Source organism: Thalassococcus profundi (assembly GCF_003344785.1).
Classification (GTDB): Bacteria; Pseudomonadota; Alphaproteobacteria; order Rhodobacterales; family Rhodobacteraceae; genus Puniceibacterium; species Puniceibacterium profundi.
Genome location: NZ_QPMK01000002.1, coordinates 55783 through 111088 on the forward strand (window position 1 = coordinate 55783; position 55306 = coordinate 111088).

Below are 55306 nucleotides of genomic sequence, written 5' to 3' on the forward strand. Positions count from 1 at the left end.
AGCTGGTCCGCGCCGAACCCCTTGAGGATCACCAGCCCTTGACCCCGGCGCTGATGGCCCGGCTCGAAGCCGAGGCCGCGGCGCTCGGCGCGCAGCTTGTGACCACCGAAAAGGACGCCGTGCGCCTGCCCGACAGCTTTCGCCAGAAGGTGTTGACCCTGCCGGTGCGGCTGCAGTTTCACGACGCGGCAGTGCTGGATGCGGCGCTCGATGACCTGTTCGGGCCGTGACCGGAACCGCCGAGCCCTATTCCGCTGCCAGCTTCTGATCGCGGTGGCCAATGGCGGCGATATCCGCGATGATCCCCCGCAGCAGGCGGCGGAAGGCGTGGAAATCCTCGTTGGGCCGGATCTCCGCCTCGTTCATGTAGATGGCGCGGTCGATCTCGATCTGGATCGCATGCTGGTTGCGCAGCGGCCGCCCGTAGGCCTGCGTGATGTAGGCCCCGGCAAACGGCGCGTTGCGCGTCACCACGAGCCCGGCATCGGCAAAGGCGGCCTCGATCCGGTCGACGACCCAGGGTGCTGCGGAGGCGCCGAAGCGGTCGCCGATGACGATGTCCGGCCGCCGCGCCCCGGCGCGCACGATCCCGTCCACCGCCTCGTGCGGCATCGAATGGCAGTCGATCAGGACCGCCTCGCCGAACTGCGCATGGGCCCGGTCGAGCAGCTTTTGCAGCTGCGCGTGATAGGGCCGCCAGTAGACCGCGATCCGCCGGTCGGCCTCGGCCATCGGCAGCTTGCCGCGATAGATGGCGCGGCCGTTGGCCACCACCCGCGGCACCACGCCAAGCCCGCTCGCCACACGCGGATTGTGCCCGGTACGCCGCACGCCTTCGATCAGGGCCGGGTCCAGCTCGTCTGCCGAGCGGTTGAGGTCGATGAAGGCCCGTGGCGCGCCGGCCTTGAGGAAGGGCGCCCCGAACTGCGGCGCGCATTCGAACAGGCGATCCACATAAGCATCTTCCGAAGACCGGATCGCATGTTCGTCAAGCAGCGTGTGCCGCAGGAACGACCAGGGGTAATCCCGTCCGCTGTGGGGCGAGGCAAAGACCACCCGCGACGTCAGCGCATCGGGATGGTACAGATGATAGGCAACCTTGGGCATCCGCACTCCTTGCAGGCAAACATAGACCGAAAACTTCGCACTCCAAAAGCCCCTTGATCCCGTCTGCGACTCCTTTTATAGGAGCCGAACCGGCGCGGTCTCCCGCGCCCCATGTTTTTGGGGCAAGGCATTTCGCAAAGGTTTCATGGGCGGTTAGCTCAGCGGTAGAGCACTTCGTTGACATCGAAGGGGTCACAAGTTCGATCCTTGTACCGCCCACCATGAATTCCACCGCACGGGCCACAGCGCCGGTGTGAACGGCAACCCGAAAGGCGCTCGCGCGCCGCGACAAGAGGAGAGGACCATGAAGGTCAAGAACTCGCTCCGCTCGCTCAAGAGCCGCCATCGCGACTGCCGCGTTGTGCGCCGCAAGGGCCGCGTCTACGTGATCAACAAGACGCAGCGCCGCTTCAAGGCCCGCCAGGGCTGAAGCACTAGGCCGGGTCCGAAACGGCCGATCCGCAGGTCACGGCTGTTGCCAGGCGGTTCAACACAAGACAGCAGAAGGCTCGAAGCGGATCACCAGTTTCGAGCCTTTTCCTTGCCGTGTCCTGTAATTAATCGTCTGCACGAGGGAGTTGCGCCGCCACGCCCGCCGTGTCGATGACGGACCGGACCGACACGATCTTTGCGCCCAGGAATTCGTAGAAGGCGGTCTCGTCGAACCTGACCCGTCTTCCGTTGACCGGCAGACCGAAAAGCATCCTCACGGGGCTGCAGTCGAACACAAGCCGGCTGGCGACCATCGGCGGCGCGCAGGCCAGCTGCGCTCTAATGCATCCGGCTGCAAACCTGAATCGATGGAATTTCCTTGAAGGCCAATCTGTGATTCATCCTGTTTGGGAGGATGGATCATGTCAGCACCTTTACCGAATGTGCTCCGCGCGCGATTTCCGAAATTGGTTAAGGAAGGATCAGCGGGCGGGCGGCGGCGCTGCGCCTGAAGCTTTCGCCTTCCTCCGGAGCGCGTTGGGGCCTTGCGATCCGGCGAACGGAACAGGCCAGATCCGCGCCTCAGGGTCGCCCGCGCGGCCTAGGCAATCTCGATCCGCATCGGGCCTGTCTGATCGAACCGATTGATAAGGATGGCGACATGACCATGCCCGAACTGGCCGGTGCGCCGACGGATGCAACCGACGTGCAGGCGTACTCCGATGCGATTGGGCGGTTCCTTCGCAAGCTGGACTTCACGTATAAGAAAAGACGCTGGTCGCCACCGAGCGGTGCCGCAAATGGGTAAGACGGCGGCGCGACGACTGGTTCGTGCACCGCCTTCCGGACGTCGCGTCCCGACCGGAACATGTTGTCTTCAATGACGAAACCTCTGTCAAAACGAACCAGACCTGCCAGCGCGGGTGGTCACGGCGGGGCGAGCGGCCGGTGATGGATGCGCCCTTTGGATCATGCGGCGCGCAGACCCTCATCTCAGGTCCGAGCGCCGGGGCCCTGATCGCTCCGTGGGTCATCAATGGGGCAATCGATGGTGACGCCTTGCAGGCCTACGTCGCGCAGGTGCTGGTCCCGAAACTGGAGCCGGGCACCGTCGTCATCCTGGACAACCTCGCCGCGCACAAGAATGCCGCCGCTGCCAAAGCCATGCGCGAAGCCGGATTCTGGTTCCTCTTCCTGCCGCCCTACACCCCCGACTTGAACCCGATCGAGATGGCCTTCTCAAAACTCAATGCGCACCCGCGCAGGGTCAGCGCTCGAACCTGCGCCGATATATTCCGCGCTCTCACAGAAATCTGTGACCTCTTCTTGCCTGAAGAGTGCTGGAATTTCTTCAAGGCTACAGGGTATGTCTCGGGTTAAAGGTCGGGCACTCCAGGGATCTCACCGTCAGATCACTGGCGGATTTTAGGACGGGCGTTGCCTCCGCGTCCCGATTGACAGACCCTTCGACTTCTCTTTCCAACACTATATGTCTCGTAAGAGGATGTTCGACCAATGACATGGACGGCCGCACCTTTCGCAGCGATCCCAATCGCCGTGCTCGCCGTGCTTTCGGCGGTCGTGGTCCTGCAGCAGCGCCGCACGCCGCAATCTGCCGCGGCCTGGCTGCTGTTTATCGTCTTCCTGCCCTACCTCGCGATCCCGTTCTTCGTGATCCTCGGCTTTCGCAAGCGGACGTCGCGCTTCGAACCGATCGCGTTCGACACCGCAGTGGACCCGCGGCCGGACCAGACGGTCGCGCGCGACGCGGTGGTGCCCGCAAGCTACGGAATTCCAGCGGCTACCGGTGGCAACAGCTTGAAAATCGTGCGGGCAGGCGAGGAGGCATTTGTCGAGTTGATCCGACTGTGCCGCTCGGCCAGAACCGATCTGCAGTGTCTCTTCTATCTCGTTGCCGATGACGCGGTCGGACAGGCGTTCGTCGAAGAACTGATCGCGCGGGCAGAAGCCGGGGTGTCCGTCAGGCTGCTGCTTGACCGGCTCGGCAACCTGAAGCCGCCGCGGCGCAGCCTCGACGCCCTGAAGGCCGCCGGTGGCGAGGTGCGCTATTTCTCGCCCTTGCTGCAATTGCCCGAAAAAGGCCACCTGAACCTGCGCAACCATCGCAAAATGGTCATTGCGGATGGCGCCCGTGTCTTTGCAGGCGGGATGAACGTAGGAACCGAGTACATGGGCCCCGATCCAAGCCCGGACCGGTGGACGGACCTGGCCTATCTTATCGAGGGTCCGGCGGTCGCGACCTTTCGCGACGTGTTCCGTTCGGACTGGGGTACCACCGGAGGAGCGCTTTCCCAGGCAGGCACGGGTTGGCCAGGCACTGCGGCCGGAGGGGCGCGTGTGCAGCTTGTTCCCTCCGGGCCCGACACGGCGGGCGATCCGCTGCACGATACCCTGGTGAACGCGATCCATTCCGCCAGGCGGCGGGTCTGGCTGGCAACGCCGTATTTCCTGCCGACCGAATTTCTTGGAAACGCCCTGTCGATTGCCGCGAAGCGCAGGGTCGATGTGCGCGTCCTGCTGCCGCAGACATCCAACCAAAAGCTCGCGGATTTCGCGCGCGGGGCCTACCTGCGGGACATGCAGGACGCCGGCTGCCGCATCGAGTTCTTTCAGGGTGGGATGCTTCATGCCAAGGCCGGGGTCATCGACGACATCGGCTATCTCGGGTCCGCGAATTTCGATGTCCGCAGCATGCTTCTGAATTTCGAGACAACGCTTTTCGTCTACGATCCGGGGTCGGTACAGGCGCTGGCGGACTGGTACCGGCTTCAAGAAGAGCGGTGCACCTCGGGCCTGCCGCCCGCAGGGTTCTTCCGGCGCATCTCTGAAGGCGTGTTCCGGCTGGGTGCTCCGGTCTTATGATGTCACGGGCGCCAGACGGCTTGCGCGTCGCGAGCTACAATATCCGCAAAGCGGTCGGCACCGACCGCCGCCGGAACCCGCACCGGATCCTGCAGGTCATCTCGGAACTGGACGCGGATATCGTCGTGCTCCAGGAAGCCGACCGCCGCATGGGCGCGCGTCCTTCGGTGCTGTCAACCGACGAGATCCGGACGCAGACGGGCCTTGTCGCGCTCCCGGTCTCTGTTGCCGGTCCCAGCCTTGGCTGGCACGGCAATGCGCTTCTGACCCGACCGGAGATCGAGATGTCGGATTTGCGCCGCATTGACTTGCCGGGTCTGGAGCCGCGCGGCGCCGTCGTCGCCGATCTGCACACATCCGATGCGCGGCTGCGCGTCGTCGGGGCTCACCTCGGGTTGCTGCGCGCCTCACGACGCCGGCAGGTGTCGGCGCTGATCGAGACGCTCGGCACGATGGAGCCCCTGCCGACCCTCGTGGCCGGGGACCTGAACGAATGGTCGCTCAAAGTGGGCCTGGGCCGCATGTCGCGGCATTTCACCCTTCACGCACCGGGCAAATCCTTTCACGCCAACCTGCCGCTCGGCGCGCTGGACCGCATTGCGCTGGACAGGCATATGATCCGCAAGGCGGCGGGTGTTCTCGACACGCCGATCACCCGTCGCGCCTCCGACCATCTGCCGATCTGGATCGACATTCATGTCGGTCCAGGCCCGGACGGCCGCCGCGACACCGGGCAGGGCTGACGAGCGGGCATGCGCAGCGACCCGTCGAAGACGGCCCCGAGGCGCAATTCGCTGCGACGGTCTCGCAAGTCCCGGCGCAATGCCCTCAGGCGGACAGCAGATCCCGCACCGCCTGCGCGATCACCGCCTCATCTTCGGGTGTGTGCTGCGGATTGCCGGCGCGATGACCCCAGTCTGATCGGATCGGCCGCAATTCGGCATTGGGCATCCGCGCGGTCTCTGACCGGCTGTCGTCCAGCGTGAAGTACAGGTCCGTCGTCGACGGCATGATGATCGCGGGCGCCTCGATCGCGCCCAAGGCAGCGTCGAGGTCGCCGCGGAACCTGTCGTTGTCGGAAATGTCCGACGCGATCCAGGTGTCGATCATCGACAGCAGGTCCATCGGATCGCGTCTGAGAAAATTCCCCTCCCACGCCCGGATCAGGTAATCCTCGCGCGAGACGAAACCGGCCTCGGACCAGAGGGCGTTGCGGTAGAAGGCCTGGCTCAACGCCCAGCCCGCGTAGATGCGCGCAAAGGCCCGCAGGCCGCGAATCGGGCGTTCGGTGAACCACGCCCCATTCCAGCCCGGGTCCGCCGTGAGCGCCGCACGCAGGCCCTCGAGAAACAGCGCGTTGTGCGGACTCGTGCGCGCCGATGTGCATGTGGCACAGATCGCCGCGACCCGTTCGGGATGCAAGGCCCCCCAGTGCAGCGCCTGCTGCCCGCCCATGGACCAGCCGTAGATCAGCGCGATACGGTCGACCCCCAGCACTTCGGTCAGCAGCCTGTTCTGCGCCGCGACATTGTCGAGGTGGGAGAAGGCCGGCGCGCGACCGAAGGAAAAGGGGTCCGGCAGCGTGCTGGGACTGCTCGACAGCCCGTTGCCAAGCTGGTTCGGGATGACGATGCAGTAGCGTTCGGGATCGAGGATTCGGCCCGGGCCTATCAGCCAGTCGATATCCGAATGCTGCGCACCGTAGGAGGTCGGGTAGAGGATCAGGTTCGACGTCTCGGCATCGAGCGTGCCGTAGACCTTGTATGCCAGATGCAGCGAGGGAACCGTTACGCCGCAGGCCAGCGTCGTGGGCCCCAGGTCGAAGATGTCGTGGTCTTTCATCCGGTGCCCCCCTGCCCCTGTCCTGCCGACGGTAGGCAGCCGCAGCCACCCTGTCGAGTCGGCGGCCGATGGGCGAACCCGGCTTTGCCGGACCAACGGGCGAGTCGATTCGCCATGATTGGTTTAATGAATCAAAGACACCTGACCGAACAAGTAGATCAATCCTTTCAATGATCTGCACGTATACCCGCCAAAACACTTGCCAAGAGCGCTTCTCGATGACACCATTTCGATCAATCTAGCGTTTTGGTCATACCAATTCGACCATTGATCAAGAGTGTCGTGAACGAGATGTTGCGTATTCAGAGTGCGTGGAATGAAACGGCGTCAGAGCGATTGCTCAGCTTCATAGCGGAGCGGTCGCTCGGCCCTGGCGACCGGCTGCCGTCCGAACGTGCCTTGCAGAACGAGCTGAACCTGAGCCGGTCGGCGCTGCGCCACGCGCTGCAGGAGCTCGAGGACCAGGGCAAGATCTGGCGGCACGTCGGCAAGGGGACGTTCCTGTCGGACCCGGCCCAAGCGCAGCCGATCGGTGACACGACGCTGTCGCTGTCCCGGCGGACGACGCCGGTCAAGATGATGGCGGCCCGCCTCGCCATCGAACCGTCCATCGCGCGCGAAGCGGCGATGAACGCCTCGGGCGAGGCGTTGGACAGGATCGCGGCGGCGGAAGCGGCAACCCACGACGCGGGCGACTGGGACTCTTACGAAGCCGCCGATGACGACTTCCATCGCGCCATTTCCGAGGCGAGCGACAACATTCCGCTGGTCGCGATCTTTGACCGGCTGAACTCGATCCGCCGGTCCGTCACCTGGGGCGCGGTGCACCGGCAGACACCAAAGCCGACGCCGGACCACGGCAGTTTCGCCGAACACACGGCGATTGCCAAAGCCATCGCCGACCATGACCCGGACGCGGCACAGGCCCTGATGCGGGCGCATCTCAAGGCCGTGTCGCACCGGCTTTTCGGAGATTTTTGAAGCCATTGCCGCGGCGGCAGGAGGGCCGCCGCGGCAAACACCGGAGGAAAGACCGGTCACCACGACCGGTGACGTCAGCGGCGCGAAGGCGCCGCGATTTGGAGGAGAAAAGTTCCCATGAAAAGACTGCTCGCTGCCGCGATTGCGGCCATCGTTGCGTCAGGTGCCGCAGCACAGGACGATTATCCGAACCGCGCGATCACCATCCTCGTGCCCTTCGCGCCGGGCGGGGTCGTGGACCTTGCCTCGCGCACCATCGGCGAAGGACTGTCCCGCCGCCTCGGCCAGGAGGTGATCGTCGAGAACCGTGCCGGCGGCTCCGGCTTCATCGCGGCGACGGCGGCCGCACAGGCCGACCCGGATGGCTACACGTTGTTCATGGGCGAGGCCGGGACGCTGACGATCAACCCGTCGCTCTTCGAAGACACGCCCTACGACGCCGAGGCCGATTTCACCACCGTCTCGACGATCACCGACACGCCGCTGATCCTCGTCGCGAACAAGAATGCGGACTTCAAGACCTTCGAGGAATTCCTCGCGGCAGCGCGCGCCGAGCCGGGCCGCATCACCTATTCCTCTGCCGGGATCGGGACCCTGAACCATCTCGCGCCGGAATGGATGGCCATGGAGGGCGACCTGGACATCCAGCACATCCCCTACAAGGGCGGCCGCCCCGCCGCCACCGCCGTGGCCAGCGGCGAGGTCGATATCAGCGTCGTGTCCTATTCCTCGACCAAGCCGTTCATCGACAGCGGCGACGTGGTGGTGCTTGCCACCACCTCGGCAGAGCGGATCGATCCGAGCCCCGACACACCGACCATGCAGGAAGGCGGCGTTCCCAACATCGACACCAGCCAGTGGACCGGGCTGATGGCGCCGGCCGGCACGCCGGACTCGATCCTGGACATGCTCAACAGTACCATCGCCGAGATCCTCGCGGAACCCGAGGTCGCCAAGACCCTGACCGAGGCCGGCGCCGCGCCATACCCGTCGTCGCGCGCCGACTTCGACGCGATGCTCGACCGCCTGCGGGGCCAGTTCGCCACGATCATCGAAACCGCCGGCATCTCCGCGCAGTAAGAACCCGACCGGGGCGGCGGCCACACCCCGCCGCCCCGCTGCCCGACCGAGAGGGGACACCATGCCGTTCAAGATGCGCAAAGACCTGGGCGCCGGGCTGATCGCGCTGGCCATCGGGATCGCCGTCTGCGCGATCAGCCTGACCTACCGGATCGGGACGCCGGCGCGCATGGGGCCGGGCCTCGTTCCGCTGGTCCTGGGCGTCGTGCTGGTCCTGTCGGGCATCGGCGCGATCCTCACCGGGCTGCGCAACCAGGAACTTGCGACCGAGATGCGCCTGCGCCCGATGATCATGGTGACGCTGTCGCTGATCGTCTTCGCGCTGACCGTGGAACGGTTGGGCTTCGTCCCGGCCTCGGCCCTGCTGATCGTCCTTTCCGGCCTGTCCGAAAGCCCGCCGAACTGGCGCGCGCTCGCCATCCTGTGCGTAGTGCTCATTCCGGCAGCCTATTTCCTCTTCATCGTGCTGCTGGGCATTCCGGCCCCGGCCTTCGACTGGAATGTCCGATGACCGTCGTCGACAACCTTATGGTGGGCCTGGAAACGGCGCTCACCTTCCAGAACCTGATCTATTGCCTGATCGGCGTCACCGTCGGGATGGTTGTCGGGGTGCTGCCGGGCATCGGCCACCTCACCGCGATCTCGCTGCTGCTGCCGCTCACCTTCTACGCGCCGGTGACCGCCGGGCTGGTGATGCTCGCGGGCATCTACTACGGCGCGCAATACGGCGGGTCGATCGCGTCGATCATGATCAACATGCCGGGCACGGCCTCTTCGGCGGTGATCTGTCTCGACGGCTATCCAATGACCCGCCAGGGCAAGGCCGGGACCGCGCTGATCATTACCACCATCGCATCCTTCGTCGGGAGCTGCATCGCGATCCTGTTGCTGATCATGCTGTCGCCGCCGCTGGCACGGGCGGCGCTGTCGTTCCATTCCGCCGACTATTTCTCGATGATGGCGCTTGGCCTTGTCGCGGCCGGGACGCTTATCCAGGGGTCGAAGTTCATCGGCGCCGCCAGCGTTGCCGTCGGGCTTCTGCTGGGCATCGTCGGGACCGATGTGAGTTCGGGGACGATGCGGTTCACCTTCGGCGCGCCGCAACTTTTCGACGGCATCAGCATCGTCGTTATCGCGATGGCGTTCTTCGGCGTGACCGAAGTCATGACCAGCATCGGCAGGGTCCGGGATCACGCGCTGAACGCCAAGGTGACGCTGCGCAGCATGATGCCGAGCCGCAAGGACCTGGCCGAAAGCCGGTTCCCGATCCTGCGTGGATCGGCAGTAGGATCTGCCGTGGGCATCCTGCCGGGCGCAGGCGGCGGGTCGATGGCCGCGTTCATGGCCTATGCGGTGGAAAAGCGCCTGTCCCGCACGCCCGAGAAATTCGGCAACGGCGCCATCGCCGGCATCAGCGCGCCCGAGGCCGCCAACAACGCCGCGGCACAATCCGCCTTCATCCCGACGCTGACGCTGGGCATTCCCGGCGACGCGATCATGGCGCTGATCCTGGGTGCCCTGCTGGTCCACGGAATCACCCCCGGTCCTCAGGTCATTGCCGACAGCCCAGAGCTTTTCTGGGGTCTTGCGGTCAGCTTTCTGGTCGGCAACTTCATCCTGCTGATCCTGAACATCCCGCTCATGGGGGTCTGGGTCCGCCTGCTGCGGATTCCGCCGACCTACCTCTTTCCGGCCATCACTCTCTTTATCGCGGTCGGCGTCTACAGCGTCGCCAACATCAGTTTCGACGTCTTTCTCGTCGCCGGGCTGGGGCTGATCGCATACATCATGGTGGCCTTCGGCTTCGAACCGGCGCCGCTGCTGCTGGGCTACGTGCTCGGTCCGCTGATCGAGGAGAACTTCCGCCGTGCCCTGCTGATCAGCCGCGGAGATTTCATGATCTTCGTCGAACGGCCCATCAGCGCAATCTTTCTGGTGCTGTCGGTCCTGCTGGTCATCTGGGTCGTCATGGGTTCCCGGACCCCGAAAACCGAAACAAAGGAGACCTGATACATGCCCTCCGGACTCGTCATCAGCGCCCACGCCGCGGACTTCGTGTGGCGGTCAGGCGGTGCCATCGCGCTGCATGCCAGCGAAGGCTGGGACATGCACGTGGTTTGCCTGTCGCTCGGCGCGCGCGGCGAAAGCGCGAAGCTCTGGCGGCAGGAGGGCATGACGGTCGACCGCGTGAACGCCGAGCGCACCGACGAAACCCACCGTGCCGCAGAGGTTCTCGGGGCGAACCTGCGCCTGCTCGACCACGGCGACTACCCAATGCGCATCCCCGAAGACACGATCCTGCAACTGGCCGACATCATCCGCGAGGTCGCGCCGTCCTTCATCCTGAGCCACGCGCCCGGCGATCCCTGGAATTTCGACCACGAGCTGACCAGCCGCGTCGCGCAGGAGGCGCAGATCATCTCGCAGGCCAAGGGGCACAATCCGGACATGCCGTCGGCCAAGCCGGTGCCGATCCTCATGTACGAACCGCACCAGCCCGAGAATTCCGGCTGGCGGCCGGATGTCTATCTCGATATCGACCCGGTCTTCGACCAGAAGCGCAAGGCCTTCGCGTGCATGGACGCGCAGGAATGGCTTTGGGAGTATCACACGCGCGTGGCGCTTCAGCGCGGCAACCAGGCCTGGCTCAATTCCGGCCGGAAGATCACCCATGCGGAGGCATACCAGACGCTGTTCCCGCGGGTCGTATCGTCCTTTCCCTCCATCTGACAAGGGCCCGGCAGCGGGCCGGTAAAGGCCCGTGGTCGCCTATCCCACCCGACAGGCCGCGAGCCTCTCCTCGTCCGGCATTAGCCCCAGTCCGGGGCGGTCGGACGGCGACATGTTGCCCTCGGACATCGTCGGCAGGTCCGGCAGCAGCATCCGGGCGATACGGGTCTGGGCGCGGTGAAGCTCCACCGCGCCGTCGGTCAGCGCGCCGCACATCCAGTGCAGGTTTACCAGGTCCCAGCCCCCGGCAGGCGAGACGGCACATCCCGCCGCCGCTCCGGCCTGGGCAGCGGCGACCGCGGCACAGATGCCCCCGGCAAAGACGGCGTTCGGTTGCAGCACGTCGATGCCCGCCTCGGTCAGCAGGTCGAACCGGTCGGCACTCTGTTCCATCTGGCCCGCACCGATGGGCACCCGCGCCTCTGCAGCAAGCGACGCGAGCGCGTGGCGGTCGTTCCCCGCCACGGGTTCTTCCAGCCAGGCGAGGTTCAGCTCGACCGCACCACGGGAAAAGGCGCGGGCCGTGTCGAGGTCCATGCGGCAGTTGGCATCGGCGATCAGCTCGGCGCCCGGCCCGATCGCGTCGCGCACCGCCCGGAGCCGCGCCAGATCCTGCGCCACCGTCCTGCCTTTTGCAGCGATCAGCACCTTCACGCCGCGCGCGCCGGCGGCCACCTCGGCCCCGCAGGCCTCGACCAGCGCCTCGGTGTCGAGCGCCGGGAATCCGCAGGTCACGTGCACCGGCGCAGAGGCGCGCGCGCCGCCCAGCATCTGCGCCACCGACAGGCCAAGGCGCTTGGCGCGCAGGTCGCACAGCGCGATTTCGAGCGCCGACAGGGCGGAGACGACGACACCCGTCATCGCCCGCGGATTGAACCGGCGCCTGAGGTCCGGCAACGGGTCGTCGCCCGCCTCTGCCAGCGCCTCCGCCGCGGCGCCGTTGAGGAAATGCGCCACCTCGGGGGCAAGGAACCGGCCGGTAAAGCCGTTGCCGGTCACGCCATCGCCATCGCGCAGCTCGACCCGGACGAAGGTAAAGCTGTCCGCGCCCGCATAAGGGGCTGCGTCGCCGGGCATGGCGGGCGGACTGTGCACCGTGGCGCGCAGGGAAAATCGTTGGGTCATTCGGAGCCTTTCGAAGGGGGATTGCCGCCGCGCACGCCGACCAGCCTTGCCGCCAGCGGCGCACCGGTGATGATCAGGAAGACGCGGGTCAGGTGGTGGATCACCACGTAGCCAAGGTCGGCGCCCACGACGATCGCCAGCACCGCCATTTCCGCCTGCCCTGCCGGGGCGAAGGCCAGGAATCCATCGACCGGCGGCGCAAGTCCGAAGCGGATGACGACGATGGTGATCACCGCCGCAAGCGCCGCGACGAAGAGCGTGAACACGACGCCAGCGACGACGAAGCGGCGGATTTCGGTCAGTGTGATCCCGAGGTATCCCGCACCGAGGCCGATGCCGATGAAAAACTGCGCGGCGAGGATCGCCTCGGCCGGCGGGCGGTGGTGCAGCACCCCCGTGAGCGACAGCACCGCGGCCAGGATCATCGGACCGAGGATCGCCGCGCCGAACAGGCCGATCCTTTCCGCTCCCTTCCAGCCGGCGATGGCCGCGAAGGCCATGATCGCCATTTCGTGCAGCGGCAAGGTCGCGGCCGGATCGCCAACGGGATTGTTCAGATCGCCGCCGAAGCCCTGCGTCAGGATGATCGGCGCCACCAGCACGATCAGCAGCAGGCGGGTGGCATGGATCAGCGACAGGGCGCGCACGTCGCCGCCCGCCTCCTGCCCGAAAAGCACCATTTCCTGCAGCCCGCCGGGCATCGACGCGTACCAGGCCGTCGGCAGGTCGAAGCCGCAGAGGCGGCGGAAGAACGGCAGTCCGACCAGGGCGGTGATCGCGAGGGACACCGGCACCAGCGACAGCGACAGCGCCATCTGCGGCAGGCGCTCGGCCACTTCGGGCGTGATCGACGCGCCGATGGCGACGCCGAGGATGGTGCGCGTGACCTTGCCCAGCTTGCCCGTCCCGCTGATCGGCACCCGCGCCAGCGCCGCGACGAGACAGGCCACCAGCGGTCCGAAAAGGAACGGCAGCGGCGCGTCGATGAAGACGAATATCACGGTGCCCAGCAGGGCGATGACAACCGTCAGACCCTGGCGCTGCCAGGCCGCACGAGGCCGGAGGGACCCAAACGCCACCGCGCCCTACCAGTACCGCGCTGCGGGTTTCAGGTCTCTTCTCCGCCGTTCACCGCGATCATCTGTCCGGTGATGAAGCCGGCCTCCGGAGAGGCCAGGAATGCCGCCGTCGCGGCAATGTCGCCGGGCCGGCCCATCACGCCTGCGGGAATCGAGGCGGTGCGCTTCGGGTCGTCCTCGGTCGCGGTTTCCTTGCGGATCTGGCCCGGAGAGATGACGTTGGCGGTGACGCCCTTGGGCGCGAATTCGGTGCTGAGCGCCTTGGTCAGGCCCCAGACCCCGTGCTTGGCCGCCGAGATCGGCGCGCCTTCGAAATAACCGCGCATCGCCTTCATCCCGGCGAAATTGATGATTCGGCCCCAGCCCTTTTCGACCATCCCCGGCAGGAAGGCGCGGGCGGTGCGGAAGGGTGCCGTCAGCGCCACATCGACCACCGCGTCCCAATCCGCATCCGTCATCTCGAGGAAGGGCTTGTGCGGGCGGCGGGCGGCGTTGTTGACCAGGATATCGACCGTTCCGAACCGCTCCAGCGCCTCCGCGGCCATGTTGTCCACAGCCGCCGCGTCTCCGACATCCCCCATGACCACGAGTGCCTGTGCTCCGGCCTGCTCCACCATTCTTGCGGTTTCGCGGCACGACTCGGCGTCGCTCGACCCGTTCACGACGACGTTGCATCCCATCCCGGCAAGGCGCAGGGCGATGGCGCGACCGATGTTCTGGCCCGACCCCGAAACGAAGGCGGTCTTGCCCGAGAGTGTCTGTTCCGTCATCCTGATAAATCCTTAATCTGCTGTTTCAGAGCCGTTTTTCGCCAGATCCGAGCGATGGAAGGGACCGCGCACCCGGTCATTCCTGCTCCGAGTGTTACCTTTCGACCATTTCACATTCAACAGAATATTGTTGACAATCTACAATCAGACAGGCTTCCTGCGCCTATGGGAGTGAAGCAATACATGCGCCAGGGCATCGAACGACAGCGTCCGCTGACGCTCGAAGTGCGCGACGAACTCGAGAGGATGATCCTCGACGGGGAGGTCGCCGCGGGAGAGCGTCTGAACGAGCTCACACTGGCCGAACAGATGGGCGTCAGCCGCGGTCCGGTGCGCGAGGCGGCGCGGTCGCTGGAGCACGAGGGGCTGGTCCGGACCGTGGCCAACCAGGGTGTATTCGTGCGCGAATTGTCCCTGGAAAGCGCCCTGGAACTCTACGACCTGCGGGCGATGATCGCGGGATACCTTTGCGGCCGTGTCGCGGAAAAGGCCGATCCGGTGGTCAACAAGGCCCTGCGGCAGGCGGTGCGCGACATGGACGCCGCCATCGCCGCCGCCGACGAACCGCGCTATTTCGAGATCAACCTCGCCTTCCACGACCGCATCGCGATTGCCGCCGGCACCGACCGGGCGCAGCGACTGTACACGTCGCTGGGCAAGGAAGTCCGGCTGCTGCGCCGCCGGGTGCTGTGCGGCGACGAATCCCTGCGCACGTCAAACCATGAACACGACGGTATCGTCGCCGCCATCGAGGCGGGCGATGCCGATGCGGCTCGCGCCGCGGGCATGCAGCATCACCTCAACAGCAAGTCGCGTCTGAAGATCACGATGTGACCTGCGACGAACCACCAGCCGAAAGGGCCGGCCCGGGCAAGGAGGCCGCGCCGGCCTTTCCGGAAAATCAAGTCCAGAATGGGAGGAAACAATGGACATGACTTTCAATCTCAACAGCGGCTGGCTGCGCGCCGGGGCTCTGGCCACCGCCTTTGCCGCTCCGCTTGCCCTGGCCGCACCCGCGGTGGCGCAAGAGGTCTACCCGTCCGGCGACGAAACGCTCGACTGGACCATCGCCTTTGGTCCCGGTGGCGGCAACGACATCATGGCGCGCAGCATCATCGAGATCCTGAACAAGTACGACCTGTATCCCGGCGACATCCAGGCCGAGAACCGCGCCGGCGGATCCGGCGCCGTGGGCTGGGGCTACCTCTATGGCCAATCCGGCAACCCCTACGGCATCTCGACCACGTCGGGCAGCTTCGTCACCACGCCGCTGCAGGCCGACACGCCGTGGGAGCCCGAGGATTTCACGCCGGTCGCACTGCTGGCCACCGATGACCTCGTACTCGTTGTGAACGGCGACAGCGAGATCCAGAACATCGAGCAGTTCATCGAGAACGCCAAGGCCAACCCGATCAACATCGGCGGCACCGGCACGGTGAACGTCGACTTCATCGTGCCGACGCTCTTTGCCGAGAAGGCCGGGTTCGAATTCGACTACGTGTCGTTCAACTCGATGTCCGAACAGACCACGGCGCTTCTGTCCAACGCGCTCGACGCGATGGTCGGCAACCCGGGCGAAATCCTCGGGCTGATCGAATCCGGTGACCTGCGTCCGCTGGTCTTTTCCGGCCAGAACGTGCCCGAGGCGCTTGAAGGCGTCCCGACCATGGGCGACCTGGGCTATGACATCGGCGTGTCGATGCCGCGCGGCCTGATCCTGCCGCCGGATGCGCCCGAAGAAGCGCAGAGCTGGTGGATCGAGACCATGAAGCAGGTCGTCGAAACTCCCGAATGGGCCGAGTACATCCGGAGCAATACGCTCACGCCGACCGTGATCTACGGCGACGAGTTCGGCACGTTCCTTTCGAACACCAAGAACGGGTTCGGCCAGGTTCTGCGCTCCGTCGGCGCGATCCAGTAACCGGCACATGACGTTTCCGGGCCGGGCGCGGATCTGCGCCCGGCCCTTTCCCACCGACATCCAGGAGCGCGCCCATGCGCATCGCGTTTTTCGTGGCCTTGCTGGCCGCGAGCATCTTTTACAGCTATATCGCCTTCGCCGACCTGAACTTCATGACCCGCAGCGGCCGGCTGGGACCGGGCTTCTTTCCGCGCATCCTCGGCGCCACGGCCATCGTCATGACGATCTGGGCGCTGCTGGACGAGATGCGCAACGAGGACGCGCCCCATGGCGCCGCCCAGCAATGGCGCGACGTGGCGCTGCTGATGGCGCTGGCACTGGGATATGCGGTGCTGCTGCGGCTTTTCGGCGGGCTCGTCGCCACGGTGATCTTCCTCGCGGTGGCCCTGTCGCTGCTGAACCGCGGCAAGCCTCTGAAGAACGCGCTGATCTCGGTTCTCGTGCCGGCCTTCGTCTATCTGCTGTTCGACCGCATCCTCAACGCGAACATGCCACCCGCCCTGATCGACCTGCCGATCTGACCGCTGCCCCAAGGAGTCCTCGATGGATATCTTCTCCGATCTGGTGATGGGTCTGACCATCGCGATCTCTCCCATCAACATCCTCTACCTTCTGATCGGCGCCGTGGTCGGGATGATCGTCGGCGTGATCCCCGGCTTCGGCCCTTCGGCGGGCCTGGCGATCCTGCTGCCTGTGACCTTCGGCATGGATCCGATCGGCGCGATCATGATGCTGGCGGCGATCTATTATGGCGCGATGTACGGCGGCACGATCACCTCGATCCTGCTCAACACGCCCGGCGAAAGCGCCACCGTCGCCTCGACCTTCGACGGCTTTCCGCTGGCCAAGCAGGGTCGTGCGGGCCCGGCGCTGGTCATGCAGGCGGTGGCGTCCTTTGTCGGCGGCACGGTGGGTGTCATCCTGATCACCATCCTCGCGCCGATGTTCGCGCAGGTGTCGCGCAGTTTCGGACCACCGGAGTATTTCCTGCTGGCATTGATGGGGATGCTGACGCTGATCGTGATGATCGGCGCGCAGTGGAAACTTGGCGTCATCTCGGCGCTGATCGGCTTTGCCCTCGGCACCGTCGGTGTCGACCTCGAAACCGGACAGAGCCGCTACACCTTCGGCTCGGCCGAGCTGATCGGTGGCATCTACTTCATTCCCATCGCCATCGGTCTCTTCGGCCTGGGCGAGCTGTTCTATGCCTTCTACAGCGGGCTGCACAAGACCGGCAGCGGCGGCATCGTCGAATACGACAAGGAAGAGCGGTTCTGGCCCACCGCGCAGGACTGGCTGTCGACCCGCATCACCATGTTGCGCTGTTCGGTGCTGGGCTTCGTCGTGGGCGTCATCCCAGGCGCCGGCGCCACCATCGCGTCGCTCATGGCCTATTCGACCGAACGGTCGCTGTCGAAGAACGGCGACAACTTCGGCAAGGGCGAGATGGCGGGCCTCGTGGCACCCGAGACGGCGAACAATGCCGCGTCCTCCGGCGCGATGATCCCGCTCCTGACGCTGGGCATCCCCGGCTCCGCCTCGACCGCGGTGCTGCTGGCGGCCTTCCTGCTCTGGGGGCTGCGCCCCGGGCCGCTCTTCATGGAACAGAACCCGGAATTCGCCTGGGGCCTTATCGCCTCGATGTACCTCGGCAACATGGCGCTTCTGGCGATTTCGATCTTCGCGATCCCGCTCTTCGTGCAGATCATCAAGGTGCCCTACCGGGTGCTGGGCCCCTGCGTCGTCGTGGTCTGCGCGCTGGGGACGTTCAGCGTTCACGCCAGCTTTGTCGAGACCTTCCTGATGTTCGGCGCGGGCATCGTCGGGTTCTTCATGCGGCTCTACGGCTTTTCCGCCGCCGCGCTGGTGCTGGCCCTCGTGCTGGGGCCGCTGGCCGAAGAGGCGTTGCGACAGACGATGACGATCTCGCGCGGGTCCTTCGCGATCTTCGTGGAAAGGCCGCCGTCGCTCTGGATTATCGCCATCACCATCGCGCTGGTCGTCCTGCTGCCGCTGCTGAACCGGTTCGGAAACAGCAGCAGCGGCAAGGCGGAAAAGGCCGGCCAGTGACATCGTCGTCGCAGCGGCTCCCTGTCGCTGAGGCCGAAGAGCTTGCCACCCGCGCGTTTCAACGCGCGGGTGTGTCATTTGAGGCGGCCCGCGATGCCGCCGAAATCCTCACCCTCGCCGAGATGATGGGCATCGCGACGCACGGCCTGAAACGGGTCGCGACCTACACCGCGCGGATCGAGGCAGGCGGGATCAGGGCGGGTGCGACGCCGCGCGTCACCGCGCCCGCGCCGGCCCTGCGGCAGGTGGACGGCGACGACGGTCTTGGCCCCGCTACGGCACGGCTGGCGCTGCGCAAAGGCATTGCCGCGGCGCGGGACTGCGGCGTCGGCGCGGTCTTCCTGCGGCGCGGGGCGCACCTTGGCGCGCTGGCGCCTTACCTCTGGATCGCGGCAGAGGCAGGCATGGCCGCCATCGTCACCACCAACACCGCGCCGATGCTGGCTTCGGCCGGCGGGCGCGAGGCGCTGATCGGCAACAACCCGGTGGGGCTGGGCCTGCCGGGACCGAAAGGCGCGCATGTGATGCTCGACATGGCGTTGTCGGTCGCGGCGCGCTCGAGGGTGCGCGCCGCCGCCGAGATGGGGGCGGAGATTCCCGACAGCTGGGCCACCGATGCCACGGGCCGCCCGACCACGGATGCACGGGCGGCGATGGACGGGCTGATGCAGGCCATCGGCGGGGCCAAGGGCGCGCAGCTGGCGCTCTGCCTCGATCTCATGGTCGCGACGCTTTCGGGTGCTGCGATGCTGTCCGAGATTCCCAACGCCGCCAAGGCGCCGGATCAGCCGCAAGGGCTGGGCCAGATGTTCCTGCTCATAGACGCGGGAAAACTGCTGCCCAGCGACGAGCCGTTCGCGCGCCTGAAGGACGCGGCGCGGATGGTCGGCGGCTCTGCCGCTGTCGACCCGGCGCATCCCCCGCGCCTCCCCGGCGCTCGGGCCATCGCTGCGCTGCGCCGGACGCGAAAAAGGGGGCTGGACCTGCCCGCCCCCCTGTTGGCCGAACTGAAGGCGCGGTCCGGCGTTTAGGCCGCGGCCTCTTCGGTGATCTCGCGCATGGCCTGCAGGAACTGCGCGACCTCGGCCTCGGTGTTGTAGTGACACATCGACACGCGGATGCAGTTGGCCTGCCCCAGCGGGTTCAGGATGTTGCCCGAGTAATGATCCGCCTTGCGCGTATGGGTGCGGACGCCGCGTTCGCGCAGCTTGGTCACCACATCGGGCGAATCCATCCCCTCGACCCAGAGCGACACCAGCCCCTCGCGGCGCGGGTTGTCGACGCCGCCGACAATGCGGACGGATGGCATCTCGACCAGGCCCTTCTGATTGCCGGTGCCGTGCAGCATCGCGTCGGTGAGCGTCTTTTCATGCGCATGGATCGCCTCGCCCGCGGCGACAATCTGCGCGCGGCGGTCGGTTTCATCGGTGAACTGCGCGCCCAGCCAGGTGAAGTAGTCCACCACATCCGAGAAGGTCGCATAGGCGCCGGTGTCACGCGTGCCCAGCTCCCACGGCTCGCCGGGCGCATCGAGCAGGTGTTCATGCGGCAGCGCCGACAGCCGGTCCGACACCCAGGCGATGCCGTAGCCGTGGCGCGAGAACGCCTTGTAGGGCGAGATCACGTAGCCGTCGACGCCGTAGCTGGCGATGTCGAGCCGCCCGTGCGCCGCGTGCTGGATGCCGTCCACGATGATGTAACACTCGGGCGCCACTGCGCGGATCTCTTTCGCCACGCTGGCCACGTCCACCGCCATGCCCGTCACCGGAGAGGTGTGCAGGATCGTCGCCACGCGCGTGTCGGGCGTGATTTCGGGCTGGTAATGCGCCGCATCGACCGACCCGGTGGCGTCGTCATGGGCAACCAGCACATGCGGCTTGCCCATCACCTCGGACCATTTCGCCGCGGCGCTGCGGGTCGCGGGATGTTCAAGCGTGCTGCCCAGGACGCGGCCCTCGGGCGTGCCGACGATGGCGGTGCGGATCAGGCGAAAGATCAGCTCCGTCCCGCTCTCGCCGACGAAGAACTGGCCCTCGGGCGCGTTGAAGAGCAGGCGCATGTCCGCCTTTGCCTTGTCGATCATCGCCACCAGCGCATGGGCTGCGGGGTTGTCGCGGCCCTGGTTGTCGGGGATCGCGGCCATCTTGGCCGAGGTCTCCACCACCGAGTTCAGCGTCAGCGCGCCGCCGGCGTTTTCGAAGAACACCCGCGGCCCGTCGAAGGGGCAGGTGTCCACATGCGCAAACCGCGCGCGCACGTCATCCATGAGACCGGGTTTCGAGGTCAGCATATCGTCATTCCTGTTGTCTTATATCGGGTCTTCACCCGGGCATTTTCCATGTGGCGGTCGCCAGCGCGGCCAGTTTCCCGTCCGGTCCGGTCACCCGGCTTTCCATGAAGGACATCGACCGCCCGCGTTTGGTGAACCGGCCTTCGCAGGTCACGGGGCCCACCATCACCGGCCGCATGAACTGGATCTTCATCTCGATGGTCGCACCGGGTCCGGCCACCTTGGCAATCAGGTGCCCCATGGAAATGTCCATGGCCGAGGCCATGACACCGCCATGCAGCGACCCTTGCGGGTTCTTGACCATCTCGGTCACCGGAAAGGTGAGGCGGCAGCAATCCTTTTCGGCATCCGCCGCAGCTTCGGGCAGGTACTCGAACGACAGGTCGAGGAACCGCGCGAGGAAAAACCGTTCGAACGCCTGTTCGTGATCGTCGAGCGCCCGGTCGAGGTGCGCACGGGCAGCGTCGGGGTCGACGCGGCGGGGGGACGCCTCGGCCATCACGCCCCCACGAAGTTGGGTTTGCGCTTTTCCATGAACGCCTTGCGGCCCTCGATGTAATCCTGGCTGTCGAAGCATTCCTTGACCTTCGCGTCACAGGCGGCAAGGTCACGCTCGCTTTCCGGCAGAACCGTCTGGCCAACGATGAACTTGACCGAGTTGACGGTCATCGGCGCGTTGGCGGCGATCATCTTGGCTGTCTCGTCGGCGGTCTCGGCCACCTTGTCGGCGGGCACCACACGGTTCACCAGACCCATGATCCGGGCCTCTTCGGCGTCGAAGCGGCGGGCGGTAAAGAAGATCTCCTTGGCAAAGGACGGTCCCACGACCGCCACCAGCCGGTTGATCCCCGGGAAGCCGTAGCCCAGCCCCAGCTTGGCCGCCGGGATGGCGAAGGCGGAATTCTCGCCGCAGATGCGCAGGTCGCAACACAGCGACAGCGCCACGCCGCCCCCGACGCAGAAGCCGTCGATCTGCGCGATGGTGGGCTTGGGGAAGGCTTCGACCATGTCGTAGACGCGCTTGGTCGTGGCGTTGTAATGCGCCACCGCTTCCTTGCTGGCGCGCTCGGTCTCGAACTTGGAGATGTCGGCGCCCGACACGAAGGCCTTGCCGCCCGCGCCGGACAGGATCAGGATGCGCACACTGTCGTCGGCGGCGAATTTGGTCATCGCGGCCTCGACCGCCTCCCACATCTCGAGCGACACGGCGTTGCGCTTTTCCGGCTGGTTGAAGATGATGCGCGCGATGTCGCCCGTCTGCTCGGTGATGATCTTGTCGGTCATGGAATGGCCTCTTGGTCAGGTTGCGCCGGATGCCTTCATATCGGCAATCTCTTGATCGGAAAGCCCGATCTCGGCAAGGATTTCAGCCGAATGCTGCCCCGCTGTCGGCGGCGGGGCTGCGATGTGGCTGGGGGTGCGGCTCATCTGGATGGGCTGGCCCACAAGATGCGTGTCGCCGCGTTCCTGGCTGGTCACGGGCTGGGCAAGGCCCAGGTGCTGCACCTGCGGATTGGCGAAGACCTGGCCGATGTCGTTGATCTCTCCGGCCGGCACACCCGCGTCGTTGAAGATCTCGATCCAGTCATCGGTAGGCTTGGTCAAGGTGATCGCCTCGATCTCTTCGCCCAGGGCGTCACGATGCTCCGACCGCGCCTCGGCGGTGGCAAAGCGGTCGTCCTCGAGCCAGTCCTCGCGGCCCATGGCGGCGGCGAACTTGGACCAGATCACGTTGCCGGTGACGGCGATGTTCATGTGCCCGTCCACGGTCCTGAAGACGCCCGTGGGGATCGAGGTCGGGTGGTTGTTGCCCGCCTGCCCCGGCACCTCGCCGTTCATCAGGTAGCGCGCTGCCTGGAAATCCAGCATGAAGACCTGCGCCTGCAAGAGCGAAGTCTGGATCCACTGACCCTTGCCCGAGCTTTGCCGCTCGAACAGCGCGATCAGGATTCCCTGCGCGGCAAAGAGCCCGGCGCAGAGGTCGGCGATGGGGATACCGACGCGCATCGGCCCCTGTCCGGGCTGGCCGGTGATCGACATGAGACCGCCCATGCCTTGCGCGATCTGGTCGAAGCCCGGGCGATCGGCCAGCGGTCCGTCCTGCCCGAAGCCCGAGATCGAGGCGTAGATAAGCCCCGGGTTGGTCTTGGACAGGGTGTCGTAGTCGATGCCCAGCCGATTCTTCACCCCGGGTCGGAAGTTCTCCACGATGATGTCGGCTGTGTCCGCGAGCTTGCGGAAGGCCGCCATCCCCGCCTCGGACTTGAGATTCAGCGTCAGGCTGCGCTTGTTGCGGTGCAGGTTCTGGAAATCCGGACCCGAGCGCGGACCGCCGAACTGCGCGGTATCCACCGGCGCCTCGACCTTGATGACGTCGGCGCCCCAATCGGCGAACTGTCGCACACAGGTCGGGCCGGATCGCACGCGGGTCAGGTCCAGAACACGCAGCCCCCGAAGCGCATCGCTCGCAGGTGCCGCACTGGCCGGGACCTCTTGCGCTCTTTGTCCGGTCATCGTGAATCTCCCTTGGCGTCTGTTATCGAACATTTACGCGAGCCTCGGCGAGGGTGCAATATATATGTTGATTGTTGACAATATACCGTCGGTGCGCGACACAGCCAAAGCACCGTCAGGCCGCCTTCGCAGGCGTTCCGACGTTCGGAATGCCTGTACATGACATGATTCAGACCGACCGTTTTGCGACAGTAGAAAGACGATCCGCCATGACAAACCCGCTTTACGACGCTCTTTTCGCCCGCCACGAAGGACAGGAGACACCGTTCCTGCACCTGCCCGGCGGGGATACGCTCAGCCATGGTGCCTTTCTGGAAGGCGTCGGCCGCATGGCGAATGCGCTTGGCGCGCTCGGCGTCACGCCCGGCGACCGGGTCGCGGTGCATGTGCACAAATCCCCCGCCGCGCTGACGCTTTATGCCGCTTGCGTGAAGGCGGGTGCGGTGTTTCTGCCGCTCAACACCGCCTACACGCCGTCAGAGCTCGATTATTTCGTCGGCGACAGCGGCGCGAAGCTATTTGTCTGCGACACCGAAGAATACGGGGCCCTCGCGCCTGTGGCGGAACGGGCGGGATGCCTGCTGCAAACGATGGGCGCCGACGGCGTCGGCACGCTGACCGATCTTGCCGCACAGCAGGATGCGGCCTTCGACACCGTGCCGCGCGACGAAGACGATCTTGCGGCGCTGCTCTATACCTCCGGCACCACAGGACGGTCCAAAGGCGCGATGCTGACGCAGCGCAACCTGTTGTCGAATGCCGAAACGCTGGTGGACACTTGGCGGTTCTCCGACACGGACGTTCTGCTGCACGCCCTGCCGATCTTTCACAGCCACGGGCTGTTCGTGGCGACCAACGTGTCGCTGCTGTCTGGCGCCGCAATGATCTTCCTGCCGAAGTTCGACCTCGAGGCGGTGCTGGAGGCCCTGCCCCGCGCCACGTCGATGATGGGTGTTCCGACCTTCTACACACGGCTGCTGGACGATCCGCGCTTCGACAAGGATCTCGTGTCGCACATGCGGCTTTTCATCTCCGGCTCCGCGCCACTGCTCGCGGAAACCCATGAACGCTTCGAGAAACGCACCGGGCATCGCATCCTCGAACGCTACGGGATGACGGAAACCAGCATGAACACCTCGAACCCCTATGACGGCGAACGCCGCGCGGGGACCGTGGGCTTTCCGCTTGACGGGGTCGAGATCGAGGTGCGCGACCCGGACACCGGCAACCCGATGCCCGCGAGCGAGATCGGCGTGCTCTGGGTGCGCGGGCCCAACGTCTTCAAGGGCTACTGGCAGATGCCGGAAAAGACCGCCGAAGAGCTGCGCGAGGACGGGTTCTTCATCACCGGCGACCTCGGGCTGATCGACGACCGCGGCTATATCCATATCGTCGGACGCGGCAAGGACCTGATCATTTCCGGCGGTTACAACATCTACCCGAAGGAAATCGAGCTGTTCCTCGACGATCTGCCCGGCGTGCTCGAATCCGCGGTGATCGGTGCACCGCACCCGGATTTCGGCGAAAGCGTCGTGGCGGTTCTGGTGCCGGAGGCGGGGGCGACGCTCGACGCAGATGCGGTGCTCGAGGCCGTGTCGCGCGACATGGCCGGGTTCAAGCGCCCGCGCCGGGTCGAGATCGTCGATGCTTTGCCGCGCAACACCATGGGCAAGGTTCAAAAGGCTCAGCTGCGCGAAACCTACGCCGACGCGTTCCAGCCTGCGAAAGCCTGAGCGCGGCGGCCTCAGGCGGTGCCTTCGGCCTCGTTTTCGAGGATGTTCATGTACCGCGCGAAGCCCGACTTGATGTGTTCGTTGGCGGCGCGGGTCGCGGCCGCCTCGTCGCCCGCCGCGACCGCGGCGACGATTGTCTCGTGTTCTTCAATGGACCGGGCGATATTCGTGGCGATGGACAGGCCCCGGCGGCGGAAGAGGTGCATTTCCTTCACCAGGTTGGTATAGACGCTTTTGGCCTTGGCGTTGTTCGCCGCGTCGATCAGCATGTCGTGGAATTCGATGTTGAGCGCGTAATAGCTCTTCATGTCCCGCTGGGCATGGGCCCCCCGCATGTGTTCGAGGTTGTCCTTCAGCGCAGCGACCAGCCCCTGTTCGGATCCGTCGGCGGCGCGCAGCGCGGCGGTGCCGCAGGCCATGGCAAAGATCGCGCGGCGCAGGTCGTAGAGGTTGCGCACCTCGGTCAGGGTCGTCTGATGCACAAAGGCGCCGCGGTTGGCGATGAGGTCGATCAGCCCTGAATCTGCCAGCGACCGGATTGCTTCGCGCACGGTGCCGCGGCTGACACCCATGGCATTCGACAGCGCCAGTTCGTTGAGTTTTTCACCACTCAGCAGGTCGCCATCGACGATCATGCGTTCGATCTCGGACCGCACCTCACCCGCCAGCGTGGCGCGCCCCGCCCCGATCGTTTTCGCATTCATTTTCATGGCGACATAATTTTGCGCGCGGGGCGGATTGTCAATAATCAACACTCTCGCCGCGGCGCTACATAGCGTCAGCCAAGGCCCTTGCGGGAGGATCAGCCGCCGTCGGCCTCGTACCCGGCCTTTTCGATGGCCGCAATGGCGCAGGCTTCGTCGTTGTCCGAACTGTCGCCGGTAATCCCGACCGCGCCAAGGATCGCACCGTCCTTCTTGACCAGCACGCCGCCCGCCACCGGCACAAGCGATCCGTTGGCCAGCCCGTTCATGGCCTGGATGAAGAACGGCTCGGCCTGCGCCCGCTTGAAGAGTGCGCGAGACCCAAGCCCCATCGCCACGGCCCCCCGCGCCTTGCCCTGCGCGATCTCGGGCCGCAGCGTGCTGGTGCCGTCCTCGCGTGCGAGCGCCACCAAATGCCCGCCGCTGTCCAGCACGGCAACCGTCAGAGGCTTCAGACCGTTCTCGGCCCGCCAGGCAAGGCTGTCGCGGATGATGGATTGGGCTTCGGTCAGGGTGAGGGTCATCGGGTCTTCCTTGGTGTTGAGGTCCGGGTGGATCGTGTCACTTGCCGGACCACGTGGGTTTGCCCTTGGACAGAAACGCTTCCATCCCGGTGCGGAAATCCTCGCTCATGTAGCACATGGCGATGAGGTCGGAATCGTCCACCTTGGTGGCCGCGCGCGTGCGGCGCATCGCCTCCTTGGTGGCGCGCAGGGTCAGCGGCGCCATGGAGCCGACGTGATCAGCCAGGTCTGCGGCGCGCGCCAGCAGCGCCTCTTCGTCGGCCAGGACTTCGCTCACCAGCCCGATGGCCTGCGCCTCGTCGGCCTCGATCAGCCGCGCCGTGAAGATCAGCTCGCGCACCCGCCCCGCGCCGATCAACTCCGACAGCCGCGCGAGGTTGCCGGCGGCCAGGCAGTTGCCCAGCGTCCGCGCGATGGGAAAGCCGTACTTGAGGCTGGCCGAACAGATGCGGATGTCGCAGGCCGCCGCGATGGACCCGCCGCCGCCGGTGCAGGCGCCGTGTATCGCCGCGATGGTCGGCACCGGGCACTTCTCGATGGTTTCCAGCACCGCGTCGATCCGCGCCTCGTAGTCCAGCGCGTCCTGCGCCGTCTCGAAGGCGCGGAACTGGGTCATGTCGGTACCGGCGGCAAAAGCCTTGCCGCCCGCGCCTGCGATCACCGCCGTCCGCACCGACCCGTCGGTCGGCATCTCGCGGCAGAGCGTTGCCAGGCGGTCGTACATGCCGAAGGTCATGGCGTTGCGTGCCTGCGGCCGGTTGAAGGTGATCCAGAGGATGCCGTCGCGCAGCTCGTCGGTGATCTCGGGTGTTTGGTCGGTCATCTGTAGAAATACTCCACCAGGAACATCGGGACGGCGGGCACGTAGGTGCAGATCATCAGCACCGCCAGCAGCACGCCGACGAACCAGATGTTGACCTTGGACACTTCCCAAATATTGGCGCGCGCCACCGAACAGGCGGTGATCAGCACCGAGGCCACCGGCGGCGTCTGCTGACCGATGGCGAGGTTCAGCGTCACCACGAGGCCGAAATGCACCGGGTCGATGCCCGCGGAGTTGATCAGCGGGATCACGATCGGGATCACCAGGATGATCGCCGCCGCGGAGTGCAGGAAGAACCCGACCACCAGGAAGAAGAAGTTGAGGATCAGCAGGATCGCCCATTGCTGCGTGGTGATCGACAGGATGCTTTCCGCGAGCTGCTGCGGGATCTGCGCGCGGGTCAGGAACCCGCCCATCAGCACCGACGCGGCGACCAGCAGCATCACCACGGCGGTCTGGATGCCGCCGTCCAGCATGGCGCGGCGCAGGTGCGACAGGTTGAGGTTGCCGTACCAGGCCGACACCGCCAGTGCCGCCAGAACCGCGAGGCCCGCCGCTTCGGTCGCGGTCACGAAGCCGCCGAAGATGCCGCCAAGGATGATCACCGGCAGGGTGAAGGCGGGCAGCGCGTCCATGAAGGTTTCGCGCAGGCGCGGCAGGTTGAACGCCGCCTCGGTCGGGAAGTTGTAGCGCTTGGCAAAGGCGTAGGCCACGAACATCAGCCCGCCCGCGCCGATGAGACCGGGCACCAGACCCGCGACGAACAGCTGCTCGACCGAGGTGTTGGCCGACGCCGCGTAGAGGATCATCGGGATCGACGGCGGAATGATGATCGCCAGCGATGCCGAGGACGAGGTCACGGCGGCCGAGAACTCCTTGGAATAGCCGCGCTTCTTCATCTGCGGAATGAGGATCGACCCCATCGCCGCGACGTCCGCCACGGCAGAGCCGGAGATTTCCGCGAAGAACAGCGACACGCCGATATTGACCATCGCCAGCCCGCCGCGGATGAAACCGATGATCGCCGAGACGAAGTTGATCAGCCGGTCGGTGATGCCGCCCGCGTTCATGATCGCCCCGGCCAGCACGAACATCGGAATGGCGATCAGCGAGAACTTGGTCGACCCGTCGTACATGTCGAGCGCGATGGTCACGAGGCTGGATGCCCCCTCGGTCGCCAGCAGGCCCAGCACGCCGCACATGGCCAGCGCCACGGCGATGGGAATGTTGATGCAGATCATCATCAGCATCGCGATGAAAATGGCTCCGATCAGCATCAGACACGATCCTTGTTTTTTTCGAGTTCGGTTTCGACTTCTTCCTCGATCTCCGCATGTTCCAGCGAAATGCCGGCTGCGGTGAGCTTAAGGAAGGCGGGCAGGCTCAGGATCTGGCCGAGCATGAACAGGATCGCGCCGATCGGGATGACCGACTGGGTGAACTGCACCGGCACCCAACGCAACGACACCAGCGTGTCCCCGGCCAGCACGTCCAGCACCTGCAGCCCGGCGCGCGCCATCAGGAAGAAGAAGGTCAGCACGATCACCTCGCCCACCAGCAGCGCCGCGATCCGCAGGTTTTTGGGCATCGCCAGAAGCACCGTGTCGAACCCGATATGCCGCCGGTGCAGGGCGGCCAGCGCGCTTCCGTAATAGGTGATCCAGGCCAGGATGATCGCCGCCACCTCGTCGTACCAGGAAAAGCTGTTGCCGGTCAGGCGCGCGATCACCGCGAAGCTGACGATCGCCGTCAGGAGGATCATCAGACCCACCGTGATCCATTCGAGTATGCGGCTGATCAGGCGATTTATGCGCGACAGCACGGGGTAGGAGTCATGTTCCATGGCGGCCTGACATGTTGGGCATCACGACGGCCCGGCACCCTCGAAAGGCGCAGGCCGTGGCAATTGAAAGGGGACGGAAAACGAAAGCGGGCGGCGGGATCACCCGCCGCCCGAAAGCTGTTCAGCCCGAGTCGCCAAGACCCAGAACCGTGTCGATCATCTCTTGCGCGCCGTCGACCTCGGCGGCGAAGGCGTCGTAGACCGGCTTGGACGCTTCGATAAAGGCGGCCTTGTCGGCGGTGTTCACCTCGACGCCGGCATCCTCGATCTCCTTGAGCAGCTCTGTTTCCAGTTCAGCGGCCTTCTCGTAGGTGAAGTCCTGTGTCTGGTTGGCGCAGTCGGTCAGCCCGGCCTTCACGTCATCGGGCAGGCCGTCGAACTTGCTCTTGGAAGCGAGGATATAGGCCGGCGTGTAGACGTGGCCGGTGATCGAAAGGTATTCCTGCACTTCCTGGAACTTGGCCGAGGCGATCTGTGCATAGGGGTTTTCCTGGCCGTCGATCACGCCGGTCTGCAGCGCGGTGAACACGTCGGAGAACGCCATCGGCGTCGGGTTGGCGCCGTATTCCTGGAACATCCGCAGACGCCAGACGCCGTTCGGCGTGCGCAGCTTGACGCCTTCGAGGTCCGACGGCACGTTGATCGGGCGCACGTTGTTGGTGATGTGGCGGAAGCCGTTCTCGGCCAGGCCGACGATGTGGTAGCCGTTGTCGTTCGCGGCCTGCTGGAACGTATCCATCATCTCGTCCTGGACACGGCGCATGTGGTCGCGGCTGGTGATGATGTAGGGCATCTCGAAGATACCGAAGCTGTCATCGACCGAGGACATGATCGAGGACGGCAGCGAGAAGTCCATCTGCCCCAGCTTGAGTTTCTGCAGCATTTCCTTGTCGTTGCCCAGCTGCGACGACCCGAAGGTCTGCACCTGGACCTTGTCGGGCATGGCGCCGTTCACGCATTCGGCAAAGTGGTTGACCGAAGCCTCGAACAGCGAGCCGGGCGCGCCGACATGGCCGAACTTCATGGTCATTTCCTGCGCCGATGCGGCGCCGGCAACGCCGGCAAGCGCGGTGGCCGCCAGAAGTGTCTTGATGGTCTTCATGATGTCTCCTCCCAGAGTTTTACGTGTCTTTCGGGCCGTCGCCCCGCGAAGGCCCGCCGGTCAGGCGAGCATCCGCATCGCGGCTTGCACCCCACCGCTTTCGTGGGGCACATCCGCTTTTTTCAGTCCCATTTCGACACCGGCCAAAGTCGCAACCAGCATCAGGTCGTTGAAATCGCCCAGGTGTCCGATTCGGAACACCCTGTCGGCGACCTTGGAGAGGCCATTGCCCAGCGAGATGTCGAAATGCTCCAGCGTCGTGGCCCGGAAGGCGTCGGCGCTGTGGCCTTCGGGCATCTTCACCGCGGTCAGCACGCCGCTTTCCTGGCCCTGCGTGGCGCAAAGCACCTCGAGCCCCCAATGCCGCACGGCCGCGCGAGTCGCGGCGCCGTGGCGGGCATGGCGCGCAAAGACATTCTCCAACCCCTCCTCGTGCAGCATGTCGATGGCCTCGTTCAGACCATAGAGCAGGTTGGTCGCGGGCGTGTAGGGGAAATATCCGGTCTTGTTGGGGCCCAGCATCTCGGCCCAGTCCCAGTAGGACCGTTGCAAGGTCGCCGTCTTGTTTGCTGCGAGTGCCTTGGCGCTTACCGCGTTGAACGACAGGCCCGGCGGCAGCATCAGACCCTTCTGCGAGCCGGACACCGTCACGTCCACGCCCCAAGCATCGTGCTGATACTCCAGCGACGCAAGACCCGAGATCGTGTCGACCATGAAGAGCGCCGGGTGCCCCGCCGCGTCGATAGCCTTGCGCACGGCGGCGATGGGCGACACCGACCCGGTCGAGGTTTCGTTGTGGACAACGCAGACGGCCTTGATCTCGTGGCCCTTGTCCTCGGCCAGCCGCGCCTCGATCCGCTCGGGATCGGCACCGCCGCGCCAGTCGCCCTCGATGAACTCGGCCTGAAGACCCAGCTTTTCCGCCAGCTTCTTCCAGAGCGTCGCGAAATGCCCGGTCTCGAACATCAGCACCTTGTCGCCGGGCGACAGCGTGTTTACCAGCGCCGCCTCCCAGGCACCGGTGCCGGACGCGGGATAGATGAAGACATGCTCTTCGGCGTTGAAGATGGTCTTGAGCCCGCTCAGCGCCTTTTGGCCGACCTTGGCGAAATCCGGCCCGCGGTGGTCGATGGTCTGCTGGGAAATCGCGCTCAGGATCCGGTCCGGCACGGCGCTCGGCCCCGGGATCTGCAGGAAATGACGGCCCGCTTTTCTCATGACACCAAGCTCCGCATACTTCCCCCATCTTTCCCGCCGCGACGATCCGCACAGCGCTTGCTTTCGATTTTCGTTGCCTAACCATAATTTTGAATGCAAAATTAAGTCAACAAAAATTATCGCCCACCCCGACTGCAAGAAACGGACGCCTCATGCCCCAGCTTTCCGACATCCTGAAATCCCGCGTCGAAGGCGACCTTCTGTTCGACCGGTTCTCGCGGGGGCGGTATGCGACCGACGCATCGCTCTACCAGATGATGCCGCTGGGCGTGCTGTCGCCGAAATCTACCGACGACATCGCCGCCGCCATCGACATCGCCCGCGAACAGCGCGTGTCGCTGCTGCCGCGCGGCGGCGGCACCTCGCAATGCGGGCAGACCGTGAACGAGGCGCTGGTGCTGGACAACACGCAGTACTTCAACGACATCCTCGAACTCGACGTCGAGAACATGCGCTGCGTGGTGCGCCCCGGCATCGTGCTGGACGAGCTGAACCGGCAACTCAAACCGCACGGTCTGTGGTTCCCCGTCGACGTCTCGACCGCGTCGCGGGCCACCATCGGCGGCATGGCCGGCAACAACTCCTGCGGCGGCAAGTCGCTGCGCTACGGGATGATGCGCGACAACGTGCTGTCCATCGACGCCTTCCTCGCCGACGGCAGCCACCATCACTTCGGCCCCGCCGGGTCCGATGCGACGCCGGGGTATTCCGACCTGCTGGACGACATGCTGCGCCTCGGCACCCGCGAGGCCGACGAGATCGACGCGCGCTTCCCGAAGGTCATGCGCCGGGTCGGCGGCTACAACATCGACGCGCTCACCCCGCGCCAGTCGCCGGTGAACCTCGCGCAGCTTCTGGTCGGCTCCGAGGGCACGCTGGCCTATTCCACCGCCATCGAGCTCAGGCTCTGGCCGATCCTGTCGCAGAAGGTGCTGGGCGTCTGCCACTTCCCCACCTTCCACCAGGCGATGCAGGCGGCGCAGCATCTGGTGACGCTGAAGCCGCAGGGTGTGGAGCTGGTCGATTCGACCATGATCGCCCTCGCCCGCGACATCCCGATGTTCCGCAAGACCATCGAAGAGGTGGTGACCGGCAACCCCGAGGCACTGCTGCTGGTCGAATTCGCGGAGGAAGACACGTCCCGGCACCCCGAAAGGCTCAAGGCGCTCGAAGAGATGATGGGCGACCTGGGCTATTCCTGGACCGGCACCGGCAAGGCCTGGGGCGGCGTGACCAAGGTCACGGATGCCGCGATGCAGGGCCGCATTGCCGATCTGCGCAGTTCCGGCCTCAACATCATGATGTCGATGAAGGACGACGGCAAACCGGTGTCCTTTGTCGAGGATTGCGCCGTCGAATTGCCGGATCTCGCCGACTACACCGCCGGCCTGACCGAGATCTTCGAAAAACACGGCACCACTGGGACTTGGTACGCCCACGCTTCGGTCGGCTGCCTGCATGTGCGGCCGGTGCTGAACCTCAAGCTCGACAAGGACGTCAAGGCGATGCGCGCCATCGCCGAGGAATGTTTCGACCTTGTCGGCCGCTACAAGGGGTCGCATTCGGGCGAACACGGCGATGGCATCGTCCGCTCGGAATTCCACGAGAAGATGTTCGGCGCCCGCATGGTCGCCAACTTCGCCGAGGTGAAGAAACGCTTCGACCCGGACGGGCTGTTCAACCCCGGAAAGATCGTCGATGCGCCAAGGATGGACGACCGGCGGCTCTTTCGCTACGGCCCGGACTACAAGGCACCGGAGTTCCGGACCGAGCTTGACTGGTCCGACTGGACCGGCAGCGGCGGCGGATTTCAGGGCGCCGTCGAGATGTGCAACAACAACGGCGCCTGCCGCAAGCTGAAGGGCGGGGTCATGTGCCCGTCCTTCCGTGCGACCCGCAAGGAAAAGGACCTGACCCGCGGCCGCGCCAATTCCCTGCGGCTGGCAATCACCGGGCAGCTTGGTCCCGATGCTCTGACTTCGGATGCGATGGCCGACACCATGAAGCTTTGCGTGTCCTGCAAGGGCTGCAAGCGCGAATGCCCCACCGGCGTCGACATGGCCCGGATGAAGATCGAGGTTCAGGCGGCCCGGGTCCGCAAGCACGGGCTGAGCCTGCACGACCGGCTGGTCGGCTACCTGCCCCGCTACGCCCCGCTGGCGTCAAAGCTGTCGTTCCTCGCCAACCTGCGCAATTCCGTGCCGGGACTTGCGAAACTGACCGAGCGCCTGACCGGCTTTACCGCCACCCGCGACCTGCCGCACTGGAGCGCGCGGCCCTTTCGCGACGACGAGGTGCGCAAGACCGAAGCGCCGGGCGCGGTGCTGTTCGCCGATTGCTTCAACCGGTATTTCGAACCCGAGAACCTGCGCGCCACGGTCAAGGTCATGGAGGCCGCCAAGGTGCCGCTGCACGTCGCCGCGGCTCCGAAGGGCGAACGCCCGCTCTGCTGCGGGCGCACCTTCCTGTCCGCGGGCCTTGTCGACGAGGCACGGACCGAGGCGAAGCGGCTGATGGATGCGCTGGTGCCCTACGCCGAACAGGGCCTGCCCATTGTCGGACTGGAGCCCAGTTGCCTTCTGACCCTGCGCGACGAGATCCCGGCCCTGCTGCCCGGCGCTGAAAGCGCGCTGCTGGCACGGCAGGCGCGGATGCTCGAAGAATACATCGCCGATCAGGATGGCGATCCCGATTTCGACCTGCCGCTGAGTTCTCCGGCGCCGAAGGTGCTGCTGCACGGGCATTGCCACCAGAAGGCCATGGGCGTGATGTCCAGCTTGGAAAAAACGCTGGCACGCCTGCCCGATACCGAGGTCGAGGTGGTCGAAACCAGCTGTTGCGGCATGGCGGGGGCCTTCGGCTATGGTAGCGACACGCACGAGGTGTCGCGCAAGATGGCCGAGGCCGACCTCGCGCCGGCGGTCCGCGCCGCCGATAAGACAACGCTGGTCGTGGCCGACGGCACATCCTGCCGGCACCAGGTGGCGGACACGACCGGGCGCAAGCCGATCCATGTGGCACGGCTGTTGGAAATGGCGTTGAAACGGTGAGGCGAGGCACAGGATGAAGGACGCAGGATCACAGTTCACGATCACCCGCAAATCGCTGCACCAGGAACTGGTGGACCGGTTGCAGGTGATGATCATCGGCGGCGAACTGGTGCCCGGTGCCAAGGTGCCGGAAAAGACACTCTGCGCCACCTTCGGCGTGTCGCGCACGCCGCTGCGCGAGGCGCTCAAGGTGCTGGCCTCGGACGGGCTGGTGCGGCTGGAGCCGAACCGCGGCGCCTGGGTCACGACGGTCACCGTCAGCGAGGTCAACGAGGTCTTTCCGGTGCTCGGCGCGCTCGAGGCGCTGTCGGGCGAGCTTGCCTGCAAGAGCATCACCGACGCAGAGATCGAGACCGTGCGCCACCTGCATGAAGAGATGCTGCAAAGCTACGAGGACCGCGACCTGGACCGCTATTTCGCGATCAACCAGAAGATCCACCGCGCCATCCTCGACGCCGCGCGCAACGAGACGCTGACCACCTCGTGCCACGCGCTGTCGTTCCGGATGCAACGCGCCCGCTACCTGGCCAACATGACCGAGGGCCGCTGGCGCACGGCGGTGCAGGAACACGAGAAGATCCTGCAGTACCTGGTCGCGCGGGACGGGCCGAACCTGGCGCGGACGCTGCTCGACCACATGGAGTCAAAGCGGGTTTCCGTGGTCAAATGGCTCGAATCCCGCGACGCGATGCCCGACAGCGCCTGACGCGCGCCGTTTCAGGTCCTGCGGCCCGCCAGCAGGGACGATTTGGCGATCTTGTCGTTCAGCGTCCGGCGCGGAATGCCCAGAAGGCGCGCCGCCGCTTCGGTGTTGCCCTGGCACTGGTCCAGCACGCGGGCGATCTCCTGCACCTCGAAGGCGGCGACGAGGTCGCGCAGGGTCTGGTGGGTGTCGACCGCCGGGCCGGTGGCGGTGTCCCGCACCGCGCGCCGCGGCGCGGAAAGGCCCAGCACGTGACGATCCGCCAGCAACCGCAGCTCGTGCGCATTTCCGGGCCAGTGATGCGCCTGCAGCGCCTTGCGATCCTGGAAACTCAACTCGGGCACCGCGCGCCCATGCCGCGCGGCGGCCCGTCGAACGAAATGCTGGAAGATCTCCGGAACATCCGCCGCGATCTGCCGCAGCGGCGGAAGCGTCACCTCGTATCCCGCAATGCGGTAGTACAGATCCTCGCGGAACGCTCCGGCGCCGATGGCCTCGCGGAGAGGATTGGATGTCGAGGCGACGACGCGGAAATCGAGCTTGCGCGCACCCTCGGCGCTTTCGACTTCGCGGGTCTGGAGGACCCTCAGCATCTTCGGTTGAAGCGCCGGAGCCAGCGTGTCGATCTGATCCAGGAACAGCGTACCGCCATCGGCCGAGGCGATAAGCCCCGTGCGCGTTGCGTCCCGACCGTCGCCGAAAAGCACCTGTTCGGCACCGACGTCCGGCAGGATCGCGCAGTTGACCACCACGAAAGGGCCGTCGCCGCGCGGCCCCTTCCGGTGCAACTGCCGCGCCGCCAGTTCCTTGCCGGTGCCGGTCTCTCCGGTCAGCACCACGTCGATATCGAGCGGCGCGACTTCGGCCAGCGTGCGACGCAGGGCGGCGATCGGCCGGCTGTCACCGACGAAATCGTCCTGCTCTTCCAGCCTGGTCTGCAGCCGCGCCACCTCGGCCTTGAGCCGCACGGTCTTGAGCGCGCGCTCGATCACCGACATCAGGTGTTCGGCGTCATAGGGTTTTTCCAGGAAATCCTCCGCCCCGCGCTGCATCGCGCGCACCGCATGGGCGACATCCCCGTGACCGGTCAGCAGCACGACCGGCACGTCGCATCCCGCCTCTGTCAGCTTGTCGAGCAGGCCGATCCCGTCCAGCCCCGGCATCCGCAGGTCGGTGAGCACCAGCGCCGGGGCATCGTCGAGCGCCGCGACCAGCGCCGCCTCGCCGCCGGTGAAAGCGACGGTCTCGTGCCCAACGGCGCAAATCAGGTCGCAAAGCCCATCAAGGTGGTCGGGGTCGTCGTCCACCACGAAAATGCGCGCGCCGCTCATTCGGCGGCCACCCGGTCTTCGGTCAGAAGCTCGAAACTCAGCGTCGCGCGGGTGCCGCCGCCCGGTGCATCGGCCAGTTGCATCCGGCCGCCGAATTCCTCGACGATGGCGCGCGAGATCGACAGGCCCAAACCCAGGCTCTCACCGGTCTGCTTGGTGCTGAAGAACGGCTCTGCAACGCGCGCCAGCAGCGACGAGGGAATGCCGAGACCGTTGTCGACCACGGCGATCTCGACCATGCTCCCACTGCGGCTGCGTTCGACCGCGATGCGGGCATCGGCGCGGCCCGCCACGGCATCGAGCGCGTTCATCAGGAGGTTCACAAGCACCTGTTCCAGCCGAACCTGCCCCGCCAGGATCACCGGCGACGGACCGTCCGGGTCAAAGCCGATGGAGACACCCCCATCGGTTGCACGTGGTGCCACCAGTTCCAGAGCGCCGTGGATGGCGGCATCGACCGGCACCGGCCTGCGGTCGCCGGATTCCTTGCGCGAAAAGCTTTTCAGATGCCGAATCGTGCGCAGGATGCGGCGGATATGCCCGCGCGCCTTCTCGATGCGCGAGGTCGCGTAGGCATCCTCGATCTTGCCTGACAGCAGGGCCGCGGCCAGCGTCGCCTCCATCGCCGCGAGCGGCTGGCTGATCTCGTGCACGATGGCCGCGGACATGCGGCCAAGAGCGGCCATCTTCTCGGAATGCACCAGCGCATCCTGTGCCTCGCGCAGATCGTCCTCTGTCCGGCGGCGTTCCTCGATCTCTCGCGCGAGCGCCGCGGTGCGTTCGGTCACACGGGTTTCCAGCAGCGCCCCCTGCCGCAGCCGCAGGTCGATGAGCCGCCGCCGCTGCCGGTAGGTCTGCGCCAAAAGGCCAAGCATCAGCGTCGTGAGCAACGCCACGGCCCCGGTCATCCACGCCGCGCGCAGCGCCGGCGCCGCGGGAGTGCTGCCCAGCAGCGTCCAGTCTTCGACCGGCAGGCGTTGCTGGCGCAACAGCCGCAGGCTGCTGTCCAGGGCCGCGAGCTGCTGATCCGCCGCTTCCAGCACTGGCGCACGTTCGGTGACCGGGATCTCGGCAAAGGCCCGCGCCTCGGCGATCGCCGCCTCCCGCGCCGGGTCGAGCGGCGTCAGGGGACGGTAGATCCAGTCCGGCGCACCCGACAGGATCACCACGCCATACCGGTCCGCCACCGCCAGCGTCCCGCCCGCGTCACGCCAGGTCTCTTGCAGCGGCCGCAGGTCGACCTTGACCACCATTACCGCTGTGCGGTCTGCAATCCGGCCCCGCGAGGACAGGAAATATCCCGGCTTTCCGGTCGTCACCCCGACCGCGTAGAAACGCCCGGCACCGACGCGCATCGCATCGCGGAAATAGGGCCGGAAGGCGTAGTTCTCGCCGACGAAGCTGCCGGCGTCCTGCCAGTTGCTCGACGCCAGCGTCGTGCCGTCGGCATTCAGCAGGAATAACTCGTCGGCGCCCGACTGTTCTGCGGCGACGGCCAGCGCCCGGCTGGCGGCCAGCGTTGCCGTTGCATCCTCGGGCGCGCTGATAGCGGCGCGGATGCGCGGATCTTCGAGCGCCAGCGACGGCAGGTAGCGGAACCGCTCGATCTCCGCTTCGATGGTGCGCGCGGTGAGCACCAGAGACCGGTCCAGCCGCTGTCCGAGAGAGGCCTTCGCCACATGCCATGCGGCAAACCCGGCCACCCCGGCGGCGAGGATCGCGCAGAGCAGAAGCAAGGGCCAGGCGGTCTTGGGGTGCCGGGGTGTCATGGCGTTTACTCTGGCACGGTTGCGGGCCGTGCGGAACGGGTATCGTCGCAGGGCGCGATGCGGATCGGGGCGCCGCGCGTTTCTCCGATCTCGCGGCAGGTGCCATCGGCGCACAGGCGCCAACCGGCGCCCGTGGCCCCCGAGGCGGCGAGCAAAAGCTCCGGCACCCTCTGCCCGCCGTCCGACACCCACCAGCCGTCCCTGAGGCGCGCCTCCGGACCTGGCTCCATCCCCGCCCCCGATCCGCGCAACGCACTGCGGTCGAGCCGCAGGGCGCCGCCATCAACCGTCCAAGTCTCGACCCAGGCGACACGCTCGACCGAATGGGTCCAGTCGAGCGTGAAGCTGGGCTGCGCCAGCGCCAGCACCGCCGCGCCGATGGCAAGGCACGCGGCGCTCATGCCCGCGCGGCCCGGCGTCCGCCGATCCAGATCGTGCCGAAGGTCAGGGCCGCCAGGGCAAAGCCGATCTCGTCGGTGAGCGGCAGCGCCGCGATGAGCGTGAAGGCCGCGATCATCGCCAGCGCCCGCACCGGCCAGCCCAGCCGGTGCCCCAGCCAGCCGATCACCGCGACGCCCCAGAGCGCGATCGACAGAACCGTCTTCGCGATCACGTAGACGACCGCCGGCCAGAACCCGATGGCCTCGGCCAGCGGTCCGCCCGGCTGCAGCATCAGCACCGGCGTGTAGACCGCCATGAACGGAATGACGAAGCCCGCCGCCGCGACCTTGATCGCCTCCATCGAGATGCGCAGCCCGTTGGCCTTGGCGATGGGCGCCGCGGCAAAGCAGGCGAGCGCCACCGGCGGCGTCAGGTCCGCGAGGATGCCGAAGTAGAAGACGAACATGTGGCTGACGATCAGCGGCACCCCGAGGTCCAGAAGCGCCGGGCCGGCGATGGACGAGGTGATGATGTAATTGGGGATCGTGGGGATACCCATACCGAGGAAGATGCAGGTGACCATGGTCAGCACGAGCGACAGGAAAAGGCTTTCCTGCCCGATCGACACGATGAACTGGCCGAATGTGTTGGCCGCACCGGTCAGCGTCATGGTCCCGATGATGACCCCCACCAGCGCGCAGGCCACGCCGACGGGAAGCGCCGTGCGCGCGCCTTCGGCGAGGCTGTCGCGAATGAGGCCCAGCGTCTCGCGCCCGCCTTTCGACACGGCGCACCAGAGGACCAGCACCGCGATGGCGGCAAAGAGCACGTTGGTCCCGAATTGCAGGAAGGCCGCCGTCACAAGTCCCAGCCCGATCCAGAACAGCACCCGCAGCGTCGTGGACGGCAGGCCCAGCACCACAGACCCGCCGAGGATCAGCAGCACCGTGAGCGCAAGGCCGACCGTGCCCGCGAAAAGCGGCGTGTAGCCGCCGAAGAGCAGGTAGATCAGAACGCCCAGCGGCACCAGCAGCATCCAGCCGTCCTTGACCGCCTTGAGAGGTGAAGGCAGATCCTCGCGCGGCAGGCCGCGCAGCGCGTGCTTCCCGGCTTCGAGGTGGACGATCCAGAAGGCCGAGGCGAAATACAGAACGGCCGGGACCAGCGCCGCCTTCACGACCTCGACATACGGCACGTCCAGCGTCTCGGCCATGATGAAGGCGACGGCGCCCATCACCGGCGGCATGATCTGCCCGCCCATGGAGGCCGTCGATTCGACGCCGCCCGCGAATTCTGCGCGGTAGCCGAAGCGCTTCATCAACGGGATGGTGAACTGTCCGGTGGTGACGACGTTGGCAACGCCCGAGCCCGAGATCGTGCCCATCAGCCCCGACGATACCACCGACACCTTCGCGGCTCCGCCCTGGCGGTGGCCGAAGAGGCCCATCGAGACATCGGTGAAGAGCGTGATCATCCCCGCGCGTTCGAGGAAAGATCCGAACAGGATGAAGAGGAAGATATAGGTCGAGGAGACGTAGATCGGGATGCCGTAGATGCCTTCGGTGCCAAAGGCCATGTGGTCGATCACCTGCTCGAAGGCGTAGCCGCGGTGATTGAGCGGGAACGGCAGGTATTCCCCGAAGAGGCAATAGGCCAGGAACAGACCCGAGATGATCGGCAGCGCGATGCCCATCATCGCATAGGCGGCGGCAAAGACCGTCATTAGCGCCGCGACACCGACGATGATATCCAGGTGCGTCGGTCGGCCGGCGCGCAGGATGAGGTCACGGTATTCGATCCACTGGTAGGCGGCGATCAGCACGCCTAAGGCCGCCAGGGTCCAGGCCAGCCCGCGCAGCACGGGACCGGCGTCACGCGCATAGGCGATGAGCGGAAAAGTCAGCGCGATCAGAAAGCCCACGTGCACCGCGCGGGTGATCTGGCTGGGCAGGTCGACGAGATGGGCGGCCGTGGCGATCTGGAAGATCGAGAAGATCACCGCGATCCAGAAAAGCACGCGGCCCACGGCTCCGGCGGGAAAGCTCACGCCATGGGTTTCCGCCGCAACCGGCGGCGCAGCTTGGTCGGTCATGTCGGTCTCCGGGATTTGGCAGGGATACGCGCCGCGCATCGGGGGGGATGCGCGGCGCGGTGTCAGGCCGTGATCAGTTGATCAGGCCCTGCTCGCGGTAGTACCGCTCCGCACCCGGATGCAGCGGAACCGGCATGCCGTCGAGCGCTGTTTCCAGCGCGATCTGCGCCGCGGCCTGGTGCGACGAGGTCAGCGTCTCGATGTTCTCGAACAGCAGCTTGGTCATCTGATAGGCCAGCTCCTCTGACACGTCCGCGTGGCTGATCAGGTAGTTGGAGATCGCCACGGTCGGCACGTCCGCATCCTGCCCGTCATAGGTTCCGGCGGGGATCGTCGCCGCCTGGTAGGGCGCGCCGAGGGTTTCCGCGATCTCCGCCGGGATCGACACCACGGTGATCGGCACCGAGGACGACAGGTCGCGGATCGACGCCACGCCCAGACCCGCCGATTGCAGCGTCGCGTCAAGCTGGCGGTTCTTCATCAGTTCGACCGATTCGGCAAAGGGCAGGTATTCGGTCTTGCCAAGGTCGTCATAGCTCATCCCGGCGGCGCCGAGGATGGCGCGGGCGTTCAGTTCCGTGCCCGAGGCAGGCGCGCCGACCGAAAGGCCCTTGCCCGGCAGGTCGTCGAGCGTGGCGATGCCGCTGTCGGCGAGCGCCACGAGCTGTATGAAGTTCGGATAGATCGCGGCGATGCCGCGCAGCTGGTCGAGCTTTTCGGGAAACCCCGCCTCGGCATCGCCTTCCCAGGCCGCCGCGACGCTGTCGCCGAGGGCAAAGGCGATCTCGCCCCGGCCCTGCTGCAAGAGGTTCAGATTCTCGACCGACGCCTTGGTGGACTGCACCTGCGTCCGCACCTGGTCGATATTCTCGGCATAGATGTTCGCAAGCCCCGCGCCCAGCGGATAGTAGACGCCCGACGTGCCGCCGGTCAGCACGTTGACGAAATTCTGCGCCTGCGCGCCGGTGGCGGCAACCGCGACGACGGATGCAAGAAACGTGCCGCGCAGCGCGGATGTGAAATGGCTCATGGTGTCCTCCCTTGACGTAAGCGGCCGCCCGGCGGGCGACCGGGCACAGCAAGCGCGAGGCGGGAGGGAAAGGCAAAACCTGCGCGCCGGGGCGCGGAAATCAGCGCGCAACGAATTGCCCTGCGGCAGGCGGGGAATTGCCCGATCAGGGGCAATCAATTGATATCAGGATATATTTCTCGGAAAGGCGCAAGCCGACGTTTCGGTGCGACCAGCCGGATCATCGGACCGGCCAGAGAAAGCCGATGCCGCGCCTTCGCGCCGATGCGGTGGACGCTCAGTGGTCAGGTGTTGAACAGGAAGTGCAGCACGTCGCCGTCCTTGACGGTATAGGCCTTGCCCTCGGCGCGCATCTTGCCCGCATCCTTGGCCGCCTGTTCGCCGCCCAGGGTGACGAAATCGTCATAGGCGATGGTCTCGGCGCGGATGAAGCCGCGTTCGAAATCGCCGTGGATCACGCCGGCGGCCTGCGGTGCGAGGGTGCCGCTGCGGATGGTCCAGGCGCGTGCCTCTTTCGGGCCAACGGTGAAATAGGTCTCGAGGTGCAGCAGGTCGTAACCCGCGCGGATCAGCCGGTCGAGGCCGGGCTCTTCCAGGCCCATCTCCGACAGGAACATCTCGGCTTCCTCGGCGTCGAGCTGCGCGATCTCCTCCTCGATCCGGGCCGAGATGATGACATGCGCATTGCCCTGCGCGCTGGCCATCTCTGCCACCGCCTTGGAATGGTCGTTGCCGGTGGCCGACTGGTCCTCGGCGACGTTGCAGACGTAAAGCACCGGCTTGGCGGTCAGAAGTTGCAGCATCTTCCAGGCCTTGGCGTCCTCGGCATCCACCTCGACAGTACGCGCCGGCTTGCCCTCTTCCAGCGCCGCGAGGGCGGCCTTGAGCAGACGTTCCTGCTGCACCGCGTCCTTGTCGCCGCCGCGCACCTTGCGCACGAGGCCCTGCAGGCGCTTTTCGATGCTTTCGATATCGGCGATCATCAGCTCGGTCTCGATCGTGTCCGCATCCGCCACCGGGTCGACCCGGCCCTCCACATGGGTCACGTCGCCATCCTCGAAGCAGCGCAGCACATGGGCGATGGCGTCGACCTCGCGGATGTTGGCCAGGAACTGGTTGCCCAGCCCTTCGCCCTTGGACGCACCTTTGACGAGGCCCGCAATGTCCACGAAGGTCATGCGCGTGGGGATGATCTGCTTGGACTTGGCGATGCCCGCCAGCTTGTCCAGCCGCTTGTCCGGCACCGCGACGTCGCCCACGTTGGGCTCGATGGTGCAGAACGGAAAGTTCGCCGCCTGCGCCGCGGCGGTGCGGGTCAGCGCGTTGAACAGCGTCGACTTGCCGACGTTGGGCAGTCCCACGATTCCCATCTTGAAGCCCATGACGCTCTCCTTCAGCCGCGTTTGAGCCTGTGTCTAGTGGGGGTCCGTGGCGGGTGCAAGGTGCCCCGCATTCTGGCCGCGCATCCCCGGCAGGGATTGTCCCCAGAACCGCCAGAGCATCGCCAGCGCCGCCAGGGTCAGGCCGAAGACGAGCCCCAGCCAGATGCCGACGGCCTCGCCGCCGAGCACGAACCCGAAGACGTAGGAGGCCGGGATGCCGACGCCCCAATAGGCGGCGATGGCCATGATCATCGGCACCCGCGTGTCCTGCATGCCGCGCAGGATGCCCAGCGCGACGACCTGCGCGCCGTCGACCAGCTGGAAGAGCGCCGCCACGGCGAGCAGCGTCACGCCGGTGGCGACGATGGCATCGCGCGCCGGGTCGGCGGGGTCGATGAAGGCGCTCACCAGCAGGTGCGGCAGGGTCAGGAACAGCGTGATGGTCATCAGCGACATGGCCAGCGACAGGCCCAGCACGGTCCGAGCGCCGCGGGCCAGATGCTCGGGATCGTTCCGGCCCAGCGCGTTGCCGGCGCGGATCGTGGCGACATTGCCGAAGCCCAGGTGCACCATGAAGGTGGCCGAGGCGGTCTGCAGCGCGATGCCATGCGCGGCCAGCGGCACGGTCCCGAGCCAGCCCATCATGATCGCGGTGGCCTCGAAGAGCCCGACCTCGGCCAGCGTCGTCAGGCCGATGGGCACGCCCAGCCGGAACACCCGCGCGAACATCTGCGGATCGGCGCGCCAGAAGCGTTGGAACATCGCGTGCTGGGGCATGCGCCGCTGGGTGTAGACCGCGATGGCCACCAGCGCCGTCAACTGCGACAGGATCGCGGCGATGGCCGCCCCGGCGATGCCCAGCTCCGGCGCGCCCCAGTTGCCGAAGATCAGCGCGTAATTGCCCATCCCGTTGGCGATGGCCGCCAGCACCGTGACCAGCAGCACCACGCGCGTCCGCTCCAGCGCCGCGAGGTAGCTTTTCAGCACCATGACCAGCAGCGCGGGCAACATCCCGAAGCCGGCGATGCGCAGGTATGTCTGCGCATCCGCCGCCAGCGCCTCGGTCTGGCCCAACGCCAGCAGGATCGCGCCCGAGAACCACAGCAGCGGCATCACGGCGGCCCAGTAGAGGCCGGACAGCCACAACCCCATGCGCGTCACCCGGCGCACAGTCTGGGTGTCGTCCGATGCGGCGGCCTGCGCCACCAGCGGCATCACCGCCCAGGCAAAGCCGCAGCCCATGAGGAAGAAGACGAAGAAGAACGCCGTCGCCAGCGTCAGCGCCGCCAGAGACTCGGCCCCGTACCAGCCCAGCATGATCGTGTCCGTCAGGCCGATGGCGAATTGCGCGAGATGCCCGCCGATGAGCGGCAGGCCCAGCGTCAGCACCGCACGGATGTGCTGCGAGTATGTCATCCAGGCCGTGTTCATGCGCCGGCTTTAGGCCGCGCGCCGTACCGACACAAGCGCCTCAGGCCCGGCCTCCGGCCAATCCTCGCCGCCGGGCGCCGGAAAATTCGAATTTTCCGGTCCGTTTTCCTCGAGGAAAACGCGCCCCGGGACCGGTCGGCGCGTTACTTTTCCAGCTCGCCGCGCCAGCGGTGCCGCGGCGAGAAGCCGACCATGCGCCGGGCCTTGGAGATGTCGTAGAAGGTCTCGGTCTCGCCCATCTCGCGGCGCACCGGCACGCCCTCGTAGTACCGCGCGATGATCTCGGACGTGCTCAGCGCCACCGAGACGTCTTCGTTGGCGACGTTGAAGACCTCAAAGCCCAGCCCGTCCGTTTCGAGACAGCACTGCACCATACGGCCCAGGTCGCGCGCGTCGATATAGGCGAAGATGTTGCGCCGCCGCTGGTCCGGGTTCTCGATGAAATCCGGGAAGAGCTCGGTGTACTCATGCGGCTCGATCACGTTGTTGATCCGCAGCCCGTAGATGTCGAGGCGCGTGCGCGCCTGGAACGACCGCGCGCAGGCCTCGTTCACCACCTTGGACATGGCATAGCTGTCGTGCGGCACGGTGGGATGATCCTCGTCCACCGGCACGTAGTCCGGCTTCATCTCGCCATCGGCGAAACAGATGCCGTAGGTCGTCTCGGAACTGGCGAAGATCACCTTGGGGATGCCGAGCTTTGTCGCCGCTTCCAGCACGTTGTAGGTGGCGAGCGTGTTGGTGCGGAAAAGCTCGTTGTCGGGCTTGATCAGGATCCGCGGGATCGCCGCGAAATGCACCACGGCGTCGAAGTCGGGGCGCCCGGTGCCCGGCTCGAGCTCGTCCAGACCGGCATAGGAGGTCAGCGCGTTCCAGACCTGACCGTTCTCGGTCAGATCGACGGTGAGGTTGTCGACGCCGGGATGGTCCAGCGGCACGAGGTCGGCGTTGACGACGCGGTGGCCTTGATCGAGCAGGAAAGGGATGACGTGACGGCCGGCCTTGCCGCTACCGCCGGTGAAGAGAATGCGCATGGGTCTGCTCCTGTATCTTGGCGCCACGAGCTAGGGCGCGTCGCCGCCTCGCCCATTGATTTCCCCCCCGAGTTCCGGCAGGACAGCCGGAACCAGTTGCAAGGAACGACCATGACACGCATCGACGCCAGGTTCGCCGCGCTCAAGACCGAGGGAAAGAAGGCCTTCGTCGCCTATGTGATGGCCGGCGATCCGGATTTCGACACCTCGCTGGAGCTGGTGCAGGGCCTGCCGGATGCGGGCGTCGACGTGATCGAACTGGGCCTGCCCTTCACCGATCCGATGGCCGACGGTCCGACGATCCAGCTCGCCGGTCAGCGCGCGCTCGAAGGCGGCATGACGCTGGACCGCACGCTGGAGCTGGCGCGTCGGTTCCGCGAAGGCGACGACAGCACGCCGATCGTGCTGATGGGCTATTACAACCCGATCTATTCGCGCGGCGTCGCCAAGTTTCTCGAACAGGCGAAGGAGGCCGGGATCGACGGGCTGATCGTCGTCGACCTGCCCCCCGAGGAGGACGACGAGCTCTGCATCCCCGCGCAGAAGGCCGGGTTGAACTTCATTCGCCTGGCGACGCCCACGACCGACGACAAGCGCCTGCCCAAGGTGCTCGAGAACACCAGCGGGTTCGTCTATTACGTCTCGATTACCGGCATCACCGGCGCGGCTGCGGCCGAAGCCGCCGATGTCGCGCCCGAAGTGGCGCGGATCAAGTCGCAGACCGATCTGCCGGTGATCGTCGGCTTCGGCATCCGCACCCCCGAAGCATCCGAAAGCATCGCCGGCATCGCGGATGGCTGCGTCGTGGGATCGGCCATCGTGTCCGATCTGGCCTCGGGCAAGCCGGTGGACGAGGTGCTGGCTTTCGTGAAATCGCTGGCGGACGGCGCGCACCGGGCCTGACCGTTACGGTCCTGTGCGGGGCCGGCGGCGGCCCGCCGGGGTGCCGCTCAGACGATGCCGCTTCTCGATTTATGGCGGCCAGAGCCGGACGACCTCGGTGCATTGCGCCAGGCGTCACCAAAGCGGCAGCCCGGTGGGGCGGGCCGCCGCTGGCCCGGCACCTTCGGTGCTGTTCGGGCCGGCCACAACGCTCCTGCTAGATCGGTCAAACATCGGTCTGAAGGCTAACTCAGGCGCGCTTGCCGATGCTCTCCACGCCCAGCACTGACAGCACCTTAGCCTCGATCTTTTCGGCATCGAGCCCGGCCACCGCGTACATGTCCGCCGGGCTTGCCTGGTCGATGAACACGTCCGGCAACACCATCGACCGGAACCGCAAGCCGCTGTCGAACACGCCCTCCTCGGCCAGAAGCTGTGCGACATGGCTACCGAAACCGCCGACCGCGCCTTCCTCGATGGTGATGAGCGCCTCGTGCTCGGCGGCAAGCCGCAGGATCAGGTCGCGGTCCAGCGGCTTGGCGAATCGCGCATCCGCCACGGTGGGCGAGATGCCACGCGCCTCCAGCGTCTCGCAGGCCTTGCGCACTTCGCCAAGCCGCGTGCCGAAGGACAGGATCGCCACGCGCTTGCCCTCGCGGATCATCCGGCCGCGGCCGATCTCGAGCACCTCGCCGCGCTCGGGCATCTCGACGCCTTCGCCTTCGCCGCGCGGATAGCGGAAGGCGATGGGTCCATCGTCATGCGCCGCCGCGGTGGCAACCATGTGCTTGAGCTCCGCCTCGTCCGCCGCCGCCATGACGGTGAAGCCCGGCAGGTTGCTCAGGTAAGCGATGTCGTAGCTGCCCGCGTGGGTGGCGCCATCGGCGCCAACGAGCCCCGCGCGGTCCACGGCAAACCTCACCGGCAGGCGCTGGATCGCCACGTCGTGCACGACCTGGTCGTAGCCGCGCTGGAGAAATGTCGAATAGATCGCGCAGAAGGGCCGCATCCCCCCCGCCGCCAGACCGGCGGCAAAGGTCACGCCATGCTGTTCCGCGATGCCCACGTCGAAGCAGCGGCTGGGATAGCGCTCGGCAAAGAGATTGAGCCCGGTGCCGTCGGGCATCGCTGCCGTCACGGCACAGATGCGCGGATCGTCCGAGGCCAGCGCCGTCAGCGTCTCGCCGAACACCTTGGTGTAGGACGGCGCGTTGCTCGGCGCCTTCTTCTGCTGGCCGGTGACCACGTCGAACTTCGCCGTGGCATGACCCTTGTCGCTGGCGGTCTCGGCGGGCGCATAGCCCTTGCCCTTCTTGGTCAGCACATGGATCAGGACCGGCCCGGTGGCGCGCTGGTGCACGGTGCGCAGGACCGGCAGCAACTGGTCGAGGTCGTGGCCGTCGATCGGCCCGAGGTACGAAAACCCCAACGCCTCGAACAGCGTGCCGCCCACGGCCATACCCTTGATCATCTCCTTGGCGCGTTTGGCGCCCTGCTGGAACGGTTCCGGCAGCAGGCTGACCGCGCCTTTGGCGGCGTCCTTGAGCGTGTGAAACGGCGCCTCGGAATAGAGACGCATGAGGTAGGAGGACATCGCGCCGGTGGGCGGGGCGATGGACATCTCGTTGTCGTTCAGGATGACGAAAAGGCGCTTTTTCAGGTGGCCAGCGTTGTTCATCGCCTCGTAGGCCATGCCCGCGCTCATCGCGCCGTCGCCGATCACCGCGATCGCGTCACCGGCACCGGTGTCGGGCGCGCCGCCCAGGTCGCGCGCCACGGCAAAGCCCAGCGCGGCAGAGATCGAGGTCGAACTGTGCGCCGCGCCGAACGGGTCGTAGGGCGACTCGGACCGCTTCGTGAAACCCGACAGCCCGTCCTTTTGCCGGATCGTGCGGATGCGGTCGCGGCGGCCGGTCAGGATCTTGTGCGGATAACTCTGGTGGCTCACGTCCCAGATCAGCTTGTCGCGCGGCGTGTCAAAGACCGCGTGCAGCGCCACGGTCAGCTCGACCACTCCCAGCCCCGCGCCCAGGTGACCGCCGGTTTCCGACACAGCCGCGATGGTTTCGGCCCGCAGCTCGTGTGCCAGCCGCGCCAGTTCGGAATCCGAAAACCGCTTGAGGTCGGCGGGGGTGGACACGCGGTCCAGCAGCGGGGTTTCGGGTCTGGACGCCATCGTGGCTCTCCTCCGGCAGGCGATCAGTTCCGGCGGGCAATAACGAAGCGCGCCGCCTGCTTCAAGGTCTCGGCCTCGTCACCGTAAGACGATAGCGCGTCGCAGGCTTCGGTCACGAGCGCATCTGCGCGGCGCTTTGCCTCGTCGAGCCCCAGGAGCGACACGAAGGTCGCCTTGCCCGCTTCGGCATCCTTGCGCACCGCCTTGCCGACCTCTGCCGCGTCGCCCTCGACATCGAGAATGTCGTCGGCAATCTGGAACGCGAGGCCCAGCGCCTCGGCATAGCGGCGCAGGGGTGTGATGTCGGCCTGCGCCATGCGCGCGCCCACCTCTGCCGCCCAGACAATGAGCGCGCCGGTCTTGCCGGACTGCAACGCCGTGATCTCGTCCAGCGTCAGCTGCCTTTCGGCTGTTTCCGCCGCCATGTCCAGCGCCTGACCCAGCACCATGCCCTCCGCCCCTGCTGCCCGCACGAGGCTGAGCGCCAGATCGGCACGCACCGCCGGCTCCGTGCTGGCCGCCTCATGGCAGGCCAGTTCGATGCCCAGCGCCTGCAGCGCGTCGCCCACCAGCACGGCGGTGCCGTCGTCCCACTTCCGGTGCACCGTGGGCAGACCGCGACGCAGGTCATCGTCGTCCATGCAGGGCAGGTCGTCATGCACGAGGCTGTAGGCATGTATCGCCTCTATGCCCGCCGCCGGCCAGATCGCCTGCGCCGGCGGAATGCCATGCAAGGCCGCGCTTTCAAGCACCAGGAAACCGCGCAGCTTCTTGCCGCCGCGCAGGGCGTAGCGCATGCCTTCGATCACCGGCAGGTCGGGGCGGTCGGCCAGAACCGCCGCCAGATGCCGGTCGATCCGCTCCGCCGCGGCGCTCAGCGCGTCCTGAAACAAGGATCAGAGCCCTTCGACCGGCGTCGTCCCCTTGGGGTTGCCGTCGCCGTCCAGCGTGATCGCGGCGACCTTTTCCTCGGCTTCCTTGAGCTTGTCCTCGCAACGCTTCTTCAGCTTCGCGCCGCGCTCGTAAAGGGTGATCGATTCCTCGAGCGCCACGTCGCCGCGTTCGAGCGTGCCCACCACCTGTTCAAGCTCGGCCATGGCCTGTTCAAAGCTCATCTGATCCACCGGGGTTTCGGTCATTGCGACGCCTTTCTCAACTCTTCCACATGGGCCTTGCTCGCATCGGCCAGGGCCTGAAGATCATAGCCGCCCTCCAAGGTCGACACCAGACGGCCCTCGCAGAGTTCTGCCGCGACGGCGCAGAGGTTCTGCGCCAGCCAGCGGAAGTCGTCGGTGCTCCAGTTCAGCATCGCCAGCGGGTCGTCCTGATGCGCGTCGAAACCCGCGGAGACGATGATCAGCTCTGGCCGGAAATCGCGCAGGCGCGGGAAGACGCGGGTTTCGTAGACCAGCCGCATGTCGGCGCCGGTGCTTTCGGGCGGCAGCGGCAGGTTCAGCACGTTGTCATACGCGCCCTTTTCCGACGGCGCGCCGGTGCCGGGCCAGAGCGGCATCTGCTGGCTGGTGATGACCAGCGCGCGTTTCTCGTCCCAGAGAAGGTCCTGGGTGCCGTTGCCGTGGTGAACGTCGAAATCGACGACCGCGACGCGGCTCAGCCCGTGGCGTTCCAGCGCATGTTTCGCGGCGATGGCGGCGGTGCCGAAAAGGCAGAATCCCATGGCGGTGCTGGTTTCCGCGTGATGCCCCGGCGGCCGGGTGGCGCAGAAGGCGTTGCCGACCTCGCCGTCCAGCACCATGTCCACGGCGCGGATCGCCCCGCCGACGCAGCGCCGCGCGGCATTGAGCGATCCGGGCGACATCCAGGTGTCGCCGTCGATCTGGTGAAAGCTCTTGTGCGGCAGCGCCTCTTCCAACCGGTCGAGATAGCTTTGCGGATGCGCCAGCAGGATGTCGGCATCCTCGCACAACGGCGCCGTGACGCGGTGCAGGTCCAAGGGCTCCAGCGCGTGCAGCACATGCTCGAGCCGCGCCACCCGCTCGGGATGGCCGTCGGGGGTCACATGGGTCAGGCAGTCGGCATGGGTCAGAAGGGCTGTCGCCACGGGAACCTCCTATGGGTATCGGTCCGGTCGGACCCTAAAGCATGTTGATTCCGAACGAAACTGCGAGAAAGGCCTTGGTGCCGGCAATTCATCCGTCATGCCAGGTGCATCTCACTACGTGCGCCGTGCCAGCGCCGGCCCGCGGGGTGGTGCATCCGAGTACTAAGTTTCGTGCTTCACGACTGCTAATCCGCGCGCTGCCTCGGCTCTGCACCAAGCCCGGCCAAAGCGCGTCCACGGAGGACGGGTCATGCCAGAGACATGCTTCCGGCATGACGCTGGCACGGCGGCCGCAAGCGGCCTTGGTCCCGTGCCGGGCGTACCGCGGCCAAGCGATGCCGCGGCGCGCCTCTCCCTAATCCGGCGCCAGCATGTAGCCCGCGCCGCGCACCGTCTGCAGGTAGCGCGGCTGCTTCGGGTCGTCTTCGATCTTGCGGCGCAGGCGGGTAATCTGCACATCCACCGCGCGTTCCTGGCTCTGGCTGCGGTCGCGGCCCAGGTCCTCGACCAGGCTGGCGCGGCTCACCGCCTCGCCCGGGCAGGCGGCGAAGATCTTCATCAGCTGGCTTTCCGTCGCCGTCAGCCGTACGAGGTCGTCGCCGCGCCACATCTCGCCGCGTTCGATGTCATAGCGGATGGGTCCCAGCGTCAGCAGCTTCGGCGCGCTTTGCTGGGCCACCGTGTCGGGCACGCGCCGCAGGATCGCGTTGATCCGCAGCAGCAGCTCCTTTGGTTCGAAGGGCTTCGGCAGGTAGTCGTCCGCCCCGGCCTCGAGTCCGGCGATACGGTCCTCGGTCTCGGCCTTGGCGGTCAGCAGCAGGATCGGCGTCACCGAGGTTTCGCGGATCGACCGCGTCAGGCTCACGCCGTCTTCTCCGGGCATCATCACGTCGAGCACGATGAGGTCGAAGTCCAGCCCCGACAGGATCCGCCGCGCATGTGCCGCGTCACGCGCCGAGGTCACCAAGAAGCCGTTGCGGATCAGGAACTTCTGCAACAGCCCGCGAATGCGTTCGTCGTCGTCGACGATCAGCAGATGCGCATCATGCCCGGTCATCCGGTCCTCCTCTCAGGGTCAGGAACTGCCGCCGCATCTCGGGCTCCATCATCGCCTCGAGCACGCGGCGGAACCCCGCCACGGCGTCCGGTCCGGCTTGTCGGTAAGCGGCGCGCATCCGCGCGCGCTGTGCGTCCGACAGCCGCTGTTCCAACTCGCGGCCCGCTTCGGTCAGGTGCAAATGCCGTTCGCGCTTGTCGCTGCGCCCGACCCGGCTTTCCACCAGCCCGTCGGCGATCAGCGTGCGCAGCACGCGGTTCAGCGACTGCTTGGTGACGCCGAGGATGCTGAGCAGGTTGTTGACCGTCGTGCCCGGCGCGCAGTTGATGAAGTGAATCGCCCGGTGATGCGCGCGGCCATAGGACATGTCCTGCAGGATCCGGTCCGGATCGGCGGTGAAGCCGCGATAGGCAAAGAACATCGCCTCGATGCCCTGCCGCAGCTGTTCATCCGTCAGGAACAGGAGCGATTCGCCCCCGTGACCGGTCGCGGGTTGCCCCTCTGCCATGGTCCCTCCGCATCGTGCCTTCGTTTTCGGCACTTTAAGTCAGTCTTGTTGACATTCCAAGCCTGAACTGGTAGCGATTCTCAGTTTTGACGCAATTTTGTGTCCGATGCGGACCTGATTTGCGCAACAAATGCAAATCCCAGCCAAGGGAGACGACGATGGCAGGGGCTTATGACGACCGCGACGGCACAATCTGGATGGACGGGAAGCTGGTGGACTGGCGCGCGGCGAATGTCCATATCCTGACCCATGCCATGCATTATGCCAGTTCCGTCTTCGAGGGCGAACGCTGCTACAACGGCAAGATCTTCCTGTCGCGCAAACATTCGGAGCGGCTGCATTACTCCGCCTCCTGCCTCGATTTCGAGATCCCCTACACGGTCGACCAGATCGAAGCCGCCAAGGCCGAGGTGCTGGCCGCCAACGACCTGACCGACGCCTATGTGCGGGCGGTGGCCTGGCGCGGTGCCGGCGAGGACATGGGCGTCAGTTCGGCCCGCAATCCGGTGCACCTTGCCATCGCGGTCTGGGGCTGGGGCAACTACTACGGCGACGCCAAGCTCAAGGGCGCAAAGCTCGACATCTCCAAGTGGAAACGCCCCTCGCCCGAGACGATCCCGGTGCATGCCAAGGCCGCGGGCCTCTACATGATCTGCACCACGTCGAAACACGCGGCCGAGGCAAAGGGCTGTTCGGACGCGCTTTTCATGGACTACCGCGGCTACGTGGCCGAGGCGACCGGCGCCAACATCTTCTTCGTCAAGGACGGCGAGGTGCACACGCCCCTGCCCGACTGCTTCCTCAACGGCCTCACCCGCCAGACGGTGATCGGGATGCTGGAGGACAAACAGATCAAGGTGCACGAACGTCACATCATGCCCGAAGAGATGGAAGGGTTCGAACAGTGCTGGCTGACCGGCACCGCCGCAGAAGTCACACCCGTGGGCCAGATCGGCGATTACAACTTCGAGGTCGGCGCGATCACCCGCGACATCTCGGAAAGCTACGAGAAGATGGTGCGCAGCTAAGAACGGCGGGCCTCGCGCAGGGTGCTGCGACGAGGCCCGTATCCGTTCCGAGCCGACGACCGGCTCGGCCAATCACATCGGCATCAAAGCCCAGTAATCCAGATCCAGCAGCACATGCGGCAGGTACTTGCCGTCCTCGCCGCGCAGGGTGAAGGGCGCACCGCCCTTGGTGGCCACCAGCCGCAGCCGGATCGCGCCGACGCCCGGCGCGCCGGTCTCGGCCTTGTCCAGCACCTCGGACCAGGCGCGCACGGTATCACCGGCGAAACACGGGTTCGCATGCGCCCCGCCGTTCAGGCCGGCGATCATCTGCGCATTGGCCAGCCCGTTGAACGACAGCGTCCGCGCCATGGAAATCACGTGCCCGCCGTAGATCAGCCGCGCACCGTCGTCGCGCATGGTGCCGTCGAAATGCGTCTTGGACGTGTTCTGCCAGAGCCGCGTCGCCATCATGTGCTCGGCTTCCTCTATGGTCACGCCGTCCACATGGTCGATGGTCTCGCCCAACTGGTAATCGCCCCAGCGGTGCGGCTCTCCGGCCAGTCCGAAATCGTAGCCCGAGAAGTTGAGGCCCTCGGGAATCGCCAGATCCGACACATCAAGCACCGGTTTCAGGTCGGGCACCACCGTTTCAGGCGCCGGCGCAGCCTCGTCCCGTTTCTTCACCATGACCCAGCGCACGTACTCGATCACCACCTCGTCGTGTTGGTTGATCCCGCGCGACCGCACCCAGACCACCCCGGTCTTTCCATTGGAGTTCTGCTTGAGCCCGATGACCTCGGATTCCGACCGCAAAGTATCCCCCGGCCAGACCGGCATCACCCAACGCCCCTCGGCATAGCCCAGGTTGGCCCGGGCGTTCAGCGACACGTCCGGCACGGTCTTGCCAAAGACGACGTGGAAGGCGGCAAGATCATCCAGCGGCGAGGCCGCCAGCCCGCAGCCCTGCGCAAAGGCGTCCGAGGAATAAAGCGCATGACGCGCCGGGTAGAGCGCATGATAAAGCGCCCGCTCGCCCGATCCGACGGTACGCGGCACCGCGTGCCGGATCACCTGGCCGATGTGGTAGTCCTCGAAAAAGAAGCCTGCATTCGTCTTCGACACGGTCGCCTGATCCTTCATCATTGCGCGCCCAGCTTGAGGTCGGGCGAATAGTCTCCCGGCACCTCCTTGGTCACCGCCTGGCCGCAACGCATCACCCCGTTGGCCGCGTCGAAGGCATAGGTGGGCGGGCCGTAAAGCTCCCAGCCCTTGTCGAGCGCGGCGCTGACCTTGTGACAGAAGGCCGAGGTGTCGTCCTCGGTCAGGAAGCGGTACAGTTTCATGCGCTTATCCTCCGAACGGATTGACGCCGAGCCAGCTGTGGATGGCGGTGATGACGACGAACATCACCAGCGTGATGATCACCAGCACGAGGTCCTTCTTGGCGGGGCCGGGCTTGGGCCGGTCCCAGGTCTCGGACCGGTTGATGACGATCACCTCGACCACCGCCCAGGCCAGCATCGACCCGAAGAGCACGATCGACGCCAGATCGCCGTTGACCAGCAGGTGCGCCACCGCCCAGACCTTGACCGCCGTCAGCTGCGGATGCCGCATCTTGCCGCGCAGCCGTCCCGTGGTGGCCGACATCCCGTAAAGGAATACCGCCCCCAGCATCAGCAGGTTGTTGACATGCGTGAGGAACGCGGGCGGGCTCCAGACCGGGATGAACTCGGCGCCGCGGTAGCCCAGGATCATCAGCACGAGACCGGCGAGGATGCCCGCCGCGGCGATCCCCTTTCCGGCATTGCCCATGTTCGCCCGCGCCTCGGGCGCAAGACGCTTGAACAGGTGGGCGGCCACCCAGAGGGCGATGCCGAGGATCAGAAGGGCCATGAGTTACTCCGCTGCAATCTTCTCGATTGCCTGTGCTTTTGCCAGAAGACCCTGTGCGGTGACAACGTGTAGATTCTCGACGATCTGCCCGTCGACCACCGCGATGCCGCGGCCCTCGCTCTGGGCGTGGTTGAAGGCGGCGATCTGCCGCCGCGCCAGGGCGATTTCCATCTGGCTCGGCGCGAATTCGTAATTCGCCACATCGATCTGTGCCGGATGGATCAGCGACTTGCCGTCGAACCCCATGTCGCGACCCTGCTTGCATTCGGCGCGCAGCCCGTCCTCGTCCTTGAAGGCGTTGTAGACCCCGTCGATGACAATCTTGCCTTCCGCCTTGGCGGCGAGCAGGCAGAGCCCCAGGCCCGGCATCATCGCCAAGCGGTCGGCCCGGGCCCGCGCGTTGAGTTCGCGCGCCAGGTCGTTGGTGCCCATCACCATGCCGGCAAGCTTCGGATGCGCGGCGATCTGCGCGGCGTTCAGCATGCCGCGCGGCGTTTCCATCATCGCCCAGACCGGCAGGTCGCCGGTGATCTCGGCCAGCGCGTCGATCTGCTCGGGATGGCCGACCTTGGGCAGCAGAACCGCGTCGCACTCCATCTGCGCGACCGCCTTGGCATCCTCGGCGCCGAATTCGGTGTCGAACCCGTTGATCCGAACGATCCGCGCCCGGTGGCCGTAGCCGCCCGTCGCCAATGCCGCCGACAGCGTCTCGCGCGCGCGCACCTTTTCCTCGGGCGCCACCGC

56 protein-coding genes and 1 tRNA gene (2 of these 57 running past the window's edge) are annotated in these 55306 nt (G+C 66.2%); 22 read left to right on the plus strand and 35 right to left on the minus strand.

What is annotated here, in order from left to right:
- Positions 1-230, plus strand: the end of a protein-coding gene (gene lpxK, locus DU478_RS02540) for a tetraacyldisaccharide 4'-kinase (RefSeq protein WP_114509371.1). It extends 766 nt beyond the left edge of the window; 230 of the gene's 996 nt are visible here — the last part of the coding sequence; its start codon lies off the left edge, out of view; the stop codon is at positions 228-230.
- A gap of 16 nt (positions 231-246) precedes the next feature.
- Here the strand turns inward: lpxK and DU478_RS02545 are convergent, their stop codons facing one another.
- Positions 247-1107, minus strand: a complete 861-nt coding sequence (locus DU478_RS02545) for an N-formylglutamate amidohydrolase (protein WP_114509372.1) — start codon at positions 1105-1107, stop codon at positions 247-249.
- Between the two features lie 147 nt (positions 1108-1254).
- Here DU478_RS02545 and DU478_RS02550 point away from each other — a divergent pair.
- A tRNA-Val gene (locus DU478_RS02550) sits at positions 1255-1329 on the plus strand.
- A gap of 82 nt (positions 1330-1411) precedes the next feature.
- Positions 1412-1537 carry a type B 50S ribosomal protein L36 gene (gene ykgO, locus DU478_RS02555; RefSeq protein WP_050529488.1) on the plus strand — a complete coding sequence of 42 codons (126 nt, stop codon included), beginning with the start codon at positions 1412-1414 and terminating at the stop codon, positions 1535-1537.
- A gap of 127 nt (positions 1538-1664) precedes the next feature.
- Here ykgO and DU478_RS02560 read toward each other — a convergent pair whose 3' ends face one another.
- Complete coding sequence (locus DU478_RS02560) at positions 1665-1937, minus strand: ester cyclase (protein WP_325048085.1); 273 nt, start codon at positions 1935-1937, stop codon at positions 1665-1667.
- A gap of 263 nt (positions 1938-2200) precedes the next feature.
- Between DU478_RS02560 and DU478_RS22840 the strand changes: the two genes are divergently transcribed.
- The 4 genes from DU478_RS22840 (at position 2201) to DU478_RS02575 (ending at position 5165) form a co-directional block, all read left to right on the plus strand.
- Positions 2201-2347 carry a hypothetical protein gene (locus DU478_RS22840; protein ID WP_158545727.1) on the plus strand — a complete coding sequence of 49 codons (147 nt, stop codon included), beginning with the start codon at positions 2201-2203 and terminating at the stop codon, positions 2345-2347.
- Positions 2348-2370: 23 nt separating this feature from the next.
- A complete protein-coding gene (locus tag DU478_RS02565; protein ID WP_158545728.1) occupies positions 2371-2919 on the plus strand; it encodes an IS630 family transposase in 549 nt (182 codons plus the stop codon).
- A 135-nt stretch (positions 2920-3054) separates the two neighbouring features.
- Positions 3055-4422: a phospholipase D-like domain-containing protein gene (locus DU478_RS02570; RefSeq protein ID WP_114509375.1), complete on the plus strand. Its 1368-nt coding sequence runs from the start codon at positions 3055-3057 to the stop codon at positions 4420-4422.
- Positions 4422-5165 (plus strand): endonuclease/exonuclease/phosphatase family protein, encoded by a 744-nt coding sequence (locus DU478_RS02575; RefSeq protein WP_114509699.1) that lies wholly within the window; start codon positions 4422-4424, stop codon positions 5163-5165. Before DU478_RS02570 ends, DU478_RS02575 begins: the two co-directional genes overlap by 1 nt.
- A gap of 85 nt (positions 5166-5250) precedes the next feature.
- Here DU478_RS02575 and DU478_RS02580 read toward each other — a convergent pair whose 3' ends face one another.
- Positions 5251-6264 (minus strand): alpha/beta fold hydrolase, encoded by a 1014-nt coding sequence (locus DU478_RS02580; protein ID WP_114509376.1) that lies wholly within the window; start codon positions 6262-6264, stop codon positions 5251-5253.
- 291 nt (positions 6265-6555) lie between these two features.
- Here DU478_RS02580 and DU478_RS02585 point away from each other — a divergent pair, with 291 nt between their 5' ends.
- The 5 genes from DU478_RS02585 to DU478_RS02605 all read left to right on the plus strand — a co-directional run bounded on the left by DU478_RS02585 (position 6556) and on the right by DU478_RS02605 (position 11055).
- Positions 6556-7245, plus strand: coding sequence for a FadR/GntR family transcriptional regulator (locus tag DU478_RS02585; RefSeq protein ID WP_114509700.1), 690 nt, complete (start codon positions 6556-6558; stop codon positions 7243-7245).
- Between the two features lie 117 nt (positions 7246-7362).
- A complete protein-coding gene (locus DU478_RS02590; RefSeq protein ID WP_114509377.1) occupies positions 7363-8325 on the plus strand; it encodes a Bug family tripartite tricarboxylate transporter substrate binding protein in 963 nt (320 codons plus the stop codon).
- Between the two features lie 61 nt (positions 8326-8386).
- Positions 8387-8836 (plus strand): tripartite tricarboxylate transporter TctB family protein, encoded by a 450-nt coding sequence (locus tag DU478_RS02595; protein ID WP_114509378.1) that lies wholly within the window; start codon positions 8387-8389, stop codon positions 8834-8836.
- Positions 8833-10335 carry a tripartite tricarboxylate transporter permease gene (locus DU478_RS02600; protein ID WP_114509379.1) on the plus strand — a complete coding sequence of 501 codons (1503 nt, stop codon included), beginning with the start codon at positions 8833-8835 and terminating at the stop codon, positions 10333-10335. The genes DU478_RS02595 and DU478_RS02600 overlap by 4 nt, the downstream gene beginning before the upstream one ends.
- A 3-nt stretch (positions 10336-10338) precedes the next feature.
- On the plus strand, positions 10339-11055 hold the full coding sequence (locus tag DU478_RS02605) for a PIG-L deacetylase family protein (protein WP_114509380.1): 717 nt from the start codon (positions 10339-10341) through the stop codon (positions 11053-11055).
- A 39-nt stretch (positions 11056-11094) separates the two neighbouring features.
- On the opposite strand, the gene DU478_RS02610 is transcribed toward DU478_RS02605, so the two are convergent.
- From DU478_RS02610 to DU478_RS02620, 3 genes are read right to left on the minus strand one after another with little or no spacing between them, the layout of a single operon-like run.
- Entirely contained in the window at positions 11095-12180 is a 1086-nt protein-coding gene (locus tag DU478_RS02610; RefSeq protein ID WP_114509381.1) for an enolase C-terminal domain-like protein, read from the minus strand.
- The gene (locus tag DU478_RS02615; protein ID WP_114509382.1) at positions 12177-13259 is read right to left on the minus strand and encodes an AbrB family transcriptional regulator; all 1083 of its coding nucleotides are present in this window, start codon (positions 13257-13259) and stop codon (positions 12177-12179) included. The genes DU478_RS02610 and DU478_RS02615 overlap by 4 nt, the downstream gene beginning before the upstream one ends.
- A 29-nt stretch (positions 13260-13288) precedes the next feature.
- On the minus strand, positions 13289-14029 hold the full coding sequence (locus DU478_RS02620) for an SDR family NAD(P)-dependent oxidoreductase (protein ID WP_114509383.1): 741 nt from the start codon (positions 14027-14029) through the stop codon (positions 13289-13291).
- Between the two features lie 165 nt (positions 14030-14194).
- Here DU478_RS02620 and DU478_RS02625 point away from each other — a divergent pair, with 165 nt between their 5' ends.
- From DU478_RS02625 to DU478_RS02645, 5 genes are all read left to right on the plus strand, one after another.
- Positions 14195-14863: a GntR family transcriptional regulator gene (locus DU478_RS02625; protein WP_158545729.1), complete on the plus strand. Its 669-nt coding sequence runs from the start codon at positions 14195-14197 to the stop codon at positions 14861-14863.
- Positions 14864-14960: 97 nt separating this feature from the next.
- Positions 14961-15950: a Bug family tripartite tricarboxylate transporter substrate binding protein gene (locus DU478_RS02630; protein WP_114509701.1), complete on the plus strand. Its 990-nt coding sequence runs from the start codon at positions 14961-14963 to the stop codon at positions 15948-15950.
- 74 nt (positions 15951-16024) lie between these two features.
- Positions 16025-16471 (plus strand): tripartite tricarboxylate transporter TctB family protein, encoded by a 447-nt coding sequence (locus DU478_RS02635; RefSeq protein ID WP_114509385.1) that lies wholly within the window; start codon positions 16025-16027, stop codon positions 16469-16471.
- Positions 16472-16493: 22 nt separating this feature from the next.
- Positions 16494-18020: a tripartite tricarboxylate transporter permease gene (locus DU478_RS02640; RefSeq protein ID WP_114509386.1), complete on the plus strand. Its 1527-nt coding sequence runs from the start codon at positions 16494-16496 to the stop codon at positions 18018-18020.
- Entirely contained in the window at positions 18017-19051 is a 1035-nt protein-coding gene (locus DU478_RS02645; protein WP_158545730.1) for an Ldh family oxidoreductase, read from the plus strand. The genes DU478_RS02640 and DU478_RS02645 overlap by 4 nt, the downstream gene beginning before the upstream one ends.
- On the opposite strand, the gene DU478_RS02650 is transcribed toward DU478_RS02645, so the two are convergent.
- Genes DU478_RS02650 through DU478_RS02665 form a run of 4 tightly spaced genes read right to left on the minus strand, consistent with a single transcriptional unit; the run spans position 19048 to position 22824 of the window.
- Complete coding sequence (locus DU478_RS02650) at positions 19048-20310, minus strand: aminotransferase class V-fold PLP-dependent enzyme (RefSeq protein WP_114509387.1); 1263 nt, start codon at positions 20308-20310, stop codon at positions 19048-19050. The two genes, DU478_RS02645 and DU478_RS02650, sit on opposite strands and share 4 nt — an antisense overlap.
- Before the next feature lie 31 nt (positions 20311-20341).
- Positions 20342-20809 carry a PaaI family thioesterase gene (locus tag DU478_RS02655; protein WP_114509388.1) on the minus strand — a complete coding sequence of 156 codons (468 nt, stop codon included), beginning with the start codon at positions 20807-20809 and terminating at the stop codon, positions 20342-20344.
- Positions 20809-21594 (minus strand): enoyl-CoA hydratase, encoded by a 786-nt coding sequence (locus tag DU478_RS02660; protein WP_114509389.1) that lies wholly within the window; start codon positions 21592-21594, stop codon positions 20809-20811. Before DU478_RS02660 ends, DU478_RS02655 begins: the two co-directional genes overlap by 1 nt.
- 15 nt (positions 21595-21609) lie before the next feature.
- A complete protein-coding gene (locus DU478_RS02665; protein WP_114509390.1) occupies positions 21610-22824 on the minus strand; it encodes a CaiB/BaiF CoA transferase family protein in 1215 nt (404 codons plus the stop codon).
- A gap of 209 nt (positions 22825-23033) precedes the next feature.
- Here DU478_RS02665 and DU478_RS02670 point away from each other — a divergent pair, with 209 nt between their 5' ends.
- Entirely contained in the window at positions 23034-24557 is a 1524-nt protein-coding gene (locus tag DU478_RS02670; RefSeq protein ID WP_114509391.1) for a malonate--CoA ligase, read from the plus strand.
- 11 nt (positions 24558-24568) lie between these two features.
- Here DU478_RS02670 and DU478_RS02675 read toward each other — a convergent pair whose 3' ends face one another.
- The 7 genes from DU478_RS02675 to DU478_RS02705 form a co-directional block, all read right to left on the minus strand.
- On the minus strand, positions 24569-25267 hold the full coding sequence (locus DU478_RS02675) for a GntR family transcriptional regulator (protein ID WP_114509703.1): 699 nt from the start codon (positions 25265-25267) through the stop codon (positions 24569-24571).
- A gap of 92 nt (positions 25268-25359) precedes the next feature.
- Complete coding sequence (locus DU478_RS02680) at positions 25360-25785, minus strand: GlcG/HbpS family heme-binding protein (protein ID WP_114509392.1); 426 nt, start codon at positions 25783-25785, stop codon at positions 25360-25362.
- 37 nt (positions 25786-25822) lie between these two features.
- Positions 25823-26608 carry an enoyl-CoA hydratase/isomerase family protein gene (locus DU478_RS02685; RefSeq protein ID WP_114509393.1) on the minus strand — a complete coding sequence of 262 codons (786 nt, stop codon included), beginning with the start codon at positions 26606-26608 and terminating at the stop codon, positions 25823-25825.
- Positions 26605-27885, minus strand: a complete 1281-nt coding sequence (locus DU478_RS02690; protein ID WP_114509394.1) for a TRAP transporter large permease — start codon at positions 27883-27885, stop codon at positions 26605-26607. The genes DU478_RS02685 and DU478_RS02690 overlap by 4 nt, the downstream gene beginning before the upstream one ends.
- A complete protein-coding gene (locus DU478_RS02695) occupies positions 27885-28451 on the minus strand; it encodes a TRAP transporter small permease (RefSeq protein ID WP_114509395.1) in 567 nt (188 codons plus the stop codon). The genes DU478_RS02690 and DU478_RS02695 overlap by 1 nt, the downstream gene beginning before the upstream one ends.
- A 121-nt stretch (positions 28452-28572) precedes the next feature.
- On the minus strand, positions 28573-29553 hold the full coding sequence (locus DU478_RS02700) for a TRAP transporter substrate-binding protein (protein ID WP_114509396.1): 981 nt from the start codon (positions 29551-29553) through the stop codon (positions 28573-28575).
- Between the two features lie 60 nt (positions 29554-29613).
- The gene (locus tag DU478_RS02705) at positions 29614-30771 is read right to left on the minus strand and encodes a pyridoxal-phosphate-dependent aminotransferase family protein (protein WP_114509397.1); all 1158 of its coding nucleotides are present in this window, start codon (positions 30769-30771) and stop codon (positions 29614-29616) included.
- A gap of 152 nt (positions 30772-30923) precedes the next feature.
- Between DU478_RS02705 and DU478_RS02710 the strand changes: the two genes are divergently transcribed.
- Positions 30924-33821 (plus strand): FAD-binding and (Fe-S)-binding domain-containing protein, encoded by a 2898-nt coding sequence (locus DU478_RS02710; protein WP_114509398.1) that lies wholly within the window; start codon positions 30924-30926, stop codon positions 33819-33821.
- A gap of 13 nt (positions 33822-33834) precedes the next feature.
- On the plus strand, positions 33835-34527 hold the full coding sequence (locus tag DU478_RS02715; RefSeq protein WP_114509399.1) for a GntR family transcriptional regulator: 693 nt from the start codon (positions 33835-33837) through the stop codon (positions 34525-34527).
- An 11-nt stretch (positions 34528-34538) separates the two neighbouring features.
- Here the strand turns inward: DU478_RS02715 and DU478_RS02720 are convergent, their stop codons facing one another.
- From DU478_RS02720 to DU478_RS02755, 8 genes are all read right to left on the minus strand, one after another.
- Positions 34539-35855 carry a sigma-54-dependent transcriptional regulator gene (locus tag DU478_RS02720; protein ID WP_114509400.1) on the minus strand — a complete coding sequence of 439 codons (1317 nt, stop codon included), beginning with the start codon at positions 35853-35855 and terminating at the stop codon, positions 34539-34541.
- Entirely contained in the window at positions 35852-37624 is a 1773-nt protein-coding gene (locus DU478_RS02725) for a sensor histidine kinase (protein WP_114509401.1), read from the minus strand. The genes DU478_RS02720 and DU478_RS02725 overlap by 4 nt, the downstream gene beginning before the upstream one ends.
- A 5-nt stretch (positions 37625-37629) precedes the next feature.
- Entirely contained in the window at positions 37630-38025 is a 396-nt protein-coding gene (locus tag DU478_RS02730) for a DUF1850 domain-containing protein (RefSeq protein ID WP_114509402.1), read from the minus strand.
- Positions 38022-40097 carry a TRAP transporter permease gene (locus DU478_RS02735; protein WP_114509704.1) on the minus strand — a complete coding sequence of 692 codons (2076 nt, stop codon included), beginning with the start codon at positions 40095-40097 and terminating at the stop codon, positions 38022-38024. Before DU478_RS02735 ends, DU478_RS02730 begins: the two co-directional genes overlap by 4 nt.
- Before the next feature lie 73 nt (positions 40098-40170).
- Positions 40171-41127, minus strand: coding sequence for a TAXI family TRAP transporter solute-binding subunit (locus DU478_RS02740; protein ID WP_114509403.1), 957 nt, complete (start codon positions 41125-41127; stop codon positions 40171-40173).
- A 284-nt stretch (positions 41128-41411) separates the two neighbouring features.
- Positions 41412-42509 (minus strand): redox-regulated ATPase YchF, encoded by a 1098-nt coding sequence (gene ychF, locus DU478_RS02745; RefSeq protein ID WP_114509404.1) that lies wholly within the window; start codon positions 42507-42509, stop codon positions 41412-41414.
- A gap of 33 nt (positions 42510-42542) precedes the next feature.
- Complete coding sequence (locus tag DU478_RS02750; protein WP_114509705.1) at positions 42543-43925, minus strand: MATE family efflux transporter; 1383 nt, start codon at positions 43923-43925, stop codon at positions 42543-42545.
- 158 nt (positions 43926-44083) lie between these two features.
- The gene (locus tag DU478_RS02755) at positions 44084-44974 is read right to left on the minus strand and encodes an NAD-dependent epimerase/dehydratase family protein (RefSeq protein ID WP_114509405.1); all 891 of its coding nucleotides are present in this window, start codon (positions 44972-44974) and stop codon (positions 44084-44086) included.
- A 111-nt stretch (positions 44975-45085) separates the two neighbouring features.
- Between DU478_RS02755 and trpA the strand changes: the two genes are divergently transcribed.
- Positions 45086-45877 (plus strand): tryptophan synthase subunit alpha, encoded by a 792-nt coding sequence (trpA, locus tag DU478_RS02760; RefSeq protein ID WP_114509406.1) that lies wholly within the window; start codon positions 45086-45088, stop codon positions 45875-45877.
- Positions 45878-46106: 229 nt separating this feature from the next.
- On the opposite strand, the gene dxs is transcribed toward trpA, so the two are convergent.
- From dxs to DU478_RS02790, 6 genes are all read right to left on the minus strand, one after another.
- The gene (gene dxs / locus DU478_RS02765; RefSeq protein WP_114509407.1) at positions 46107-48032 is read right to left on the minus strand and encodes a 1-deoxy-D-xylulose-5-phosphate synthase; all 1926 of its coding nucleotides are present in this window, start codon (positions 48030-48032) and stop codon (positions 46107-46109) included.
- A 23-nt stretch (positions 48033-48055) separates the two neighbouring features.
- Positions 48056-48925, minus strand: a complete 870-nt coding sequence (locus tag DU478_RS02770) for a polyprenyl synthetase family protein (protein ID WP_407703144.1) — start codon at positions 48923-48925, stop codon at positions 48056-48058.
- 3 nt (positions 48926-48928) lie between these two features.
- Entirely contained in the window at positions 48929-49171 is a 243-nt protein-coding gene (locus DU478_RS02775) for an exodeoxyribonuclease VII small subunit (protein WP_114509408.1), read from the minus strand.
- Positions 49168-50094, minus strand: coding sequence for a histone deacetylase family protein (locus DU478_RS02780; RefSeq protein ID WP_114509409.1), 927 nt, complete (start codon positions 50092-50094; stop codon positions 49168-49170). Before DU478_RS02780 ends, DU478_RS02775 begins: the two co-directional genes overlap by 4 nt.
- 355 nt (positions 50095-50449) lie before the next feature.
- A complete protein-coding gene (locus DU478_RS02785) occupies positions 50450-51151 on the minus strand; it encodes a response regulator (RefSeq protein WP_114509410.1) in 702 nt (233 codons plus the stop codon).
- The gene (locus tag DU478_RS02790) at positions 51138-51659 is read right to left on the minus strand and encodes a MarR family winged helix-turn-helix transcriptional regulator (protein ID WP_114509411.1); all 522 of its coding nucleotides are present in this window, start codon (positions 51657-51659) and stop codon (positions 51138-51140) included. The genes DU478_RS02785 and DU478_RS02790 overlap by 14 nt, the downstream gene beginning before the upstream one ends.
- 158 nt (positions 51660-51817) lie before the next feature.
- On the opposite strand from DU478_RS02790, the gene DU478_RS02795 reads away from it, so the two are divergent.
- Positions 51818-52687, plus strand: a complete 870-nt coding sequence (locus tag DU478_RS02795) for a branched-chain amino acid aminotransferase (RefSeq protein ID WP_114509412.1) — start codon at positions 51818-51820, stop codon at positions 52685-52687.
- Between the two features lie 72 nt (positions 52688-52759).
- Here the strand turns inward: DU478_RS02795 and DU478_RS02800 are convergent, their stop codons facing one another.
- The 4 genes in view from DU478_RS02800 to DU478_RS02815 are tightly spaced (at most 17 nt apart) and all read right to left on the minus strand, a layout consistent with a single transcriptional unit that may run on beyond the window.
- Complete coding sequence (locus tag DU478_RS02800; protein ID WP_114509707.1) at positions 52760-53791, minus strand: MaoC family dehydratase; 1032 nt, start codon at positions 53789-53791, stop codon at positions 52760-52762.
- A 17-nt stretch (positions 53792-53808) separates the two neighbouring features.
- Positions 53809-54012, minus strand: coding sequence for a DUF1737 domain-containing protein (locus tag DU478_RS02805; RefSeq protein WP_114509413.1), 204 nt, complete (start codon positions 54010-54012; stop codon positions 53809-53811).
- 4 nt (positions 54013-54016) lie between these two features.
- Positions 54017-54562 carry an NnrU family protein gene (locus DU478_RS02810; protein ID WP_114509414.1) on the minus strand — a complete coding sequence of 182 codons (546 nt, stop codon included), beginning with the start codon at positions 54560-54562 and terminating at the stop codon, positions 54017-54019.
- 3 nt (positions 54563-54565) lie between these two features.
- Positions 54566-55306, minus strand: partial view of an HpcH/HpaI aldolase/citrate lyase family protein gene (locus DU478_RS02815; RefSeq protein WP_114509415.1) — the 3' portion only. Its footprint extends 117 nt past the window's final position; only the last 741 of its 858 coding nucleotides appear in the window; the start codon falls outside the window, past its right edge — the gene reads right to left on this strand; its stop codon occupies positions 54566-54568.

Excerpts from the sequence above, each read along its gene's own strand:
- DU478_RS02635 (WP_114509385.1), top strand. The coding sequence starts at position 16,025 with ATGCGCATCGCGTTTTTCGTGGCCTTGCTGGCCGCGAGCATCTTTTAC.
- DU478_RS02610 (WP_114509381.1), bottom strand. The coding sequence starts at position 12,180 with ATGACCCAACGATTTTCCCTGCGCGCCACGGTGCACAGTCCGCCCGCC.
- DU478_RS02740 (WP_114509403.1), bottom strand. The coding sequence starts at position 41,127 with ATGAGCCATTTCACATCCGCGCTGCGCGGCACGTTTCTTGCATCCGTC.
- DU478_RS02810 (WP_114509414.1), bottom strand. The coding sequence starts at position 54,562 with ATGGCCCTTCTGATCCTCGGCATCGCCCTCTGGGTGGCCGCCCACCTG.
- DU478_RS02795 (WP_114509412.1), top strand. The coding sequence starts at position 51,818 with ATGGCAGGGGCTTATGACGACCGCGACGGCACAATCTGGATGGACGGG.
- DU478_RS02570 (WP_114509375.1), top strand. The coding sequence starts at position 3,055 with ATGACATGGACGGCCGCACCTTTCGCAGCGATCCCAATCGCCGTGCTC.
- DU478_RS02655 (WP_114509388.1), bottom strand. The coding sequence starts at position 20,809 with ATGGCCGAGGCGTCCCCCCGCCGCGTCGACCCCGACGCTGCCCGTGCG.
- DU478_RS02695 (WP_114509395.1), bottom strand. The coding sequence starts at position 28,451 with ATGGAACATGACTCCTACCCCGTGCTGTCGCGCATAAATCGCCTGATC.
- ykgO (WP_050529488.1), top strand. The coding sequence starts at position 1,412 with ATGAAGGTCAAGAACTCGCTCCGCTCGCTCAAGAGCCGCCATCGCGAC.
- DU478_RS02600 (WP_114509379.1), top strand. The coding sequence starts at position 8,833 with ATGACCGTCGTCGACAACCTTATGGTGGGCCTGGAAACGGCGCTCACC.
- DU478_RS02630 (WP_114509701.1), top strand. The coding sequence starts at position 14,961 with ATGACTTTCAATCTCAACAGCGGCTGGCTGCGCGCCGGGGCTCTGGCC.
- DU478_RS02675 (WP_114509703.1), bottom strand. The coding sequence starts at position 25,267 with ATGAAAATGAATGCGAAAACGATCGGGGCGGGGCGCGCCACGCTGGCG.
- DU478_RS02650 (WP_114509387.1), bottom strand. The coding sequence starts at position 20,310 with ATGCTGACCTCGAAACCCGGTCTCATGGATGACGTGCGCGCGCGGTTT.
- DU478_RS02685 (WP_114509393.1), bottom strand. The coding sequence starts at position 26,608 with ATGACCGACCAAACACCCGAGATCACCGACGAGCTGCGCGACGGCATC.
- DU478_RS02755 (WP_114509405.1), bottom strand. The coding sequence starts at position 44,974 with ATGCGCATTCTCTTCACCGGCGGTAGCGGCAAGGCCGGCCGTCACGTC.
- DU478_RS02690 (WP_114509394.1), bottom strand. The coding sequence starts at position 27,885 with ATGCTGATCGGAGCCATTTTCATCGCGATGCTGATGATGATCTGCATC.
- DU478_RS02660 (WP_114509389.1), bottom strand. The coding sequence starts at position 21,594 with ATGACCGACAAGATCATCACCGAGCAGACGGGCGACATCGCGCGCATC.
- dxs (WP_114509407.1), bottom strand. The coding sequence starts at position 48,032 with ATGGCGTCCAGACCCGAAACCCCGCTGCTGGACCGCGTGTCCACCCCC.
- DU478_RS02575 (WP_114509699.1), top strand. The coding sequence starts at position 4,422 with ATGTCACGGGCGCCAGACGGCTTGCGCGTCGCGAGCTACAATATCCGC.
- DU478_RS02735 (WP_114509704.1), bottom strand. The coding sequence starts at position 40,097 with ATGACCGACCAAGCTGCGCCGCCGGTTGCGGCGGAAACCCATGGCGTG.
- DU478_RS02785 (WP_114509410.1), bottom strand. The coding sequence starts at position 51,151 with ATGACCGGGCATGATGCGCATCTGCTGATCGTCGACGACGACGAACGC.
- DU478_RS02730 (WP_114509402.1), bottom strand. The coding sequence starts at position 38,025 with ATGAGCGCCGCGTGCCTTGCCATCGGCGCGGCGGTGCTGGCGCTGGCG.
- DU478_RS02595 (WP_114509378.1), top strand. The coding sequence starts at position 8,387 with ATGCCGTTCAAGATGCGCAAAGACCTGGGCGCCGGGCTGATCGCGCTG.
- DU478_RS02700 (WP_114509396.1), bottom strand. The coding sequence starts at position 29,553 with ATGAAGACCATCAAGACACTTCTGGCGGCCACCGCGCTTGCCGGCGTT.
- DU478_RS02580 (WP_114509376.1), bottom strand. The coding sequence starts at position 6,264 with ATGAAAGACCACGACATCTTCGACCTGGGGCCCACGACGCTGGCCTGC.
- DU478_RS02775 (WP_114509408.1), bottom strand. The coding sequence starts at position 49,171 with ATGACCGAAACCCCGGTGGATCAGATGAGCTTTGAACAGGCCATGGCC.
- DU478_RS02680 (WP_114509392.1), bottom strand. The coding sequence starts at position 25,785 with ATGACCCTCACCCTGACCGAAGCCCAATCCATCATCCGCGACAGCCTT.
- DU478_RS02710 (WP_114509398.1), top strand. The coding sequence starts at position 30,924 with ATGCCCCAGCTTTCCGACATCCTGAAATCCCGCGTCGAAGGCGACCTT.
- ychF (WP_114509404.1), bottom strand. The coding sequence starts at position 42,509 with ATGGGCTTCAAGATGGGAATCGTGGGACTGCCCAACGTCGGCAAGTCG.
- DU478_RS02715 (WP_114509399.1), top strand. The coding sequence starts at position 33,835 with ATGAAGGACGCAGGATCACAGTTCACGATCACCCGCAAATCGCTGCAC.
- DU478_RS02705 (WP_114509397.1), bottom strand. The coding sequence starts at position 30,771 with ATGAGAAAAGCGGGCCGTCATTTCCTGCAGATCCCGGGGCCGAGCGCC.
- DU478_RS02545 (WP_114509372.1), bottom strand. The coding sequence starts at position 1,107 with ATGCCCAAGGTTGCCTATCATCTGTACCATCCCGATGCGCTGACGTCG.
- DU478_RS02625 (WP_158545729.1), top strand. The coding sequence starts at position 14,195 with ATGGGAGTGAAGCAATACATGCGCCAGGGCATCGAACGACAGCGTCCG.
- DU478_RS02725 (WP_114509401.1), bottom strand. The coding sequence starts at position 37,624 with ATGACACCCCGGCACCCCAAGACCGCCTGGCCCTTGCTTCTGCTCTGC.
- DU478_RS02790 (WP_114509411.1), bottom strand. The coding sequence starts at position 51,659 with ATGGCAGAGGGGCAACCCGCGACCGGTCACGGGGGCGAATCGCTCCTG.
- DU478_RS02590 (WP_114509377.1), top strand. The coding sequence starts at position 7,363 with ATGAAAAGACTGCTCGCTGCCGCGATTGCGGCCATCGTTGCGTCAGGT.
- DU478_RS02640 (WP_114509386.1), top strand. The coding sequence starts at position 16,494 with ATGGATATCTTCTCCGATCTGGTGATGGGTCTGACCATCGCGATCTCT.
- DU478_RS02620 (WP_114509383.1), bottom strand. The coding sequence starts at position 14,029 with ATGACGGAACAGACACTCTCGGGCAAGACCGCCTTCGTTTCGGGGTCG.
- DU478_RS22840 (WP_158545727.1), top strand. The coding sequence starts at position 2,201 with ATGACCATGCCCGAACTGGCCGGTGCGCCGACGGATGCAACCGACGTG.
- DU478_RS02720 (WP_114509400.1), bottom strand. The coding sequence starts at position 35,855 with ATGAGCGGCGCGCGCATTTTCGTGGTGGACGACGACCCCGACCACCTT.
- DU478_RS02670 (WP_114509391.1), top strand. The coding sequence starts at position 23,034 with ATGACAAACCCGCTTTACGACGCTCTTTTCGCCCGCCACGAAGGACAG.
- DU478_RS02585 (WP_114509700.1), top strand. The coding sequence starts at position 6,556 with ATGTTGCGTATTCAGAGTGCGTGGAATGAAACGGCGTCAGAGCGATTG.
- DU478_RS02605 (WP_114509380.1), top strand. The coding sequence starts at position 10,339 with ATGCCCTCCGGACTCGTCATCAGCGCCCACGCCGCGGACTTCGTGTGG.
- DU478_RS02665 (WP_114509390.1), bottom strand. The coding sequence starts at position 22,824 with ATGACCGGACAAAGAGCGCAAGAGGTCCCGGCCAGTGCGGCACCTGCG.
- trpA (WP_114509406.1), top strand. The coding sequence starts at position 45,086 with ATGACACGCATCGACGCCAGGTTCGCCGCGCTCAAGACCGAGGGAAAG.
- DU478_RS02805 (WP_114509413.1), bottom strand. The coding sequence starts at position 54,012 with ATGAAACTGTACCGCTTCCTGACCGAGGACGACACCTCGGCCTTCTGT.
- DU478_RS02750 (WP_114509705.1), bottom strand. The coding sequence starts at position 43,925 with ATGACATACTCGCAGCACATCCGTGCGGTGCTGACGCTGGGCCTGCCG.